The following is a 57671-nucleotide window of genomic DNA, read 5'->3' as shown; positions in this document are numbered from 1 at the left end:
AAAACCATCGATCCACTTTGCCAGACGCTGATAGCCGCGCCGCATCGCCGGTAAGGCGAACAGGCTGGCCACGACGGTAAACCAGGCGAAGGTCTCCAGCGCGATTAATACAAAAATACCCCAGCGCGCGCCCGCGCCTACGCTGTCGCCGACAAAAAGCGAGAAGACCGAACCAAAATAGATAATCGCTTTGGGGTTAGCGAGATTGGTCAGCAGCCCCTTCATAAAGCTGCGCCCGCTGGTGGCGAGTTCAACATGCGGTTCTTCTGCGCTTGTCTCCTGTTTCTTAAGCGCGCCGCGCAGCATCTGATAACCCATCCAGCAGAGATAAAGCCCGCCGCCGACCATAATGATGTTATGCAGCCAGGCCATTTTTTCGAGGATCAGATTCAGGCCCAGCAGCGCCACGCCGGACCAGACCATAACGCCGCAGGTAATGCCGAACACGCCCATCATCGCCTCTTTACGGGAGCGGCTGACGGCGGTTTGCGACACAAAGAAGAAATCGGGGCCGGGGCTCATCAACGCTACCAGATGCACAAGCGCCACGGTGAAAAATAGCATTAACATTGTCGGTGATACTCGCGAAGGAAATCGTTCAGTGAGTCACCATCCTCGCACTTTTCAGGCGGGCTGACTACTCTTCATCGCCATCGACATGCGCACGGATAAGCGCCATAAACTCCTGACCGAAGCGCTCCAGTTTACGTACCCCGACGCCGTTGACCCCGAGCATTTCACCCGGCGATACCGGCATCTGCTCCGCCATTTCGATAAGCGTGGCGTCGTTGAAGACCACATAAGGCGGCACGTTGTTTTCATCGGCGATCGCTTTGCGCAGTTTGCGTAATTTGGCAAACAGCTTGCGGTCATAATTGCCGACGGCGGCTTTTTGCATCACGCGGGATTTCAACGCCACCAGCCGTGGCACGGCAAGCTGCAATGCCACCTCGCCGCGCAGTACCGGGCGCGCGGCATCCGTCATCTGTAGGGCCGAATGCTGGGCGATATTCTGCGTCACCAGCCCCAGGTGGATAAGCTGGCGAATAACGCTGACCCAGTGCTCATGGCTTTTTTCGCGGCCCATGCCATAGACCTTGAGCTTATCGTGGCCAAGTTCGCGGATGCGCTGGTTATTCGCCCCGCGAATCACTTCCACCACGTAGCCCATGCCGAAGCGCTGGTTAACCCGGCCAATCGTGGAGAGCGCGATTTGCGCATCTTTCAGGCCATCGTACTGTTTCGGCGGGTCGAGACAGATATCGCAGTTGCCGCAGGGCGCCTGCCGCCCTTCGCCAAAGTAGTTGAGCAGCACCAGACGGCGGCAGGTTTGCGCCTCGGCGAAAGCGCCCATCGCGTTTAGCTTATGACGCTCAATATCCTGTAACTGCCCGGCGGGCTTCTCTTCGAGACAGCGACGCAGCCAGGCCATATCTTCCGGCGCGTAAAAGAGCATCGCCTCGGCGGGCAACCCGTCACGCCCGGCGCGCCCCGTTTCCTGGTAGTAGGATTCGATGTTGCGCGGGATATCAAAGTGCACCACAAAACGCACGTTGGGCTTGTTGATCCCCATGCCGAAGGCGACGGTCGCCACCACGATTTGCAGATCGTCACGCTGGAATTTTTCCTGCACGCTGGCGCGCACCTCGTTTTCCAGCCCGGCATGATAGGCCGCGGCGCTAAAACCACGGCTTTGCAGGCGGGCGGCGGTGTCTTCCACTTTCGCCCGGCTGTTGCAGTAGATAATGCCGGATTTGCCGCGCTGGTCGTGCACATAGCGCAGCAGCTGATCGAGAGGCTTGAACTTCTCCATCAGCATGTAGCGAATATTGGGCCGGTCGAAGCTGCTGATTTGAATCAGCGGATCGTTAAGCCCCAGCAGACGCACGATATCGCGCCGCGTAGTGTCATCCGCCGTGGCGGTAAGCGCCATAAAAGGCACGGAGGGAAGATGCTGACGTAGCTGGCCCAGCGCGGCGTATTCCGGGCGGAAATCGTGCCCCCACTGGGAGATGCAGTGCGCTTCGTCCACCGCCAGCAGCACCGGGTTCCAGTGAAGAAGCTGGTCGAGGAAGTTGTCGAGCATCAGACGCTCAGGGGCGATATAGAGCAGGCGAATCTGCCCGCTGCGACAGCCGGCCATCACCTCATGCTGCTGCTCGCGGCTCTGAGTGGAGTTCAGGCACGCCGCCGCCACGCCGTTGGCAAGCAGCTGGTCGACCTGGTCTTTCATCAGGGAAATCAGCGGCGAGACGACAACCGTCAGCCCCGGTAACAGCAGCGCCGGAATTTGATAACAGAGGGATTTGCCGCCGCCGGTCGGCATAACGACCAGGCAGTCGCGCCCTTCAAGCACGGTATCAATGATATGCTGCTGGCCTGGACGAAACTGCTGGTAGCCGAAGGTCTCCCGTAAAACCTGTAAAGCCGTCGATTCCAGATTCAATACTTCCGCCTGCGCCACAATGACCCCGTTCGCCAAAATAAAACAGGCGCTATTTTCAGCGCCTGCTCATGAAACTGCAATGCTTAAAACAGATCGTTGAGCATTACACCCACGCCGACACGTGTCTGATTGAAGTTATAGTCAATCAACGACTCGCCGTAACCGCTGTATACCTGCGTATAGAAGCGGACATGTTTGGTGATGGGATAGCTTACCCCCATCTCTGCGCCGCCGTAACCGGTGTTCCAGTTATACTGGCCCTTCACGCTAAAGATGGCGTCGCCGTACTGATACCCCACGCGCAGCTGATAATACCCCATGTATTTGGTGATATCGTGGTTGTCGTCCGTATTGCCCACCACATACCAGGGCTTAACTTCCACCAGCCAGTTAGCGTTCTCCGCCATCAGGCGGGTATAGATTCGGTTCCAGCTGCGGGATGTCGGATCGGAGCGCCCGTTTGATTGATGATTGAAACCAAACTCCGCATCGCGCAGTGTCCAGTCACCAAGTCGGTAGTCCGTAGCGAAGCCCAGGAATAGCTGCGGTTCATAGTTGGTTTCACGGAACGGCGACGAGGCGGGCTCGTCCGTATTAGAGAGCTGCCACCACGATTTTTGCGTATAGGAAGCGCCCAGCACCGAATTTGGCCCCACGATACCCCGCCAGAGCGGGAACGCAAGACTTAACTGGAATTTCACCTCATCTTTGCGAGACTGATCGGCCCAGCTGTAAGAGCTGATGGCCTCTTTATTCAGATCGTCAGTGTAGGTGTAGAGCAGATAATTGGAATCATACGGATAGAGCGTGAAAGGATTATCATGCTCCTGTAATAAATTAGCGATAATGCTGCCGCGCACCGCTGGCGCGTCGTGTACCTCTTTAACTGTCGCTTCCTGCGCAAAAACTGCGCCGGGCAACGCCCACAGCGCTACAAACCAACCCAGAAACGTCCGCATCGGCTTACTTCCCCTGACCTTGTTGTTGAACTGAACATTTTTGAAACACCTATTCTACATATTTCTGCGGACGCTGCGCAGTTATCCTGTCCTAAACTGGAAATCAACATTTTAGAGGCATAGAATCAACATTCTATTAACATACTGGAAGGATCACTATGTCTGCCGTCCTTACAGCCGAGGCCGCATTAAAGCTGGTGGGTGAAATCTTTGTTTATCACATGCCGTTTAACCGCGCGCTGGGGCTGGAACTCGAACGCTACGAAAAAGAGTATGCGCAGCTTGGTTTTAACAACCAGCCCATGATGGTGGGCAACTGGGCGCAAAGTATTTTACACGGCGGCGTCATCGCCTCGGCGCTGGATGTGGCCGCCGGGCTGGTGTGTGTGGGGAGTACCTTAACCCGCCACGCTACCCTGACCGAAGAAGAGCTCCGCACCCGTCTGTCGCGCATGGGCACTATCGATTTGCGCGTCGACTATTTGCGTCCGGGCCGGGGTACGCGTTTTACCGCCAGCAGTACGCTGCTGCGTGCGGGCAATAAAGTGGCCGTGGCCCGCGTTGAGCTTCACAATGAAGAACAGGTTTATATCGCCAGCGCCACGGCAACGTATATGGTGGGTTGAGTCACAAAAATCGGGTAAAGTGTGGTTACTTTTTAGCAAAGAGTTTTCCCGATGGATGCAAAACAGACGCGGCTTGGGGTCATACTTGCCCTCGCCGCTTATTTTATTTGGGGCATCGCGCCTGCCTATTTCAAGCTTATCTGGTACGTCCCGGCGGATGAAATCCTCACCCACCGCGTTATCTGGTCCTTCTTCTTTATGGTGGCGCTGATAAGCCTCAGCCGTCAGTGGCCGCAGGTTAAAAAACTGCTTAAAACGCCGAAGAAGATTCTACTACTGGCGCTCTCCGCCGTGCTGGTGGGGGGCAACTGGCTGCTGTTTATCTGGGCGGTCAATAACCATCATCTGCTGGAGGCCAGCCTCGGCTACTTTATTAACCCGCTGGTGAATATCCTGCTGGGGATGATCTTTCTTGGCGAGCGTTTTCGCCGAATGCAATGGCTGGCGGTGGCGCTGGCGGCCTGCGGCGTGCTGGTGCAGCTTTGGACGTTTGGTTCGCTACCAGTTATCGCCCTTGGCCTGGCCTTTAGCTTCGCCTTTTACGGCCTGCTGCGGAAAAAAATCGCCGTTGATGCGCAAACCGGCATGCTGGTGGAAACCCTGTGGCTATTACCGGTGGCGGCAATCTGGCTGTTTGGCATTGCCGATAGCAGCACCAGTCATATGGGGCAAAACAGCTGGTCGCTCAACCTGCTGCTGATGGCCGCCGGGGTAGTGACCACTATTCCCCTGCTCTGTTTTACCGGCGCGGCCACCCGCCTGCGCCTGTCGACGCTGGGCTTTTTCCAGTACATCGGCCCGACGCTGATGTTCCTGCTGGCGGTGACGTTCTATGATGAGCATCCGGGCGCCGACAAAATGGTGACCTTTGGCTTTATCTGGGTGGCGCTCGCTATTTTCGTGATGGATGCGCTCTACACCCAGCGCCGTGGGCGGTAATCTTCCGGCCTGCTGTAAAAATTGCCCTGCCTGTATTGCAGGGCAATATCAAAATTTCACTTAAGCTAAATGACTTCCCACTGATATATTTCCCTCAGCCGAAACTCCGCATCGATAATATAAACCCACGCCCTACCAAAATTAGTTGATTATCCGCCAGCGCTTTGCATCAGCCGCTACGCGCTGCTACTTTTTAAATCCCGCAATCGACGACGCTATTTCAGGAAGAATAAGAAATGTTAAGCAAGGTCTTCTTGCCCTCAGGGAAAACCTGCCTTGGTCGCGGGCCGTATATCCTTATTTTCGTTGTGCTGCATGTAATCTATCTTACCGCCGCATTCCAGCTGGATGAAATGCCCACGCTGTTCCTGCTGTCTTTTTTATTATTCACCTATATAAAAATAAATATTAACGCCCAGCGAGCCAGAGACAGCGGTCTGAAAGGCCGCTACGTGGTGATTCCCTCTCTGGTTATCTATCTGGCCTCTGCCGTGCTTGGCTACTTCTTTGGCGAAGATTGCACAAGCCTCGGCGTAAAGATCGGCAACGGTTTCGACCTGCTGGTTTTCTTCATCTTTCTTCTCGCACCCGGACAACAAAAAACAACGCGTTAAGTCGCTTTGCAGGATATCCCTTTAAGGAGAGACAAAATGACCACCCTCAATTCAAATGACTACCGCAACGATCCTTCATTAAATGAAAAATGGAAGTTCCGTTTTGATTTCTACGAAAAGAATGGCCTGCCCGCTTTCTGGGGCGTAACGCCCGCCTGGCGAAGCGCTTTTAAAGAAATGACTTTCTGGCAAAGGATTAAAGTTTCCGTCAATTTCTTCGCCTACTTCTTTTCCTTTATTTACCTGTTAATTCTGGGGTTATGGAAAAAAGCGATTCTGGTCTTGCTGCTCAACCTGGTGGTGGTTTTTATTATGGCGCTGACCGACCTTAGCTTCCTGGGATATATCGTCAATATATTTACCGCCATGCGGGCAAATATATGGTTTTACGAATATAAGGTGAAAGGCGTTCAGTCCTGGAGCCTGTAAAGCAGAGAGGTTCAGTAGCAGGCTGAACCTCTTTAACTTTTTACAGCCAGTTCTTACGCTTAAAGTACAGATACGGTGCCAGCCCTGCCAGGATCATAAAGACAATCGCGCCGGGGTAACCAAAGCTCCAGTGCAATTCCGGCATAAACTCGAAGTTCATCCCGTAGCTGGAGGCCACCAGCGTCGGCGGCAGGAAGACCACGGACACCACCGAGAAGATCTTGATGATTCGGTTCTGTTCGATGTTGATAAAGCCCATTGCCGCCTGCATCAGGAAGTTCACCTTCTGAAACAGGGATTCGTTATGCGGCAGCAGGGATTCGATATCGCGCAGGATCTCGCGGGCCTGCTCCAGCTGCCCGCCCGGCAGGCGCGCTTTACGCACCAGAAAGTTGAGCGCGCGCTGGGTATCCATCAGGCACAGACGCACCTTCCAGCCGATATCTTCCAGCTCCGCCAGAGTGGAGAGCGCTTCATCGTACTCATCCCCCTGATGGCCTTCCATAATGACGCGGCTGAGCTTCTCCAGATCGCTGTAGATGTTTTCGATTTCGTCCGCCAGCTGTTCGATTTTGGTTTCGAACAGATCGAGCAGCAGCTCGTAAGCATTGCCATCCACCATCGACTGGCTGCGGGCGCGCATACGGTAAAGACGAAAAGCGGGCAGTTCGCGTTCACGCAGGGTAAACAGGCGGCCTTCACGAATGGTGAACGCCACGGTGGAGTTACCGGCGTGGTCTTCCGCATCTTCAAAGAAAAAGAAGGAGTGAATATGCAAGCCATCTTCATCTTCGAAAAAACGGGCCGATGCTTCGATATCTTCCAGCTCCGGGCGCGTTGCCAGGTTCTGCCCCAGTTCCGACTGTACGCGGCTTCGTTCTTCGTCATCCGGCTCCACCAGGTCAACCCATACGGAGCTGGCCAGGTGCCTGATTTCATCAGCCTCAAGGCGGGTTAGACGATTATTTTCCAGTTGAAATGCGCTCAGCATAGCCGGGACTCCCAATGCAAAAATGTCTGGACAGTTCGGTTTGGGCACACAGAAACAAAAGGGGTTTCAGACCATTAAACAGCCTGACTCAGCGCGACGGGAAAAAAGCAGGTCGCTGACAACCACTAAGGCCATCAGCACGAGGAGATAGCCTTAGGAGTTGTTCCTGGATGACAGGGAATTGAGCCAGCATCTACTGGGTGTGTCCAAGGCGAATGTCCTCTTAGCGTGATCGTGCGCGCATGTTACGCCAGCAAAAAAGAGGCGTCAACTCGCAACGAAACGCTAAGGGGTATAATTTGCCCCTCAGCGTATAAGGCTAGCAGAATATTACAAAATAATGATATTTTTCTGAATGTTACACGGTTTCCAGCCGGGCGTAAGCGGCAACCAGCCATTTGATGCCCTGCCCCTGAAACGCCACCTGTAACCGGCTGTGCTCACCGCTGCCTTCGAGGTTCACAATCGTGCCTTCGCCGAACTTCGGATGACGCACGCGCTGGCCCAGCTTATAGCCGGTATCGTTCTCGGTGATGGGCGCGCCCATACGCTGCGTGTTGACCGGGCGGCTGACGGTGGCGCGCAGGCGCACCTCTTCCACACAGTTTTCCGGCAGCTCGGCGATAAAACGCGACGGGCGGTGATAGGCTTCTTTGCCGTAAAGACGGCGAGTTTCGGCATAAGTCAGCGTCAGCTTCTGCATGGCGCGGGTGACGCCGACATAGGCCAGACGGCGCTCTTCCTCCAGACGGCCGCCTTCATCCAGCGACATCTGGCTGGGGAACATCCCCTCTTCCATGCCGACGATAAACACCTGCGGGAACTCCAGCCCTTTCGCCGAGTGCAGGGTCATCAGCTGCACCGCATCCTGCCAGGTATCCGCCTGCCCTTCGCCCGCCTCCAACGCGGCGTGGGAGAGAAACGCCTGCAGGGGCATCAGGTCTTCATCTTCATCGTTGTAGCTGAACTGGCGCGTCGCCGTCACCAGTTCCTCTAAGTTCTCGATGCGCGTCTGGCCTTTCTCGCCCTTTTCCTGTTCGTACATCATCCACAGGCCGGAATCTTTGATCACCCGGTCGGTCTGCACGTGCAGCGGCATATCCGCCGTCTCGTGCGCCAGCGCGTCAATCAGATCCATAAAGCGCTGTAGCGCCCCTGCGGCGCGCCCTGCCAGCACTTTGTCCTGCAACAGCGCGCGGGTCGCCTGCCAGAGCGTAAGCTGGCGGTCGCGGGAGGTCTGGCGCACCACGTCCAGGGTACGGTCGCCGATACCGCGCGTCGGGGTATTGACCACGCGCTCGAAGGCCGCATCATCATTGCGATTGGCAATCAGGCGCAGATACGAGAGCGCGTCTTTGATCTCCTGACGTTCGAAGAAGCGCATCCCGCCGTAAATACGGTACGGCATGCTCGCCTGGAGTAGCGCCTCTTCCAGCACGCGCGACTGGGCGTTGCTGCGATAGAGAATGGCGCAGTGTTCCAGCGCGCCGCCGTTGTCCTGCCAGGTTTTAATGCGGTTAACCACGAACCGGGCTTCATCCAGTTCGTTAAAGGCGCAGTAAAGCGAAATCGGTTCGCCGTCAGCGCCGTCGGTCCACAGGTTTTTCCCCAGTCGACCGTTGTTGTTTTCAATCAGGGCGTTAGCGGCGCTGAGGATATTGCTGGTAGAGCGATAGTTTTGCTCCAGGCGAATCGTCTGCGCGCCGGGGAAGTCGTTAAGGAAGCGCTGGATGTTCTCAACCTGCGCGCCGCGCCAGCCGTAGATGGACTGGTCATCGTCGCCCACAATCATCACTTTGCCGGTGTCGCCCGCCAGCAGGCGGATCCACGCATACTGAATGTTGTTGGTGTCCTGGAATTCGTCCACCAGAATATTGGTGAAGCGTTCGCGGTAGTGCTGGAGGATATGCGGCTTGTTGAGCCACAGCTCATGGGCGCGCAGCAGCAGCTCGGCGAAATCCACCAGCCCCGCGCGATCGCAGGCTTCCTGATAGGCCTGGTAGACCTTCTGCCAGGTCTGCTCCACCGGGTTGCCGAAGCTCTGTATATGGTGCGGGCGAATACCTTCATCTTTCTGACCGTTGATGTACCACATCGCCTGGCGCGGCGGCCACTGCTTTTCATCAAGGTTCATCGCCTTGATCAGGCGTTTGAGCAGGCGCAGCTGATCTTCGCTGTCCAGAATCTGAAAATCCTGCGGCAGGTTCGCATCCAGGTGGTGGGCGCGCAGCAGACGGTGCGCCAGACCGTGAAAAGTGCCGACCCACATGCCGCCCTGGCTGGTGCCCATAATTTGGCCGATGCGGTGACGCATCTCCGCCGCGGCTTTGTTGGTAAAGGTCACCGCCATAATGGAGTACGGCGAATTGTTCTCCACGCTCAGCAGCCAGGCGATGCGGTGCACCAGCACGCGGGTCTTGCCGCTGCCTGCCCCGGCCAGCACCAGCATATTGCTGCGTGGCGCGGCCACCGCTTCACGCTGTTTATCATTAAGGCTGTCGAGCAGGTAAGAAACGTCCATTGGCACCGCCGCGTAAAAGAGTGTTGGGCCGCTACGCGAAATATGGGTGTTCGTCACGACAGGACGCGTAGCAAAAGCCTGGGTATATATACAGAACTGCTGGTGATTATATCAGCGAGGTCAGAGATGCCAACCGTGAAATTTCCAGATGGGGCAACAGGCGGCTATCCGCAGCGGTAAGCAGGTCAGCCCCCTCCGGCTTGATCCAGCACGCCTGCATGCCGCAGCGGATCGCGCCGGCGACATCGGTGGTCAGATCGTCGCCGACGTGCAGAATCTCTCCCAGCGGGATATTCAGGCGCTGGGCCGCCAGATGATACATATCGTTGAACGGCTTAGAGCGCCCATGCGGACCGGCGCGCAGCACGAATTTAAAGTAGTCCCCCAGGCCGAACAGTTCCGGCTGGGCGTTGCCGTTGGTGATCGCCACCAGCGGCCATTTTTCAGCAAGCGCCGCCAGGGTGTCGTGGGTCTCCTGCGGCACATCGATACGGCTACGCCACTCGGCAAAGTGACGCATGGCGGCCGTTGCGCCCTCGGCCGCCTCCTGCGCGGAGAGGCCTGCGTCCAGCATCGCCCGTTCAACCGCGCGGCGACGCCATTCGGTAACATCGTGGTAAATATCCGGTTCGGTTTCACGCAGCGTCTGGCGAATACGCTGCAGATCGGTATTTTCCAGCGTATTCAGCAGCGGATGATACTTCTGCACAAACAGCATGGACTCACGTTCGGTACGGGAGATCACCGGGCGGTTATCGTAGAGCGTGTCATCAAGATCGAAGGTGAGCGCCGAAATCTGGCCCACCGGACGGTAAAATCGCATTATTTACCCCGTTTAGCGCGTGGGTGCGCCGCATCGTACACCGACGCAAGATGTTGAAAATCGAGATGCGTATAGATTTGCGTGGTGGAAAGGTTAGCATGGCCCAGCAGCTCCTGCACGCCGCGCAGGTCGCCGCTCGACTCCAGCATATGGGTAGCGAATGAGTGGCGCAGTTTGTGCGGATGGACGTGGCTGTTCAGCCCCTGTTTGATGCCCCATTCAGCGAACCGCTTTTGTACATTGCGCGCGGAGATACGCTTGCCCAGCTTCGACAGAAACAGCGCGTCATCATCGGTGCCGAACAGGCCGCGCAGGTCGAGCCAGTGCTCAATCCATACCACCGCGTTGCGCCCGATGGGCAGGCGACGCTCTTTACTGCCTTTGCCCAGTACCCAGACTTCGCCGCTCTCCAGATCGAGGTGCTTAATATCCAGCCCCACCAGCTCCGATAAACGCAGCCCGGCGCCGTACATCACCTCCAGCATCGCCCGGTCGCGCACCGCCAGCGGATCGTTCAGATCGATATCCAGCAGCCGGTTAACGTCATCTACGTCAATATTCTTCGGCAGGTGGCGCGGCGTTTTCGGTGCGGAAATGCCCTTTGCCGGGTTTGCCGGCAGTTCGCCCTGGCTGACCAGCCAGTCGAAAAAGCTGCGTAACGCGGAAAGGCGCAACGCCAGGCTTGCCGCCCCCAGCCCTTTGCGGCGGCTGCGCACGGCAAAGGCCCGCACGGCGGCGGCATCGCACTGCTGCCAGCGCTGTAAACGCATCTCTGCGGCAAGGCTGATTATGGCGTCCAGCTGACGCTGATAATTGAACAGGGTAATAGGGCTAAGCTGGCGCTCTACCCCCAGGTACCGCAGAAAGCGGGCGACATCCTGCTGCAGCGGCGAGTCGCTCATACGCGCTCGATCCAACGCTCCAGCAGGTCTGGCAGCATCATCGCAATCTCTTCTAACAACTGCGTGCCCTGCCCGTGCTGGTAGTGCTGCGGGTCGCGGCTGCTGAATATCACCACGCCGAGGTCGGCATTCGGCCCCATCAGTGAAACGGCGGTAGAGCCGATGGCTTTCGCCTCCGGCAACAGCAGTAACAGTTCAGGCCCGTTAAGCGGCCCCAGATAGTGCTGCTGCTGGCCCAGACGCTGAATGCGTAGCGGTTCGAAGGCCTGGCGGGAGAGCGCAAGATGGGTGTAGCCCGAAGGCGCGCCCAGACGCCAGCGGTCCGGGAACAGGCGCACCGTCGCCCCCGCCAGTCCTAAATCTCTGGCCCAGCGCTGAAAGCGGCTGAGCATCTCATCCAGGCTTTTGGCAGAAGCCAGCTTGCCCTGCAGACGCAGCAGACGGTTAAACAGGCCTTCGTTAGCGCTGGCCTGCTCCATCAGCAGCGTCATGTTCTCTTCCAGCACGTTAATATGGTTACGCGCCCGCGCCATATGCCATTCAACCAGCGAGATTGTTCCGCGCACGGGGTGCGGAACCTGAATCTGTTCAACGGCTTGCGCGTTACGGATAAAGAATTCAGGATGACGCAACAGGTATTCCACCACCGCGCTGTCGTCCAGTTCGGCCAGAATCTCCTGCTGCTCTTCCCCAACCTGCTTCATAAATGAATAAACCCGTCATAAACATGTGCCGCCGGGCCGGTCATAAATAACGGCTGGCCTGGCCCTTTCCACGCGATATCCAGCCGACCGCCGGGCAGTTCGACACGGACTTCTTCCGCCAGTAGCCCCTGCTGGATACCCACGGCGACGGCCGCACAGGCACCGCTGCCGCAGGCCTGGGTTTCGCCCGCGCCGCGCTCATAGACCCGTAAACGGATATGGTCGCGTTTTACGACCTGCATAAAGCCGATGTTGGCCCGTTCAGGAAAACGCTCGTGACTCTCCATGACCGGCCCCAGCGTTTCAACCGCGGCGGTATCGACGCTCTCCACCTGCATCACGCAATGCGGGTTGCCCATCGAGACGACGCCGCACAATATTGTCTGTTCTGCCGCGCGCATAATGTAGGTTTTTTCCGCTTTGTTAGCGCGAAACGGCACCTGCGATGGCTCAAAGTCAGGCTCGCCCATGTTTACCCGCACCAGTTCGTCTTCCGTCACGCTTAATACCATGCGCCCGTTCGCCGTACTGACACGAATATCACGTTTATTGGTCAAACCTTTTAAGCGGACAAAGCGGGCGAAGCAGCGGGCGCCGTTGCCGCACTGGGCAACTTCGCTACCGTCAGCGTTAAAAATGCGATAGTGGAAATCGAGGTCGGGATCGTAAGGCGGCTCCACCACCAGCAGCTGATCAAACCCTACCCCCAGGTGGCGATCCGCCAGGCGGCGAATCAGCTCAGGGGAAAAGAAGACATTCTGCGTTACCGCGTCGACGACCATAAAATCGTTGCCAAGGCCATGCATTTTAGAGAACTGCATCATCTACTCCATTTCCGCGAATACAGTACGGGAACCTTAATAGGTTACCTGCGTCGGCCCATCATCAATACCGCGATCGTTACGATCGGGCGTCGTCGACTGGATAGTAGGTTCAATTTTCTTCGTTGGCGGCGGCGCGCTTTTATCCGCTGGCGGAAAATAGAGCGGGCCTTTAAGGCCACAGCCCGTCAGGCTGAATAGGGTAATTAGCACGGCCAGCGTTCGACACACATCTTTCATTGTAGGTTGCCTGTTAGTTCATCCTTTCTGCTTTCTATCATCGCAGGAGAAGGCACAAAAGCAAGAGTTTGCACATGCTCTGTACCGGGAAATGTTTCGCGCTATACTGCCGCCATCACGTAAAACGGGAAACGACAATGAACGACAGTGAATTTCATCGCCTTGCCGACGGCCTCTGGATGACCATTGAGGAGCGCATCGATAACTTTGACGGCGACGCCGATATCGACTGCGAAATCAACGGCGGCGTGCTCACGCTGACCTTTGAAAACGGCAGTAAAATTATCATCAACCGCCAGGAGCCGCTGCACCAGGTGTGGCTGGCGACGCGTCAGGGCGGCTACCATTTCGATTTAAAAGAGGGTGAGTGGGTGTGCGACCGCACCGGCGAGCCTTTCTGGGACTTGCTTGAGCAGGCAGCTACCCAGCAGGCGGGCGAAGCGGTGAGTTTTCGCGGCTAACCTGTAGCCCGGATAAGGCGTTACGCCGCATCCGGGTTCCCGGGCGACCGGTAAAAGGTCAGGAGAAGTACTGCTGCAACAGCGGCGTGTCGTTATCCTGATTCGCCGGCGGCAGGGGCGCTATCGCCTGATTCCGGAACGGAATTACCTGCGGGCGACCGTCGACATCCACAATCTGGTAGAACTGCGGTAGGTTGAAGTTGATAAAGCTGGAGCCGTAGGTGAAACGATCGTGAGATGACGAATAGAAACGGCTCACGTCACGCACCAACTCCTCTTTGCTGCCCTCGCAGTGGTGATACACCTCCGCGCGGTTGCTCTCATCCAGAATGTAGATGTTAAAGCCGTCATCGCCGGTCTCTTCAAAGAAGAACTGAATAATCCCTTCGCTGGCAAACCCATCCACTACCTGCGGCAGCCGGACGTGGTTTGTCTCCACCTGAACGGACAGGCCGTGCAGTTTGTTATTGGAGATAGCGCCGTAGAACTCAATGGCGTTTTCCAGCTTCTGCACCGAAACATTCAGGCGCTCAAAGAATAGGCCCCATGTCTGCCCGGCCACCCGCAGCGCTTTAAAGCGACCGGTGTCCTGCCGGGTACTGGAGAGACGCAGTTCAATGCACTCCGACACCAGCTGCTGTACGCGAGTGCGAATCAGGCCGCGCAGATGCTGGCTGTAGCAGAACACTTCCACGCTATCCGGCGGCGCGGCGTCCTGGTGCATTTTGCCGAGGATAGTTTTCAACGCTTCGATCATCGCCTGCTCGCCGTTGAAATGCAGCGTACGCACTTCATTCCACGAGTTACGGTAGAGCAGATCGACGCTGCCCACCAGGCAGTTCTGCTGCTCGCCAAAGCTGAACACATCCAGCTTACGGAAATCAAAGTGCACCACCTGGTTGCGGAACGCCGCCGTCGGGTCATATTCCAGATTGACGATAATCGCCAGGTGGCGGATCTCACAGGGGCTGTAGAGCGCTTTTGGCGTTGGCGCAGGCAGACGCAGCGGGAAATGCTGGGAGACATTCGCCACCATCTCCTGCAGTTTCGCCAGATCGACAATGCCGTTACCTTTGATATAAAGGTGCGTGCGCGAGGTGAGCAGGCCGTTAAACCATGCCCAGGCCACCAGCTTGTTGAGATAGCGGTTATATTCCAGCGGCTGATGGCTGACAATCGAGTCCATATTCGGCGCACGGTTGTACAGATACCAACCCGCGCGGTTGGCGCGGCCTGCCGGCACATGGATAAAGGTTAAATTCGGTTCTGAGAGGTCCGGGGAAATTTGCGGGTTCACCAGCGTCACTTTACCCGGCAGCGCTTCAAACGCGGCGTACAGCTTACGGGTCAGCACGCCGATATCCTGCGGGCTGGCGGACACGCTCAGGTTATTGCGGCGCGCAAAGCGGATCAGATTACGGTAGCTTTGCATCATGGCGTCGAGCAGTTCGTTGTGCGCTTCCCGCACCTGATCGATCTTCCAGTTTGCCCGGTTATCCAGCATGGTGAGACGCGCGTCGTCCCATCCCCACTCTTTCACTAACTGACTGACAACTTCACGCCGCCAGCCGACGCAGGCGCGCTCACGGCTGAGTTTCTCGCACACTTTTAAGTAGAAACAGCGGCGCACCAGGTCCAGACGGGTGGTGTCTTCGATCGCCGTCAGATAGTGCGTGACCCGCTCCAGCATCATGCAGTAGTGATCGAGACCAAAGGAGACGATTTCGCCGTCGTGCAGACGCTGTTTGATGTCTTTCGCCAGCAGGCGCGTATTGGGGTATTCCCAGGAATAGGCTTCCAGCAGCAGTGTTTTCAGTACGGCTTTATAGGGCGAGTCGATACTTTTATAGAGCTGCCAGAGGCTGGCGCCAAAGTACTCTTCGGCGGAGAGCGAACTCAGGCCGCCCAGGTCCAGCCACTCGTTTGGCGTAAGGACGCCCTGCGCATAGAGCGTCATGACGTAATCGTCGTAGTGCTCTTCTTCGTCGCACGGCACCATATTCCACAGAATACGCTTGCCGGCCAGCCGTACGGCGGTGCGGTAGAACTCATCCAGTAACAGGATATGCTGGGTAGAGCCGCAATCTTCGCCCCCCAGGCTGCCGCTTTCGTTATGGCGAAAACGGTTCTCATCGATCAGGAAGAAGCTCACTTCCACGCCAAGAGAGGCGGCCCAGCTTTCCAGCAGGTTACATTTACGCTGCAGCAGGCGACGCTCTTCGTTATCGAGCCAGGCCTGGTGACAAACCCAGATATCGAGGTCAGAAGAGCAGCTCTGCCCTACCGATGAGGTACTCCCCATGGAATAGACGCCGGTAATAGGCAGCTCGCCTTTCGGCGACTCCTGCGGCGGCATACCACGATAGAGTTCGAGTTCGTTGAGGTAGTGCTGTTGGGTTTCATCAGGCGTGTAGAGGCAAATGCCTTTTGGAACGTTACCCTCAAGGTAACCCGGCATTAGCGGATGATGGTAGTGCAGCAGTGTCGGCAGCAGGCTGTAGACCTGCTGAAAAGCAGGACCCATGGCAGCAAGCGCACGATCCACGCGCAGTTGGTTGATGGCATCCAGCCTCTGTTTCAGAGTCTCAATATAGAGGTACAAGACGTATCGCCTGATGTTTACAGATGTTCAAAATGGCCGTCACCCTTTTTCGCCCTTATCTTTATGGTGGTAGAGACGAAAAAATGGTCTAAAACGTGATCAATTTAACACCTTGCTCATTGACCGTAAAGAAAGATGCGCTACATACCAGTGTAGCACCATTCGTAACGTGTAAATTCCGAATTACGGCTGAGGTTGTCATGCCCCGTGGCGGGATAAGGCTGGCTGAACCTGCGCAATCACCGCGAACACTGACACCCTAAGGCAACAATGTTAGGATGGTCAAGGGACGATAATGACGGTAACAAGCATGTTAGACAATGTTTTAAGAATTGCCACACGGCAAAGCCCCCTCGCCCTCTGGCAGGCACATTATGTTAAAGGGCGTCTGGAAGCGCACCATGCGGGCCTGCGGGTTGAGCTGGTGCCGATGGTCACGCGCGGCGACGTCATCCTGGATACCCCCCTGGCCAAAGTGGGCGGTAAGGGGCTGTTCGTTAAAGAACTTGAGCTGGCGCTGCTGGAAAATCGCGCCGATATCGCCGTGCATTCAATGAAAGACGTGCCGGTCGAGTTCCCGGAAGGGCTGGGGCTGGTCACCATCTGCGAGCGGGAAGACCCGCGCGACGCTTTCGTCTCAAACCACTATCACGATCTGGACGCCTTGCCTGCGGGCAGCGTGGTTGGCACGTCAAGTTTACGCCGTCAATGTCAGTTGGCGGCCCGCCGTCCCGACCTGGTTATCCGCTCGTTGCGCGGCAATGTCGGCACGCGGCTGGGGAAACTGGATAACGGCGATTACGACGCCATTATTCTGGCGGTGGCCGGGCTTAAACGGCTCGGTCTGGAGGAGCGCATTCGCTTCGCGCTACCGCCGGAGCTTTCGCTGCCGGCGGTAGGCCAGGGGGCGGTAGGTATTGAGTGCCGCCTGGACGATTCGCGCACGCGTGCGCTGCTTGCCCCGCTCAACCATGACGAAACCGCGATTCGCGTCGCCGCCGAACGCGCAATGAACACCCGCCTTGAAGGCGGCTGTCAGGTGCCGATTGGCAGCTACGCCGAATTAAAAGAGGGCGAGCTCTGGTTACGTGCGCTGGTGGGCGCGCCGGACGGCTCCGCGATTGTGCGCGGCGAGCGGCGCGGTAACCCTGCCGATGCCATTCTGCTTGGCGTTTCGCTGGCCGAAGAGCTGCTGGAAAACGGCGCGCGTGAAATCCTGGCCGAGGTCTATAACGGAGACGCTCCGGCATGAATATCCTTGTCACTCGCCCCTCCCCTGCCGGGGATATACTGGTGAGCCGACTGCGCGCACTGGGGCGGGCGGCATGGAGTTTCCCGCTTATTGAATTTTCCCCGGGCCGCGAGCTGCATACCCTGCCCGCGCGCCTCGCCACGCTGGACGCGAATGCGCTGGTGTTCGTGCTGTCGCAGCAGGCGGTCACCTTTGCCGACGCCTGTTTAAAGCAGGCGCATGCCGTCTGGCCCACCTCCCCCCGCTATTTCGCCATCGGGCGCGCCACTGCGCTGGCGCTGCATACCACCAGCGGGCTGGAGGTTCGCTATCCCCTTGACCGGGAAATAAGCGAAGTCTTGCTACAATTACCTGAATTACAAAACATTCAGGGTAAACGTGCGCTAATCTTACGAGGAAATGGCGGGCGTGAACTGTTGGGCGAGACCTTAACATCACGCGGCGCTGTTGTAGAATTTTGTGAATGTTATCAACGTAATGCGAAAGCATACGACGGCGCGCAGGAAGCCATGCGCTGGCATACGCGCGGTATTGATACTCTTGTCGTCACCAGCGGCGAGATGCTACAGCAGCTTTACGCGCTCACACCCCCCTGGTATCAGGAAAACTGGTTACTTCGCTGTCGGCTGCTGGTCGTCAGCGAGCGTCTGGCGCACCTCGCCCGGGAAATGGGCTGGCAAGATATTCAGGTCGCTGATAACGCAGACAACGATGCGCTGCTTCGCGCATTACAATAACACTCATAATGGGAAGCCATAATGACGGAACAACAACACTCCTCTGCCACGGTTGAAGAGACAAAACCGGTCGATGTTTCTACGCCGCCGGAGAAACCCGGTAAGAACAACCGCGCCGGTAAGGCGAGCCTTGCGCTGAGCGTGATTGCTATCGCCATCGCGCTGGCGGCGGGCGCAGGTCTTTATGGCTGGGTGAAACAGCAAACCACCACGCTTCGCGCCACCAACGATGAACTGGCGAATCAGGTCATCGCAATGCAGCAAGCGCAGGATAAACAGAAAGCCGGTCTGGAAGAGGTCATTAAACAGCAGGCAACGCAGCTTGATGAAGCTAAGCGTCAGCAGGAGTCGCTGGCCCGTCAGCTTGATGAAGTGCAGCAAAAAGTGGCGACCATCTCCGGCTCCGACGCGAAGACCTGGCTGCTGGCGCAGGCCGATTTTCTGGTTAAGCTGGCGGGACGTAAGCTCTGGAGCGATCAGGACGTCACCACCGCTGCCACCCTGCTGAAAAGCGCCGACGCCAGCCTGGCGGATATGAACGACCCCAGCCTGATTACCGCGCGCCGCGCGATAACAGACGATATCGCCAGCCTGTCTGCGGTAGCCCAGGTGGATTACGACGGCATCGTGCTGAAGCTTAACCAGCTTTCTAACCAGATTGATAACCTGCGACTGGCTGATAATAACGATGACGACACCCCGATGGACGCCGACAGCAGCGAACTGTCCAGCTCCATCAGCGAATGGCGGGTTAACCTGCAAAAAAGCTGGCAGAACTTTATGGACAGCTTCATTACCGTTCGTCGCCGCGATGAGACCGCCGTTCCGCTACTGGCGCCCAATCAGGACATCTATCTGCGCGAAAATATCCGCTCACGGCTGCTGGTAGCCGCCCAGGCGGTTCCGCGCCATCAGGATGAGACCTATAAACAATCGCTGGATAATGTCTCTACCTGGGTTCGCGCCTATTACGACACCAACGATGCCGCGACTAAAGCCTTCCTCGAAGAGCTGGATAAGCTGGATCAGCAGTCCATTGCGATGGACGTGCCGGAAACGCTGCAGAGCCAGCCGATTCTGGAGAAACTGATGCAGACGCGCGTCCGTAACCTGCTGGCGCAGCCCGGCGTTGCCGCAGACCAGAACGCGGCGGAACCAGCGCCGCAGCAAGCGCCGCAGGGAGAATAATCATGCTAAAAGTATTGTTGCTCTTTGCGCTGCTTATTGCAGGGATCGTATTAGGCCCGATGGTGGCCGGCCACCAGGGCTACGTGCTTATCCAGACGGATAATTACAACATTGAAACCAGCGTTACCGGGCTGGTTATCATCCTTATTCTGGCGCTGGTGGTGCTGTTTGCGCTGGAATGGCTGCTCCGCCGCCTGTTCCGCACCGGCGCGCATACGCGCGGCTGGTTCGCCGGACGCAAGCGTCGTCGCGCCCGCAAACAGACTGAGCAGGCGCTGCTTAAGCTGGCAGAGGGGGATTATCAGCAGGTTGAGAAGCTGATGGCGAAAAACGCCGATCACGCAGAGCAGCCGGTGGTGAACTACCTGCTGGCGGCGGAAGCGGCCCAGCAGCGTGGCGACGAAGCGCGCGCGAATCAGCATCTTGAGCGCGCCGCCGAGCTGGCGGAACGCGACCCTATTCCGGTAGAAATCACTCGCGTGCGTCTGCAGCTGGCGCGCAACGAGAACCATGCCGCGCGCCACGGCGTCGACCGGCTGCTGGAAATAACGCCGCGTCACCCGGAAGTGCTGCGTCTGGCGGAACAGGCTTATCTCCGCACCGGCGCGTGGAGCTCTCTGCTGGATATCATTCCGTCGATGGCCAAAGCGAACGTCGCCGACGAAGCGCACCGTGAGGCGTTGCAACAGCAGGCCTGGATCGGCCTGATGGACCAGGCGCGCGCCGATCAGGGCAGCGAAGGGCTGAAAGCATGGTGGAAAAACCAGAGCCGTAAAACCCGTCATCAGGTTGTCCTGCAGGTGGCGATGGCGGAGCATCTGATCGAATGCAACGACCATGATACGGCGCAGGCCATTATCCTTGACGGTCTGAAGCGGCAGTATGATGACCGGCTGGTGCTGATCATTCCGCGTTTGCGTACCAACAACCCGGAGCAGATCGAAAAAGCGCTGCGCCAGCATATCAAAACCCAGGGCGATCGCCCGCTGCTGTGGAGCACGCTGGGCCAGTCGCTGATGAAGCACGGTGAATGGAAGGAGGCAAGCCTTGCCTTCCGCGCCGCGCTCAAGCAGCGCCCTGACGCTTTCGATTATGCCTGGCTGGCCGATTGCCTCGATCGCCTGCAGCAGCCCGAAGAGGCCGCCGCGATGCGCCGCGACGGGCTTCTGCTGACGCTGCACAATAATCCTTCCGCCTGATAAAAAGGGGGCCGCCAGGCCCCCTTTTTATTGCCGCCCGGATAACGCGTTTTGCGCCGATACGGAATGCCACGCAAACTGCGTACTCCCCTTAATCTTTGCACCTGACACGGCACAAAAAAGTGTGTTACCGTGCCAGCATCTTCCTTAACGGAGCTTTCCGCCCAATGTAACGATTCCCCGCTTCGATGTTGTCTGGTAATGCAGCCCTGCTGCAGGCATTCACTCGTTTTTGGGAATCGTTATTATGAACACCCTTCTCGCTGCGCTCGTGCGCGCGCTACGGGCTCACCGCTGGCTGCGGCTGTTGCTCTGCGCCTTTGTTTTATCCTCGTTAGGCAACGGCCTGACGCAGGTTCTGATCTTTGGTCAGCTACTTCGCTGGCAGGCTTCCCCGTCGGTTCTTACGCTCGCTTTCCTGTTCGCTACCCTGCCCGGTTTTGTTGGGAGTCTGGCGGGCGAAAAGCTTTGCCGTCGGCTATCGCCGCTGCACCTGCTCGTACTCGCAGAGGCGCTGGGACTGCTCGCTCTTATCCTGCCGCTGCTCGGGCTTCTTCATCACAGTATTTTCGCCTTATTGATGGTGCAGTCCGTCGAAGCCATGCTGTCAGGGCTCGCCTGGCCTGCCCTCGCCCTGCTCTTCAAACGCGGCCTCTCATCGCAGGAGCTACCCGCCGCCACGGCAATGGAAAATGTGATTTTTGCGTCACAGGTGCTGCTGGGCACCGGGGCGGGCGTGCTGCTCTTTGGCCGCCTCTCGCCGTTCATTATTTTGGGCATCGACGCGCTAAGCTTTCTGGGGGCGATAGGGCTGCTGGCGCTGACTGCGGGCGCTTTCCGGGCGGGTGGCGCTACGCGAGAAGACAGGGCTGCCCCGCCGTCTGCGCTGCGCTGGGCGGCACTTAGCCGACGGCAAAAACGCAGCCTGCTGATCTTACCCTCGCTGGCGGCAGTCGGCTCGCCCGCAATGGCGCTGCTGCCAGCGCTCGCCCAGCAGATACATCCTGCTGACGCCGCCGGGCTGGCCCTGCCGCTTCTCTTCGCCCGCAGCCTCGGGCAGCTTTGCGGCCCGCTGATACTGAATGGCGATAAGCTGTCCGGGTATGCGGGTAAAAACAGGCTGTTGCTGACCTGCCTGGCGCTGTTCCTTGCGGCGTACGGGCTATTGCCGACCGCAGCCGCCTGGGCGCCATTAGCCTTAGCGCTGATCTTTATCGCCCATCTGGCATCAAACGTGGTATTTGCGGTAGGTACATTTAGTCTGCTGGAGAAATTTCCTGCGGCAACGGTCTCCGGCGCAAGCGCGAAAGCGTGGCGCTGGCAAGCCTTAACCGCCACGCTGGCAACTGCCGTTACCGCCTGGCTTGCCAGCGCGTGGGGCGCGATGCAGGCGCTGTATAGCGTCTCGCTTTGCGCGCTGCTGCTGGTGGCGGCGCTTTTTCTGCGGTTTCGGTAATCAGCCATAAAAAAACGCCTGCTCAAGAGCAGGCGTTAAAACAGGTCTGTTTGACAACATAAATGGGTGCTTCACTCAACGTTATGTCCATGATGTTTGATGAGGCCGAAGCGACATCTGGCAGTGGACGATAAGCACCGTAAACGGCTCTGCGTCATTCCTGAGTTTATGAGGCCTGAAGGCGAGCATAAGAGATGGAATGAGCATCTACACGTTTATTATTGCACATATTCCGCTACTGCGGTAATGGCAAAACCTGCCGCCGCCCTATTTTAGGAATAGCGGAAATTCAGGGCGTTTAGCGATAACTAGCGGGCGTTAGACAGGTAAAAAGCGCGCTGATTGTCGTCATTAAGAGACAGGATAAAAGAAGATTGCATTAAGAGTTTATTATCAGTAAGTTAAGTGTCGCCAATTCACGACAACCGGCGTTTAGCAGCTAATCAGAGGGAAAAGGCATTAAAGCAGGCGTTTTACGGAAAGCAGAAAACAAAAAACCCCGCTAAAAGCGGGGTTCAAAAGTGGTCGGCGAGAGAGGATTCGAACCTCCGACCCACTGGTCCCAAACCAGTTGCGCTACCAAGCTGCGCTACTCGCCGAAATACTGCTTTTTGACTTTTTGTTCAATACAAGTTGTGGTGCGAGGGGGGGGACTTGAACCCCCACGTCCGTAAGGACACTAACACCTGAAGCTAGCGCGTCTACCAATTCCGCCACCTTCGCATTCCACGAAACTTTTACTGCTAAATAATGGGGTGGCTAATGGGACTCGAACCCACGACAACTGGAATCACAATCCAGGGCTCTACCAACTGAGCTATAGCCACCACTGTAAATCTTTTCACGCGGCCCTGTGAAAACCACAGACCACCGCAGCTCAAGCGCCTGTCTTAATGGCGCGCCCGACAGGATTCGAACCTGAGACCTCTGCCTCCGGAGGGCAGCGCTCTATCCAGCTGAGCTACGGGCGCGTAGCGCCGTTGCGGGGGTGGATAGTACGGACTTCGGGCGCGACTGTCTAGTGCTTTTTTGAAGAAAATGCGCGTTTGGTTATGCTTTGCGCATTTTGCCGCTTATTCCCCCGCCCGCCCCGTCTGCGCGTGGCGGCTGAGGCCGAGCGCTTTATAGATTAGGCTTACCGCAGCCAGGAAGATAATGCCGACAAACAGCGACATACGGGTATCTTCATTAAGGCCCATCCCAACCAGGACGCAGAGCAGAAAAGCCATCGTCACGTAGTTCGCCCAGGGGAAAAGCACCGAGCGGAAAGGATGGCTGGCAATCGCCTGCCGGTGAGCATGGCGAAAACGCAGCTGGCTAAACAGAATAACGAACCACGGCACCATGCCCGGCAATACGCTGGCGCTATAGACGTAGACAAATACCCGCTGCGGGTTAGGAATGAGGTAATTCAGACAGGAGCCGATAAGCAAAATAACAATAGAGATGCTCACGCCCACCACCGGTACGCCGCTTTTCGATACCTTCGCCACCCCTGCTGGCAGCTGGCGGTTTTTCGCCAGCGCGTAGAGCATGCGCCCGCAGCTGTACATGCCGCTGTTACAGCCGGAAAGCGCCGCCGTCAGTACTACAAAGTTGATAATGCCTGCCGCCGCGGTAATGCCTATCTTTGCAAAGGTCAGTACAAAAGGGCTGCCGTTGGTGCCAATCTCGTTCCACGGGAAGATAGTGACGATAACGAAAATCGCCCCCACGTAGAAAATCAGAATACGCCACAGCACTTTGCTCACCGCGCTACGCAGCGTGACCTGCGGGTTTTTCGCTTCGCCAGCCGTAATGCCGATAAGCTCCACCCCCTGATAGGAGGCGACAACGATACAGAGCGCCGTCAGAAAGCCTTTCCAGCCGCCCGCAAAGAAGCCGCCGTGTTCGCTCAGATTGCTAAAGCCGATGGCGTGACCGCCGTTGCCGAAACCAAAGAAAATGACGCCCAGCCCGACCACAATCATCATGATAATGGTGGTGACTTTGATCATCGCAAACCAGAACTCTATCTCACCGTACAGGCGCACCGCCGCCAGGTTAGCGATGGCCACCAGCCCCACGGCGATAAGCGCCGGTATCCACTGCGCCAGCTCCGGGAACCAGAACTGAACATAGACGCCGATGGCGGTAATTTCCGAAATGCCTACTGCCATCCACATAAACCAGTACGACCAGGCGGTAAGATAGCCGAAAAACGGGCTGATATAGCGATGGGCGTAGACGGCGAACGAACCGGCAACCGGCTCCAGGAAGAGCATCTCTCCCATCGAGCGCATGATGAAAAAGACAAAAAGCCCGGCGATAATGTAGGCCAGCAATACAGACGGCCCTGCCCATTTCAGGGTGCTTGCCGCCCCCATAAACAGGCCGACGCCGATGGTCCCCCCGAGCGCGATTAATTCAATGTGACGAGACTCCAGACCGCGCTGGAGTTCAGGTTTTTTTCAGCCATATAACCTCTGTCGTGTTTACAACTTCCCCGCTGGGCGGGTTATTTTTATGAGAAAAACGTGTATCAGGCTCACAGTCATCTACGCGCAAAAGGTCATTGCGCAGTGTTTTGAGCGCGCGAATGGTTTCGTAAAATGAGATAAATGGCAAACGATGTGTAAAAAATAGTGTGGGTTTGCACAAGAAAAGAACGATTGCGTCGCGCCAGGAAGGCGCGACGGCAGAAAGTTACAGGTTGCCCCGATAATGCCAGGACAAATAACGCAGCAGCCTGAGCTGGCGCGTCAGGCGGCTTGGCTGAGAAAGCAGCCGGTACAACCACTCCAGCCCCAGCCGCTGCCAGATAGCGGGCGCGCGTTTTACGTGGCCGGTGAAGACATCGTAGGTGCCGCCGACGCCCATATAGAGCGCGTCAGGGTATACCGTGCGGCAGTCGCGCATCAGGATCTCCTGGCGCGGCGACCCCATGGCGACGGTGACAATTTTCGCTCCGCTTTCACGAATACGCTCAAACAGCGCCGGCCGGTCTTCGGGGCGAAAGTAACCGTCCTGGCTGCCAACAATATTCACCTGCCACTGCGCGCGTAGCTTCGCCTCTGTTTGCGCCAGCACCTCGGGCTTTCCCCCCAGCAGAAAAACCGGCGTTCCTTCTCTTCCCGCTCTCTCCATCAGCGCTTCCCACAGGTCGGCGCCCGCCACGCGATCCACCTGCGCCTGCGGGTACTTCTTGCGAATAGAGCGCACCACGCTAATACCATCGGCATATTTAAACTCCGCCGTTTCGATAAGCGCCCGCACCTGGGCGTCATCCGCGATGGTAAGCATCTTCTCGGCGTTAATCGCGACCAGCGTCCCGTTCCTGAGCGCGCCGTCAGCGTATAAGTAGTCCAGCGCATGCTGCATATTGCGCCAGCCGATGAGTTTCAGCCCGCGCAGGTCATACACCGGGGCCGCTGTGTTGTCAGTCATTCGCATCCTTATTCAGACCTGAGACAGAGAGGCGCCGCGCCTGTTAATCAGCCCGGCGCTATCAAAGAGCCAATAGAGTAGTTTCGCCAGTAACACGCAGGCGCCAAAAACCAGCAGGAAGAAGACCACGCGGGAAACAAACGCATCCAGCCCCTCACGCGCCAGCACAATCATGTTGAAAATGGCGCCAAAGCAGAAGCTGTGCAGAATAGCCGCTTTATAGCGGCTGGACTCCCGGTTGCCCAGCGTATAAATCCAGTCGAACCACTTGATGATCAAGCCGACCACCACCGCGCCGAGAGGAATAAACCAGACGCCGCCCATCACCACCAGCGAGCCAATCAGCGTGGGCGAGATAGCCAGCCCGGAGTGGTTATTGAGCACTTCCCACGTAAAATAGTTGGCTGAGTTCAGCACGATACCAGGGCGGGACGGCCACAGCCAGGTGGGAATAAAGACATAGAAATCGCGCACGATAGGGGCCAGCCCCTGGAACTCGATCTTGTCGTAATTTTGCAGCAGCAGCGACAGGTTCTCCCACGGCGAGAAGGTGTCGCGGGTAAGGTATAAAAAGGTGTAGAACGCCTCATCCCCTTTGACATCCAGCCCGTAGCGTTTTAGCGCCAGCCAGAACATAGCGACGATGCCCATCACCCCGGCGGCGACCAGCATCCACAGCGAGATCCAGCCGCGGATAATGCCGATAAACAGGAAGATGGCGAAAGCGATGATGATATTGGCGCGGGTGCCGCCGACAATCATATAGGTCAGCAACCCAAACGCGACCGTGCTGACCAGGAAGAAGAGCCACGCCCGCCCGTCCTGGCGCAGAAAATAGACCACCAGCATGGCGGGAATAAAGAAGTAGAAGAAGCGCTTGAGCGCCACGCCGGAAACTTCGCTGGAAAAAATCTGGCTGTAGGAGTGCAAACGGAACAGTAAAAAGCCGTTATGCATAAAGAAAATGGCCACGCTAACCAGCGCAATCAGCATCAGCATGGCGCAGGTCAGATGCGCCTCAACCCGGTTCACGGTAAAGAGCGGGCGGCGCGGTACGTCCCGCGAAGCGGCGCGCAGCCGTGTCTTGTAGGTAATATAATAAATGCCGTAAAAGCAGGCTGCCGCCAGCAGCGACTGTAGCATGACCCCAGGCGGCGCGACGCCGACGTCAAAGCGAAATACCAGCACGCTGGTGAGCGGGAAGCCGAAAAAGAAGGTCAGTAAAAACAGCAACGAAAAGAAGACGTTGAAGTTAAACCTTACGCGGCGAAACTCAAACCAGGTCAGGGCCGCGATAAACAGCGTTGCCAGCAGCCAGACTATCAATAATCCACTGAATTCAAGCGGACTCATTGCGCCTCCCCCGCCGCGATGCGCAGCGCCCGATGCCAGGGGGCAATATAGTTCGGGTTGAAGAAGGTGATGGCGCTTTTGTCTACCGCCTGCAGCTGCCGCTGCGCCTCACGAACGATCGCTTCATTGAGCGCATCATCGGTAAACAGCACCGGAATGTTCTCTTCAGCCATATCCCGCCAGAAAGGGTTAGCGCGGTTAAGCACGCAGGGCACGCCGGCCTGAATCAGCAGGCATAACGTACCGATACCCTGCTGGCGCGCGAAGATAAAATAGCCCAGATCGCACTGGCCAAGCAGCGCGAGATAATCATCGAAATCCATCTTTTCGCTGAGGATACGCAGGTTTTCCGCACTGAATAGCGCAAGCCCGGCCTCCCGTACCTTCGCAATGTAATCGCCGTTATTCGCCGGGTAGCCCATGGGGATCACCAGGTTTACCGTATCGCCAAACTGGCGATGGATAGCCGTCAGCGCCGCAATATGCTCATTGCTGGGATCGCCGGAATTCCCCACCAGAATCGTGAGCTTGCCCTGCCGCTGCGCCTCATCCCCCAGCGCATTCAGCGCCGGATCCATACGGGTGGGAAAGTAGAGCAGTTCGCCACGCACATGGGGATGACGCTGCGCAAACCAGGCTAAATCGCCGCGGGTGGCGAAGATGGCACCCACTCGCCGCTGCGCCAGCCGACGCAGGGGGTAAAACAGGCGGAACTTAAGGCTGCGGGAGACTTCATACAGATCGGCTCCCCAGGCATGCCAGTAAAACTGCGACGATTTAATCGCCCCACGCAACAGCGCCAGCCAGACGCCGGTATTGAACTGCCCATGGAAAAAGAAGCGCTGCTGACGGTTGGCCTTTGCTTTGGCGATAACCGCCTGCGCCAGCGCCTGTTTGCTGCCGAAAAATTGCAGGCACAGCGCCGGGTACATTTCACTGATGCCGCTATCCTGCCCGGCCAGCATAAAATCACGGGCATTCGGGCCCGCCGCCGCAAGGCTTTCATTAAAGAAACGCAGCACGGTGTGGTTATGGTGAGGGATATCCGATCCCAGTACATGTATGAGTGCAGTCATGCCCGTCTACGCCAGAGTAAAAATACGCCACAGCAGAGCGTGAAATAGATAATGTAGGTCGCCATATAGGCCTGCGCCGCACCCGCCGCGCCGTGAGCAGGAATCAGCAGGCGCGAAAAGAGCGTCAGTAGAACGAACTGGCTCACTTCCGCCAGAATGTAAAACCGCAGCGACGCCTTCGCAATCACCAGGTAACCGAAAACGTAAGCGCCCACTTTCAGCACATCGCCAACCAGTTGCCAGGCGAACAGATCGCGCATGGCGGTAAATTTGTCGGAAAACAGCAGCCAGATGGCGAAGTCTCGAAGCAGCCAGACGCAGAAACTGGCCGCCGCGACCGCAGGCAGGACAAATTTCAGCGATTTAAGGACTTCGCGGCCAATCTCCTGTTTGCTGGTTAACCTTGAGAGCGTCGGCAGCAGGTAGACGCTAAACGAGGCGGTAATAAATTGTAGATAAGCATCTGAGATGCTGCTCACGCCCTGCCAGATGCCCACCTCATCCCAGCTGTAGTGGGCGGCCAGCAGGTTCCGCATCATGACGTAGGCCAGCGGCAGCGTGACCGACGTGATCAGCGCCATCAGCGTAAATTTACTCAGTTGCCCTGCCAGCCCGTTATCCCAGCGGGGGCGAAAATAGCCCAGCGGCACCTGCCGCCGACGCAGCAAGATGATGAAGGCCGGGATCACTACCAGCGCCGGAACCAGCGCCATGCCCAGCAGCGCGCCCTGATAGCCGCCTGACTTATAGCAAACATACCAGGCCGCAACGCCGACCAGGCTGCCGATAATCAGCGATAGCGCATTACCTGCCGCATCACGAAAGCCTTTCATCACCGCCAGCAGCAGGTTCGCCCAGGCGATACCCATCTGTACCAGCGCGACCAGGCGCACCAGCCCCTGATAGTCCTGATGACCAAACAGCCCCTGGCTGATGGGCCCCGCCGCCAGCAAGAACAGCAGCCCCAGCAGCGTAGAGAAGCCAAGCACCATCGCCGAGGCGGTGCCGACCACATCATTAAGCCGCTGCGGGTCATCATGATGCTGGGCAACGAATTTCGTCACGCCGTTAAAAATGCCCGCACCGGCGAGCACACCCAGCACGGTAATCAGCTGGCGGAAATTTCCCGCCTGCCCAACGCCAGAGGGACCATAGGCCAGCGCCAGCAGTTTTACCACCAGCAAGCCCGCGCCAATTTTGACGAGGGTACTTGCCGCGGTCCAGACAGAAGCTTTAGCCAGCGACATGCTAGTTAAAATAGCTCAGTAAGGTATTGATGACGGTACGCTGATTGACCGGTGCCAGGTTGTAGAACAGCGGCAGGCGAAGCAAACGCTCACTTTCTTGCGTGGTATAACGGTCTTCGCCATGAAATTCGCCGAACTTTTCGCCCGCGGGAGAAGCGTGCAGCGGAATGTAATGGAACACCGAGAGAATTTCGGCCTCTTTCAGGAAAGCAATAAGCCTGCTGCGGTCGTCTTCGTCGCGCAGCTTGATATAGAACATGTGGGCGTTATGAACGCACCCTTCCGGGATGGAGGGCAGCGCGATGCGCCCTGCGCGCGCCAGCGGGGCAAGCGCATCATGGTAGGTCTGCCACAGCGAAAGACGCTGCTGGTTGATACGGTCCGCCGCTTCGAGTTGAGCCCACAGATAAGCGGCCTGCAAATCTGACATCAAATAGCTGGAGCCGATATCGCGCCAGGTATATTTATCGACCTGGCCACGGAAAAACTGGCTGCGGTTTGTGCCTTTTTCACGAATGATCTCCGCCCGTTCAACCAGCGCGCGATCGTTGATTAACGTCGCGCCGCCTTCACCACCGGCGGTATAGTTTTTTGTTTCATGAAAACTAAAGCAGCCGATATGGCCAATCGTGCCCAGCGCCCGGCCCTTATAGGTGGACATCACCCCCTGCGCGGCATCTTCTACCACGTAGAGGTCATGGCGTTTGGCGATAGCCATAATCGTGTCCATTTCGCAGGCCACGCCCGCGTAGTGAACCGGCACAATCACCCGCGTCCTGTCGGTGATGGCCGCCTCGATACGCGTTTCGTCAATATTGAGCGTATCCGGACGGATATCGACAAAGACGATTTTCGCCCCGCGCAGCACAAAGGCGTTAGCGGTGGAGACAAAGGTGTAGCTCGGCATGATCACTTCATCGCCGGGCTGGATATCCAGCAGCAGCGCCGCCATCTCCAGCGACGCGGTACAGGAAGGGGTAAGCAGCACTTTCGGGCTGCGAAAACGCTGTTCCATCCACTGCTGGCAGCGACGGGTAAAACCGCCGTCGCCGCACAGTTTGCCGCTGCCCATCGCCGACTGCATGTAGTCGAGTTCCGTTCCCACCACTGGTGGTGCATTAAAAGGGATCATTGAGTCACCTGTATAACCAGTAAGCGGTGCTTTCCATAAGCGCACCGCTGCGAGTGTATCGTTTGATGGCGGCAAGATTGCTTATCTGCGTCGCCACGCGAAGCGTCTTAAGCTGGCGCTGCTGCGCCCAGTAAACTGCCGCCAGCATCAGTTTTTCCCCTGCGCCGCGCCCGCCAAGCAGCCCGATACGCGCTTCATTTTCGTTAAGCTGGCGCAAGGAGACAAAAGCGTTAATCTGGCCGTCAGGAGCGCGAAACAGCAGGCATTCATGGTCGTAAACGCCCTTCACCGCGTTTTCAATCCACTGAGCGTAAAAGCGCCCGCTGGCCTCCGGGGGATACCAGGGCGCGCGAAAGCGGCTCTGGCTGAAAAGCGTGGCCGCCATCTGACGCAGCGGAACAATATCTGCCGCGACAGCAGTTTGGGCCTGCGGATCAACCGCCTGCGCTGGAACCGGCAGGGCAAAATCGGCCTCCCCTTCGACCAGACGAAAGCCAAATTGTTGCAGGGCATCCAGCTGATGGGTGGCGCTTGCCGCTATTTTCGCCTGTATGCGGTGAAAACCGTCAAAGGCGCGCTCATCCAGTGCGGGCGCGTCGTCGCGCAAACGCACGATGGCGCTACGCAGGCCAAAAAAAGCGCTCTCCCATGCCAGCTCTTCTACCACGCCGTGTAGTGTCATGGATGGCCTCAGCGCCAGACGCCTTTAGTATCAATAATATACTGCTGCGCAATGCTGTCGCCGCTAAGGGCTTTGAACTCTTTATGGTCCACCAGCATGACCAGTACATCCGCCTGTTCTAACGCCGTCTCCAGCGAAACCAGCTTGCTGAGCTCGCCCAGCGCTGGCGGCAGCCGATGAATATTGGGCTCCACGACCAGCGTTTCGCCGCCGTGCCATTGGGCAATGCTGCGGGCGATTTCCATAGCCGGACTTTCGCGCAGATCGTCGATATTGGGTTTAAACGCCAGGCCAAAGCAGGCGATTTTAACGTCGCTGGGCCGTTTATCGCTGGCTGCCAGGCAGTCGGCGACGGTGGCTTTTACCTGGTTCAGCACCCAATGCGGCTTGCTGTCGTTGACCTCGCGCGCGGTGCGGATAAGCCGCGCCTGCTGCGGGTTTTGCGCCACGATAAACCACGGGTCGACCGCGATACAGTGGCCGCCGACGCCCGGGCCGGGCTGCAAAATATTCACGCGGGGGTGGCGGTTCGCCAGGCGAATCAGTTCCCAGACGTTGATCCCCTGGTCGGCGCAAATCAGCGACAGCTCATTGGCGAAGGCGATGTTCACGTCACGAAAGCTGTTTTCCGTCAGTTTGCACATTTCGGCGGTGCGGGAGTTAGTGACCACACACTCGCCCTCCAGGAAGATGTTGTAAAGCTCGCTGGCGCGGGCAGAGCAGACCGGCGTCATACCGCCGACCACACGGTCATTCTTGATAAGCTCCACCATCACCTGGCCCGGCAGTACGCGTTCCGGGCAGTAAGCGATATTAATATCCGCCTGTTCGCCCGCCTGCTGGGGAAAGGTTAAGTCCGGGCGGGCCTGCGCCAGCCACTGGGCCATCTGTTCCGTTGCGCCCACCGGGGAGGTAGACTCCAGAATCACCAGCCCGCCTTTTTTCAGCACCGGCGCAATGGAGCGCGCCGCCGCTTCGACGTAGGTCATATCCGGCTCATGTTCGCCTTTAAACGGCGTCGGAACCGCGATAAGAAAGGCGTCAGCCTCAACCGGCGTGGTGCTGGCGCGCAGCCAGCCGCCCTCTACCGCTGTTTTCACTACCTTATCGAGCTCAGGCTCAACAATATGAATCTCCCCGCGGTTGATGGTCTCTACCGCGTGAGGATTGATATCTATCCCCACCACCTGTTTTTGCCGTGAAGCAAAAGCCGCTGCGGTTGGCAGTCCGATATAGCCAAGGCCGATGACGGAAATCGTTGCGAAACTCATAGGGTTACCCGATTGTTTTTTAATGCATGCAAAATTCGACCACAGGCCTGCCCGTCTCCATACGGATTATGCGCACGGCTCATGTCCTGCCAGGCGTTCACGTCGTTCAGAAGCCGTGAGACCTCCGCCACGATACGCTGGCGATCTGTGCCTACCAGCCGGACCGTTCCGGCCTCAATCGCCTCTGGCCGCTCGGTGGTGTCGCGCATCACCAGAACAGGCTTGCCCAGAGACGGCGCCTCTTCCTGGATGCCGCCGGAATCGGTAAGGATCAGCCAGGCCCGGTCCATCAGCCAGAGAAACGGCAGGTAGTCCTGCGGCTCGATAAGCGTCACGTTATCCACGTTCCCAAGGATACGGTTTACCGGCTCGCTCACGTTGGGGTTGAGATGCACCGGGTAGACGATCTGGACATCGTCATGCTGCCCGGCGATTTCCGCCAGCGCATGGCAGATATGCTCAAAGCCCTGGCCAAAACTCTCCCGTCGGTGGCCGGTCACCAGGATCAACTTTTTGTTGCTATCCAGGAAGGGGTAGCGCGCCGCCAGCGCTTCGCCCAGCGACACATCGTTCAGCACCCGATCGCGCACCCAGAAAAGCGCGTCGATAACGGTGTTGCCGGTGACAAAAATATTCTTCTCCGCCACGTTTTCCCGCAGCAGGTTGCGCCGGGAGTTTTCCGTCGGCGCAAAGTGGTACAGCGCCAGATGGCCGGTCAGCGTACGGTTGGCCTCCTCCGGCCAGGGCGAGGAGAGATCGCCGGTTCGCAGCCCCGCCTCCACATGCCCGACGGGGATGCGCTGGTAAAATGCGGCAAGGCTTGCCGCGATGGTGGTAGTGGTGTCGCCATGCACCAGCACCACGTCCGGACAAAAAGACTCCAGAATGGGCTTGAGACCTTCCAGAATACGGCAGGTGATCTCCGTCAGCCCCTGCCCGGGACGCATAATATTCAGGTCATAGTCCGGAACAATAGAAAAGAGATTCAATACCTGATCGAGCATTTCCCGATGCTGCGCAGTGACGCATACTTTTGCATCAAAATCAGGGTCCTTTGCCAGCGCATGTACCAGAGGCGCCATTTTGATGGCTTCTGGTCGTGTGCCAAATACGGTCAGTACTTTCACAACGATTCTCTTCGATTAGGTGATGAAGGCGCATGGCCTTCACCTCAGACGGCATGTCAGAATGAGCGACGGCGCATTAACGCAACGCCAGCGCCAATCAGCGCCCCCACAACACCCCACATGATCATCAGAAAAGCACGACGCGGACTATCGCGTTTTACCGGTTCTTCCGGCGTGCGCAAATAACGATAAGTCTGAAAACGGGGATCAAGTGTGGGGCCAACGTTCAGCGTATTAAGCATGGCCCGGTTCTGGAAGTAGTCCAGATCATATTCAGGCCCTACTGCCTGCAGGTTCTCCAGCCGCGCCTGCAGCATGGGTCGGCCTAACAAAAACATTTCCGAATCGGGCAGCTCATCCGGCGGCACTTCCGTCTCGCTGCGGGAAATATTGTGCTGCTCGGCTACCGACAGCGCCTGCTCGATGCTGTGCACCCGGCGGTTAAAAATGGTTTTAGACACCTCTTCCTGGCGCTTTACCTGCGCTTTCATCTGGATGGTACGGGCCGCCCACGCCCCTTTCAGCTCGTCGTTGAGATGACGCGCGGCGCGCTGGCTGGCAAAAGCGATGTACTGACGCAGCAGGTTGTTGGCGTCGGGCGCGGTCTCTGCGATCAGCTTCACGCTGTCATTCAGGTTGTGCGTCACGTCGCCTGGCGTGTACTGAATGTTATTGATCAGTTCGTCGAGCATCGCGGCGTCCGCTTTGCTGTTGCCTACTTTACGCTGCTTGTAGTAGTCCGTTTGCGACCAGAAGTCCCGGCGGGTATCCCACGACGCAAGCTGCATCACGAACTCTTTGTAGGCCTCGTCCATCACGGAGGGCTGATCCACAGGCACCTGATTGGCTTTAACGTCAAGGTTGCGCAGAAACTGCTGCTGCGAATAGAAACCGCCCAGCATATTGACCGTGGGGCGGTCGGTAATAGCCGTCGCGCCCCACTCCTGCCGCGCAAAGAAAGTCCACACTAGCGCAGCTAGCGCAAAGAGCAGCGCAATCCCGCATATCCATAGTTTCCCTGCCCACAAAGTACGAAACAGCCCACGAATATCCAGCTCATTTTCCGTACCCGCTGAAGGTGCTCCCGACAATGGTTGAGTCATCGCTTTCCCGGATTTACTTGGTTAAGGTTGGTTTGTGGCCGCTGTTACGGCGCATTCTGCGCTTCACACGCTTGATGAAGCGCGCCACTTTCCAGGCGCGCTTAATGCAGTAGCCATACAAAAAGAACGCCAGCAAAAAGAGTGCCAACATCACCCATTCAGGGATGAAGTGTAAGTATTCGGTCACCACTCCGACCGACGCCAGCAGCGCCGCGGCGAGCGTAATCAAAACGAAGGCCTGCCGCGAGGTAAACCCGGCACGCATAATCAGATGATGGATGTGCTGGCGATCCGGGGAGAAAGGACTCATCCCTTTGCGCAGACGGCGATACATAATCGCCACCATGTCCATAAGCGGAATAGCGATAATCCACAGCGCCGTAACCGGGCTGATAGGATGCGTCTGTCCCTGGGTGGTTTCCAGCAGGATCCAGATGAGGGTAAAGCCGATGAAGGTACTGCCCGCATCGCCCATAAAGACTTTGTAGCGACGCCCCAGCGCCCCGAGGTTAAGCAGGATATAGGGCAGGATGGCGGCGATCATGGCGAAACACCACATCGCCAGGCTTACCTGGCCATCAAACCACAGAATAATGCCGATAGCGGCGAAGGAGACGCACGAAAGCCCGCCCAGCAGGCCATCAATTCCGTCAACCATGTTAAAGGCGTTAATTGCCGCCCAGACGGCAAAGAGGGTCAGCAGATAGCCAAACGGTCCCAGCACCATCTCCCATGTGCCAAAAATGTAGCCCAGGCTGCTGAGATAGAGCTTGCCGACCACCATCATCACAATGGCGATAAGGGCCTGCACCACCGCGCGGATTTTTACGCTGATGTCATAACGATCGTCCAGCGCGCCGACAAAGACCAGCACCCCGGCGCAGAAGAGATAAAGAGCGGCATGAGGAATGTAGTAGTCAGCAATGCCGAAGGTAAAACAGATCCCCGCGAAGACTGAGATACCGCCAACCAGCGGAATCAACCCCTGATGCCGCTTACGGAAGTTGGGCTTATCCACCAGACCCACGCGCTTCGCCATTTTGCGGGCGAAAAATAAAAACGCGGTCGTGAATAAGAAAACACTGAATAATTCAGTAAACGCAGTGAGTAAATTCACAATGCATGCTCTCAGCGAATGTTAATCCTGGCAGTATAACGACGATGCCGTGCTCCAAAAAGGAGAAAGCAGGTCGTTCGCAGGCGTTATTGTCTGTTTTTCAAGCAACCAGCTTATTGATTGCTTTGATATTTGTATTGAAGTGGCCTGCGGTGGACTATGCCTGTCCCAATGCATATAGCGTATAGCCCATAAATGAAAAACGCCACGTAAAAACGTGGCGTTTCCGAGCTTTATTTGAATTAAGAGCGCTTCATCATGTCGAAGAACTCATCATTGGTCTTCGTCATTGCCAGCTTGTTAATGAGGAACTCCATCGCGTCGATTTCACCCATCGGGTGAATGATTTTGCGCAGGATCCACATTTTCTGCAGCTCTTCCTGAGTGGTGAGCAGCTCTTCTTTACGGGTACCGGAACGGTTGTAATCAATCGCCGGGAAGACGCGTTTTTCCGCAATCTTACGGGAGAGGTGCAGTTCCATGTTACCGGTGCCTTTAAACTCTTCGTAGATAACCTCGTCCATTTTGGAGCCGGTATCAATCAGCGCGGTCGCAATGATGGTCAGGCTGCCGCCCTCTTCCACGTTACGTGCGGCGCCGAAGAAGCGTTTCGGACGATGCAGGGCGTTAGCGTCAACACCACCGGTCAGTACTTTACCGGAAGCCGGCACCACGGTGTTGTAAGCGCGCGCCAGACGAGTAATAGAGTCGAGCAGAATGATAACGTCTTTCTTATGCTCAACCAGGCGTTTCGCCTTCTCGATAACCATTTCCGCAACCTGAACGTGGCGGGATGCCGGTTCGTCGAAGGTGGAGGCAACCACTTCGCCTTTAACCAGACGCTGCATCTCGGTCACTTCTTCCGGACGTTCGTCGATCAGCAGCACCATCAGTACGCAGTCAGGATGGTTATAAGCGATGCTCTGCGCAATGTTCTGCAGCAGCATGGTTTTACCCGCTTTCGGCGGCGCAACAATCAGACCACGCTGGCCGCGGCCAATCGGCGAGGCCAGATCCAGCACACGTGCCGTTAAGTCTTCGGTAGAACCGTTACCACGCTCCATACGCAGACGAGAATTCGCATGCAGCGGCGTTAAGTTCTCGAACAGAATCTTGTTACGGGCGTTTTCCGGCTTGTCGTAGTTAACTTCGTTAACTTTCAACAGTGCAAAGTAACGTTCACCCTCTTTGGGCGGGCGAATCTTACCCGAAATAGTGTCACCGGTGCGGAGGTTGAAACGGCGGATTTGGCTGGGGGATACGTAGATGTCGTCAGGGCCGGCGAGGTAGGAGCTGTCTGCGGAACGGAGGAAACCAAATCCATCCTGCAGAATCTCCAGCACACCGTCGCCAAAGATATCTTCGCCACTCTTCGCGTGCTGCTTCAGGATGGCGAAAATAATGTCCTGTTTGCGCATACGAGCCAGGTTTTCCAGCCCCATATTTTCGCCGAGAGTGATCAGCTCAGAAACCGGCGTATTCTTTAATTCGGTAAGATTCATAATGGTGTGGGTTCTTAAACTCGGGGTAAATCTCGAACTTAATTTGTGAATGGTATGGCAGGGTCATCCATGCCTGTTAACGGCCATCAACTCATGTCCTGGCGCTGTCTGGTAAAAGGAAAACACGCAGAGCTGAAACGACAAGACGGAATAAGCGATAAGCCCGGAATCTATCCACTGCTTCGCTCGTAGACACGCAGCGAGAAGCATCGGGTAAAACAAGATTCAAACTACAAGGTATGTTTAAAACGAAGTCAAAACTAAATTAGCACGACTAAAGCCGGGCGTCCAGCAATCCACATAATTTAGGAAGCTGGCGCGCCGGCGGGGTGAGTCTGTTACGCCAGGTTAGCGTCCAGGAACTCTTTCAGTTGACCTTTGGACAGCGCGCCCACTTTGGTCGCGGCCACTTCGCCGTTTTTGAACAGCAGCAGGGTCGGGATGCCGCGGATACCGTATTTCGGCGCGGTGCCCGGGTTCTGGTCGATGTTCAGCTTCGCTACGGTCAGCTTGCCTTCGTATTCGCTAGCGACTTCATCCAGAATCGGGGCGATCATTTTGCACGGGCCACACCACTCTGCCCAGAAATCGACGAGAACCAGCCCGTCCGCTTTGAGTACATCCGTGTCAAAACTGTCGTCAGTCAGGTGAATAATTTTATCGCTCATATATAACTCCACAGGAATAAGCCTGGTGTGTTGGTGTAGCATAAAACAGCAACGTGTTGATGCCACATTAACCAACTAAAGGTTGACTTTATTTCACCGGATACGCTTTCGTAAAGCAATAGTAAGCTGATATTCTACCACACTATGAGCAAAACACATTTAACTGAACAGAAGTTTTCCGACTTCGCCCTGCACCCTAAGGTGATTGAAGCCCTTGAAACTAAAGGGTTTCATAATTGTACGCCCATACAGGCACTCGCCCTCCCGCTGACGCTGGAAGGCCGTGACGTTGCAGGGCAGGCGCAAACCGGTACCGGCAAAACGATGGCGTTTCTGACGTCAACGTTTCATTATTTACTCTCACATCCGGCCATTGAAGACCGCAAAGTTAACCAGCCGCGCGCGCTGATCATGGCGCCGACGCGTGAACTGGCGGTGCAAATTCATGCTGACGCCGAGCCGCTGGCGCAGACCACCGGTCTCAAACTTGGCCTGGCTTACGGCGGCGACGGTTACGACAAACAGCTTAAAGTGCTGGAAAGCGGCGTCGACATTTTGATAGGCACCACCGGTCGCCTGATTGATTATGCGAAACAGAACCATATTAACCTGGGCGCGATCCAGGTCGTGGTGCTGGACGAAGCCGATCGTATGTACGATCTGGGCTTTATTAAAGATATCCGCTGGCTGTTCCGCCGTATGCCTGCGGCGACCGAGCGTCTGAACATGCTCTTTTCCGCCACCCTCTCTTACCGTGTTCGCGAACTGGCGTTCGAACAGATGAACAACGCTGAATACGTTGAAGTGGAGCCGGAGCAGAAAACGGGCCACCGTATTAAAGAAGAGCTTTTCTACCCTTCTAACGAAGAGAAGATGCGCCTGCTGCAGACGCTGCTGGAAGAAGAGTGGCCGGATCGCGCCATTGTCTTCGCCAACACTAAGCACCGCTGTGAAGATATCTGGGGTCATCTGGCCGCAGATGGTCACCGCGTTGGCCTGCTGACCGGCGACGTCGCGCAGAAAAAACGTCTGCGTATCCTTGATGAATTTACCCGTGGCGACCTGGATATTCTGGTGGCGACGGATGTCGCGGCCCGCGGCCTGCACATTCCTGCCGTGACGCACGTCTTTAACTACGACCTGCCGGACGACTGCGAAGACTACGTTCACCGCATTGGCCGTACCGGGCGTGCAGGGGCCAGCGGCCACTCAATCAGCCTCGCCTGTGAAGAGTACGCGCTGAACCTGCCGGCGATTGAGACCTATATCGGCCACTCTATTCCAGTTAGTAAGTACAACCCGGACGCGCTGTTAAGCGAACTGCCGCCGCCGAAGCGCCTTACTCGCCCGCGCACCGGTAACGGCCCGCGTCGCAGCGGCGGCGCGCCGCGTAACCGTCGTCGTTCAGGTTAAACGCCATGCCAGACACCTATGCCGCCATCGATTTAGGCTCGAACAGCTTTCATATGCTGGTTGTACGCGAGGTGGCTGGCAGCATCCAGACCCTGTCGCGCATTAAACGCAAGGTGCGCCTCGCGGCGGGTCTGGGCAGCGACAATGTGCTCTCGCAGGAGGCCATGGAGCGCGGCTGGCAATGCCTGCGTCTCTTTGCCGAACGCCTGCAGGACATTCCCTCCGGTCAAATTCGCGTTGTCGCCACCGCGACGCTGCGTCTGGCGACCAATGCCGGTGACTTTATTCATAAAGCGCAGGCGATCCTCGGCTGCCCGGTGCAGGTTATCAGCGGCGAAGAAGAGGCGCGGCTGATCTATCAGGGAGTTGCTCATACCACGGGCGGTTCCGACCGCCGTCTGGTGGTGGACATTGGCGGGGCCAGTACCGAGCTGGTAACCGGCACTGGCGCGCAGGCGACCTCATTATTCAGCCTTTCGATGGGCTGCGTGACCTGGCTTGAACGCTTTTTTACCGACCGCAATTTAGGCCAGGAGAATTTCACCGCCGCCGAAGCCGCCGCGCGGGATGTGCTGCGCCCGGTTGCCGATGAACTGCGTCGTCACGGCTGGGAAGTGTGCGTTGGCGCTTCCGGCACGGTTCAGGCGCTGCAGGAAATTATGATGGCGCAGGGGATGGACGAACGCATTACCCTGGCCAAGCTGCAACAGTTAAAGCAGCGAGCCATTCAGTGTGGCCGCCTGGAAGAGCTGGAAATCGAAGGCCTGACGCTGGAAAGGGCGCTGGTTTTCCCCAGCGGGCTGGCTATTTTAATCGCTATCTTCACCGAGTTGAATATCCAAAGCATGACCCTTGCGGGCGGCGCGCTGCGCGAGGGGCTGGTCTATGGGATGCTGCATCTTAGCGTTGATGAAGATATTCGCAGCCGCACGCTGCGTAATATCCAGCGCCGTTTTATGATCGATACCGATCAGGCAAGACGCGTCTCCTCGCTGACGGCGCTGTTTGCTCAGGCCGCGTCGAACGTGTGGGAACTTGATGCGTACAGCGTCGAAATGCTGAAAGTTGCCGGCGAACTGCATGAAATCGGGCTAAGTATTGAGTTCAAACAGGCGCCGCTCCATGCCGCCTGGCTGGTGCGCAACCTGGATCTGCCCGGCTTTACCCCCGCGCAGAAAAAGCTGCTCGCAACGCTGCTGTTGAACCAGACGAACCCGGTAGATCTCTCATCCCTTCATCAGCAAAACGCCGTGCCGCCACGCGTGGCGGAGCATCTGTGCCGTCTGCTGCGGCTGGCGATTATTTTTGCCAGCCGCCGTCGTGACGATCTGCTGCCCAGCGTTCGTATTGCCGCTCAGGGTGAGACCATTACCGTGACGCTACCCGCAGGCTGGCTGGAGAGCCATCCGCTGGGCGCTGAGATGATTGAGCAAGAGCGTCAGTGGCAAAGCTATGTCCACTGGCCGCTGCATTTTGCACGTAGCGAGGCAATGGAATAACGCAACTCAGGAGAGATAATGCGGGAAGAACTGGATTTTAAATCGCTGCGTTTTTTTTCCGCGCTCTACCGTGAGGGGAATGTTTCCCACGCTGCCGACGCCCTTAGCATCAGCCAGCCCACCGGCAGCATTTTGCTGAAAAAGCTGCGGGACTATTTTGACGATCCTCTGTTTGTACGTGTGGGTCAGCGGATGGCGCCGACCCCGCGTGCCGATCACATCGCGCAAACCGTTTTTTCCATCCTCCATTTAGTCGATAACGAACTGCCTGCCAGGCCGGGGTTTGATCCACACACCAGCACCCGGCAATTCACTATCGGCATGACCGATATCAGCCAGATGACGCTGCTGCCCTCTCTACAGGCCGCGCTACTACAACAGGGCGCGAATGGGGTATCCCTCTCAATACGCAATATTGATGACCAGACCATCGCCGCACTGGAAACCGGGAAATGCGACGTAGCCATCGGCTACTTAATGCAGCTGCCGGATAACGTCTACCAGCAGCGTCTGTTTAACCAGGCCTATGTCTGCCTCACGGCGGAAAACCATCCGCGCATCAGTCACGCATTTACCGCGCAGCACTGGCGTGAAGAGAAACATCTGGCGGTCCACGTTAACGGCACCGGGCATGGTGATATCGATAAGATGCTGACCGAGCACGGTATGCCGCGGCATATTACCCTGACGCTCCCCAGTTTTCTGGGCGCGGGTGAACTGGTTGCAGGCAGTGAAATGGTCGCGGTTGTGCCAGAGCAGCTGGCGCGCCACATTGTTCAGCGCTATCCCTGCCACTGCTGGCCGCTGCCGTTTGCCTTACCGGATATTTCCATTCGCCAGGTCTGGCATCAGCGGCTACATCACGATCCCGGCCATATGTGGCTGCGTTCACTGATCGCCGGGCTGGCCGACTCCGGCGTAAGCTGAATCACTATTACGTTTAAGAATGTCGTTGCGTCAGGTCTATTAATTTTTCCAATAGTGGCTATTGCCATACGGATATTGCCGCTCATTACCTGGAAATATACTCTTCCTCTATCGTTCAGAAATTATATAAGCCAGAGGAAAATACTATGCGTGGTAAAATTGCCTTAGAAGAACATGTCACCACTCCGGAAAATAATCGCCTTTGGGATTCGACTGGTGAGGCCGGTCGTAACGGCACTGATTATATGAAAGATGTTGAACACCGCTTATTAGATCGCAGTATTCAACTGGAAGAAATGGCGCAGAGAAATATCGACCATGTTATTCTCTCGCTAACATCTCCGGGCGCGCAATCTATTCTTGATAAATCCGCCGCGGTAAAATTTGCACGCGATACGAACGATTATATTATTGATCATTATGTCAAACCAAACCCCGATAAATTTAGCGCGTTCGCAACGGTAGCATTACAAAATCCGGAAGCTGCCGCCGAAGAACTGGATCGCGCGGTGAAAAAACTGGGGATGAAAGGCGCGCTGATTAACGGCTATACCAACGTTAAAGACAGCGAGCACGGCCTCTATCTCGATGACGAAGCGATGCTGGTCTTCTGGGATAAGGTGAACGAGCTGAAAGTGCCGGTTTATTTGCATCCGCGCGAGCCGCTGGAAGGCCCAGCCCGCGGTATTTACACCGGTTATGAAAGCCTGATTGGCTCCGCATGGGGCTTCGCGCAGGAGACTGCGGTTCACGCTATTCGTCTGATGATGAGCGGCCTGTTTGACCGTTACCCTGACCTGACGCTGGTATTGGGCCACCTGGGTGAGGGCCTTGTTCATATGCTGCCGCGTACGCAACACCGTCTCTATCGCCAGCGTTTTGGCTGCGGCCTGGGTAAAGCCGAAAAACCGCTGATGCACTATCTGCAAAATAACTTTATTGTGACCACCAGCGGCCATTTTAATACTTATTCGCTGCAAAACGCGCTTGAAGTTATGGGCCCGGATCGCGTTATGTTCTCTGTTGATTATCCTTATGAAGATATTCATCAGGCCTGCGACTGGTTCGATCCGCTGGAAATGGATGCAGACCTGAAAAATAAAATTGCCTGGGGCAACGCCAGCCGCGTATTTAATATTTAACAGTTAACAGATGTAAAAAAAGGGCCTGTCACAGGCCCTTTTTTATGGCTTTCATTTATCCGTTTTGTTTCGCTTTCGCCAGCATGGCACGGATATTAGCGACATTAGCCTGCCCTTTTTGCATGCGCTCCTGGGGGCTGATGACCTTACGTTCCTGCTCCCAGATAACATCATCCTGCGGCAGCTCCAATAGAAAACGGCTTGGCTCCGGGCGCACCAGTTCACCGTACTGGCGGCGCTCTTTGCACAGGGTGAAGGTCAGCTCCTTTTGCGCACGGGTGATCCCGACATAGGCAAGACGGCGCTCTTCATCAATATTGTCTTCGTCAATGCTGCTCTGGTGCGGTAAAAATCCCTCTTCCATCCCTACCATAAATACGTACGGGAATTCGAGACCTTTCGAAGCATGCAGCGTCATCAGCTGTACCTGGTCCAGTTCTTCGTCGCTTTCGCCACGCTCCATCATATCGCGCAGCGTGAAGCGGGTAACCACCTGGTCCAGCGTCATCGGCTCGTTAAGCTCATCCCCCTCCAGCATCTCCGTCATCCAGCTGAAAAGCGTATTGACGTTTTTCATCCGCATCTCGGCCGCCTTAGGGCTGGGCGACGTCTCGTAAAGCCAGGATTCATAATCAATGCCGTGAATTAAATCGCGCACCGCGGCGACAGGCTCCCGCTCCACCAGCCGCTGGATTTCTCCCAGCCAGTGGGTAAAGCGCGTCAACGACTCATAGCCGCGACCGGTAAGCGTCTGGTTGAGGCCCATATCGAAACTGGCGGCAAAGAGGCTTTTATTACGCCCCGTCGCCCATTCCCCCAGTTTTTGCAGCGTTGCCGGTCCGATTTCACGCTTCGGCGTATTCACGATTCGCAGAAAGGCGCTGTCATCGTCCTGGTTAGTCAGAATGCGCAGGTAGGCCAGCAGATCTTTAATCTCCGGTCGGGAGAAGAACGATGTCCCGCCGGAGATCCGGTACGGAATGCGGTTCTGCATCAGGAATTTTTCAAAAACCCGCGACTGGTGATTACCGCGATAGAGGATGGCGTAGTCTTTATACTGCGTCCTGTTGATAAAGTGGTGGGCAATCAGTTCCGCCGTTACGCGTTCCGCCTCATGCTCTTCATGGTTGGCGCTGAGCACCTTGAGTTCCGGCCCGTAGCCCAGCTCGGAGAAGAGCCGCTTCTCAAAGACGTGCGGGTTATTGGCGATCAGGATGTTGGCCGCTTTCAGAATGCGTCCGGATGAACGGTAGTTCTGCTCCAGCTTTATGACCTGCAGCGCCGGAAAATCCTGGCTCAGCAGTACCAGGTTTTGCGGACGCGCCCCGCGCCAGGAGTAGATCGACTGGTCATCATCGCCCACCACGGTAAAACGCGCCCGGCTGCCCACCAGCAGTTTAACCAGCTCATACTGGCTGGTGTTGGTGTCCTGATACTCATCCACCAGCAGATAGCGAATCCTGTTCTGCCAGCGCTCCCGTACCTCTTCATTACGCTGCAACAGCAGCGTCGGCAGCAAAATCAGATCGTCAAAGTCCAGCACGTTGCAGGCTTTCATATGCGCGTCGTATAAGCCGTAACAGTGCGCAAAGATCCGATCGCGTTCACCCTGCGCCCTGGCAGCGGCCTGCGCCGGGGTCAGCAGATCGTTTTTCCAGTTAGAGATCGTGGAGATCAGCTGTTGCAGCACGCTTTTATCGTCATCGATAAGCCCTTCCGTTAGCTCTTTCAGCAGTGCGACCTGATCGGTATCGTCAAAAAGCGAGAAGTTCGACTTCATGCCCAGCGCGGCAAATTCCCGCTTGATGATATCCAGCCCCAGGGTATGGAAAGTGGAGATCATCAGCCCCCGCGCCTCTTTGCGGCCCAGCGTTTGCGCCACGCGCTCTTTCATTTCCCGCGCGGCCTTATTGGTAAAGGTTACGGCGGCGATATGCCTGGCCTGATAGCCGCAGCCACGGATCAGATGAGCGATTTTATTGGTGATGACGCGCGTTTTACCGGAGCCAGCACCCGCCAGCACCAGGCAGGGTCCGGTGACAAATTCGACGGCTTGTTGTTGTCCGGGATTCAAACGCATAAGAAGGCCACTCAATGAAGTCGGGAGGGGAAATTTAGAGCGTGGTAGTATAGCCAGCCTGAACCACACCACTCAAGGCACGATCATGGCAAAAATGGCAGCAGCACTGCATATCCTTGTTAAAGAAGAAAAACTGGCTCTGGATCTTCTGGAGCAGCTTAAAGGCGGTGCCGATTTCGGCAAGCTGGCTAAAAAACACTCTATCTGCCCGTCAGGTAAACGCGGCGGCGACCTGGGCGAATTCCGCCAGGGTCAGATGGTCCCCGCATTCGATAAAGTGGTTTTCTCCTGCCCGCTGCTTGAGCCCACCGGCCCGCTGCACACCCAGTTCGGCTACCACGTTATCAAGGTGCTGTACCGGAAATAACAAAAAAGCCCGGTATGCTACACCGGGCTTTTTTTTGCCATTGCCAGCTGACGCTGTGCCTTATCCAGCCTGCTAAGACATCCTGTTCATGCATTCCTCTATGGATTTCGGCTTGCCGGAAGGCGGCAAGGGCGTACATCCCCAGGAGCATAGATAACTATGTGACTGGGGTGTGCGCTCGCAGCCAACGCATCGGCAAGTCGAAAGACGACGAGGAATTAGCCCGCGACGGCGATACGCTTCATATCCGTCATATAGCCGCGCAGTTTCTTACCCACCTGCTCAATCGCATGGCTGCGAATCGCTTCGTTCACGTCACGCAGCTGAGCGTTGTCTACCGCGCCTTCGGCAATCGCCTGGCCCAGGTCGCCCGGTTGAATTTCAGTCATGAACGTTTTCAACAGCGGTACGCAGGCATAAGAGAACAGGTAGTTACCGTATTCAGCGGTATCGGAGATAACCACGTTCATTTCGTACAGGCGCTTACGGGCGATTGTGTTCGCAATCAGCGGCAGCTCGTGCAGAGACTCGTAATAGGCGGACTCTTCGATAATGCCGGAATCGACCATGGTTTCGAACGCCAGCTCAACGCCTGCTTTCACCATCGCGATCATCAGCACGCCTTTGTCAAAGTACTCCTGCTCGCCGATTTTACCTTCAAACTGCGGTGCGGTTTCGAAGGCGGTTTTGCCGGTCTCTTCGCGCCAGGTCAGCAGTTTTTTATCGTCGTTGGCCCAGTCGGCCATCATGCCGGAGGAGAACTCGCCGGAGATGATGTCGTCCATATGTTTCTGGAACAGCGGCGCCATAATCTCTTTCAGCTGTTCGGACAGCGCGTAAGCACGCAGCTTCGCCGGGTTAGACAGACGGTCCATCATCAGGGTGATGCCGCCCTGCTTCAGCGCTTCGGTGATGGTTTCCCAGCCGAACTGAATCAGTTTCTCAGCGTAAGCCGGGTCGGTGCCTTCTTCCACCAGCTTATCGAAGCACAGCAGAGAACCGGCCTGCAGCATGCCGCAGAGGATGGTCTGCTCGCCCATCAGGTCAGATTTCACTTCCGCTACGAAAGAGGATTCCAGCACGCCCGCGCGGTGACCGCCGGTGGCCGCAGCCCAGGCTTTGGCAATCGCCATGCCTTCACCTTTCGGGTCGTTTTCCGGGTGAACGGCGATCAGGGTCGGCACGCCGAAACCACGTTTGTACTCTTCGCGCACTTCGGTGCCCGGGCACTTCGGCGCTACCATCACGACGGTGATGTCTTTACGGATCTGCTCGCCCACTTCTACGATGTTGAAGCCGTGGGAGTAGCCCAGCGCCGCGCCGTCTTTCATCAGCGGCTGTACGGAACGCACCACGTCAGAGTGCTGTTTGTCCGGCGTCAGGTTAACTACCAGGTCAGCCTGCGGGATCAGCTCTTCGTAGGTGCCTACTTTAAAACCGTTTTCGGTCGCTTTACGCCATGAAGCGCGCTTCTCGGCAATCGCTTCTTTACGCAGGGCATAGGAGATATCCAGCCCGGAATCACGCATGTTCAGGCCCTGGTTCAGGCCCTGCGCGCCGCAGCCGACGATGACCACTTTTTTACCCTGAAGGTAGCTTGCGCCGTCGGCAAATTCTTCGCGGCCCATAAAGCGGCATTTGCCCAGCTGTGCCAGCTGCTGGCGCAGGTTCAGTGTATTAAAGTAGTTAGCCATGGTGATTCCTCGTGATGATGTGTCGTGCTTATTATGCGGTTCGCTTTTCAGCGAGAATGTACCCACATTACAACAGGAAATTTATTGCGGAAATTGATATATTCACAACGTCATGTTGCAATTTCTGCAATGTAAAAGCGTGGAGTGCGTCCTGTGGATTTACGCGATCTGAAAACCTTCCTGCATCTGGCGGAAAGCCGCCACTTTGGCCGCAGCGCGCGGGCGATGCACGTCAGCCCCTCCACGCTTTCCCGGCAGATTCAACGCCTGGAAGAGGATCTCGGCCAGCCGCTATTTGTGCGTGATAACCGCACGGTAACGCTTACCGAGGCGGGCGAAGAGCTACGCACTTTTGCCCAGCAGACGCTGCTGCAATATCAGCAGCTGCGCCACACCATCGACCAGCAGGGGCCGTCGCTATCCGGCGAACTGCATATCTTCTGTTCGGTCACTGCGGCTTACAGCCACCTGCCGCCGATTCTCGATCGCTTCCGGGCGGAGCATCCTTCGGTGGAGATTAAGCTGACCACCGGCGACGCCGCTGACGCGATGGATAAGGTGGTAACGAATGAAGCCGATCTGGCTATCGCCGGGAAGCCGGAGACGCTGCCGGGCGCGGTGGCCTTTTCAATGCTGGAGAATCTGGCGGTGGTGCTGATCGCGCCTGCCCTGCCCTGTCCGGTGCGCAATCAGATCTCGGTTGAGAAGCCGGACTGGTCAACGGTGCCGTTTATCATGGCCGATCAGGGGCCGGTGCGCCGCCGCATAGAACTGTGGTTTCGCCGTCAGAAAATCAGTAACCCATTGATTTATGCCACCGTTGGCGGCCATGAGGCGATGGTTTCTATGGTAGCGCTCGGCTGCGGCGTGGCCCTGCTGCCGGAGGTGGTGCTGGAAAACAGCCCGGAACCGGTGCGCAACCGCGTGATGATACTAGAGCGTAGCGACGAGAAAACGCCGTTTGAGCTGGGCGTCTGCGTACAAAAAAAGCGGCTGCATGAGCCGCTTATTGAGGCGTTCTGGCAGATCCTGCCCAATCCTTAACCCGCCAGGAAGAAGCGGAACGCCGGGTTGTTGCTCTCATCGTGGCAGTCATAACCCAGCTCGTGAAGACGCGTTTCGAAATCCGGCTCGTGATCGCCCAGCTCGAATGCCGCCAGCACGCGGCCATAGTCGGTGCCGTGGCTACGGTAGTGGAACAGCGAGATATTCCAGTGGGTGCCGAGCGTATACAAAAATTTGAGTAACGCACCCGGCGATTCCGGGAATTCGAAGCTATACAGCCGCTCCTGCAACGGTTTTGACGGGCGTCCGCCGACCATATAGCGCACGTGCAGTTTCGCCATTTCGTCATCGGAAAGATCCACCACGCTATAGCCGCCGTCACGCAGCAGGCTCAGGATCTCTTTACGCTCCTCCAGCCCACGGCTCAGACGCACGCCGACAAAAATGCAGGCGTCTTTGGCATCGGCGAAGCGGTAGTTAAACTCGGTCACCGAACGGCCGCCCAGCAGCTGACAGAACTTCAGGAAGCTGCCCTTCTCTTCCGGAATGGTCACCGCCAGCAGCGCTTCGCGCTGTTCGCCCAGTTCACAGCGCTCAGAAACATAGCGCAGGCCATGGAAGTTGACGTTAGCCCCGGAGAGAATATGCGCCAGCCGCTCGCCGCGAATATTGTGCTGAGCGATGTACTTCTTCATGCCTGCCAGCGCCAGCGCGCCGGACGGTTCAGCCACCGCGCGCACATCTTCAAACAGGTCTTTCATCGCCGCGCAAATGGCGTCGCTGTCGACGGTGATAATGTCGTCGAGGTACTCCTGGCACAAACGAAAAGTTTCGTCGCCAATGCGTTTCACCGCCACGCCTTCGGCAAACAGACCTACCCGCGGTAAATCCACAGGATGGCCGGCGTCCAGCGCCGCTTTCAGGCAGGCGGAGTCTTCCGCTTCTACGGCGATGACTTTGATTTGCGGCATCAGCTGTTTAATCAGTACCGCCACGCCCGCCGCCAGCCCGCCGCCGCCAACCGGCACGAATACCCGGTCAAGATGGGCATCCTGTTGCAGCAGCTCCAGCGCCAGCGTCCCCTGGCCGGCAATCACCATCGGATGGTCGAACGGCGGCACCCAGGTAAAACCCTGCTGCTGCGCCAGCTCAACGGCTTTCGTCTTTGCTTCATCGAAGTTAGCGCCGTGCAGCAACACCTCGCCGCCGAAACCGCGCACAGCATCAACTTTGATGTCCGCCGTCGCCAGCGGCATCACGATCAGCGCCTTCACCCCCAGACGCGCCGACGAAAACGCCACGCCCTGAGCGTGATTACCCGCCGAAGCGGTAATCACGCCGCGCGCCTTTTGTTCTTCGGTTAAGCCCGCCATCATGGCGTAAGCGCCGCGTAGCTTAAAGCTGTGTACAGGCTGCCTGTCCTCACGTTTTACCAGAATAACGTTATCCAGACGGGACGAGAGCTTTTCCATCTTTTGCAGCGGCGTGACCTGCACGGCCTCATAGACCGGCGCGCGCAGTATCGCCCGCAGATACTCCGCCCCCTCGGGGGCGGCGGAGAGGGGTTGTGACTCGGCCATTATCAACCCCCAAGTTTTGATTTATCGCGCACTGCGCCTTTATCCGCGCTGGTCGCCAGGCTGGCGTAAGCGCGCAGGGCGAAGGAGACCTGACGATCGCGGGCTTTTGGCGTCCACGCACGATCGCCACGCGCTTCCTGCGCTTCACGGCGCGCGGCAAGTTCCGCATCGCTCACCTGGAGCTGAATACCGCGGTTAGGAATGTCGATAGCGATGATGTCGCCATCTTCAATCAGGGCGATATTGCCGCCGCTTGCCGCTTCTGGCGAAACGTGACCAATAGAGAGACCGGAAGTCCCGCCGGAGAAACGGCCATCGGTGATCAGCGCACAGGCTTTACCCAGCCCCATTGATTTCAGGAAGCTGGTTGGATAAAGCATCTCCTGCATGCCCGGCCCGCCTTTCGGCCCTTCATAGCGAATGACCACCACATCGCCTTCCACTACTTTGCCGCCGAGAATAGCTTCCACCGCGTCATCCTGGCTTTCGTAAACCTTCGCCGGACCGGTGAATTTCAGGATGCTGTCGTCCACGCCAGCGGTTTTAACGATACAGCCGTTTTCCGCGAAGTTACCGTACAGTACCGCCAGGCCGCCGTCTTTGCTGTAGGCGTGCTCCAGCGAGCGGATACAGCCTTCGGCACGATCGTCATCCAGCGAATCCCAGCGGCAGTCCTGCGAGAAGGCTTTGGTGGTGCGAATGCCCGCCGGCCCGGCGCGGAACATCTTTTTCACCGCCTCATCCTGGGTTAGCATCACGTCATACTGTTCCAGGGTCTGCGGCAGCGTCAGGCCAAGCACGTTCTTGACGTCACGATTGAGCAGCCCGGCGCGATCCAGCTCGCCTAAAATCCCCAGCACGCCGCCTGCGCGGTGGACGTCTTCCATATGGTATTTCTGGGTACTCGGCGCAACCTTACACAGCTGCGGCACTTTGCGGGACAGCTTATCGATATCGCTCATGGTGAAGTCGATTTCCGCTTCCTGCGCCGCCGCCAGCAGGTGCAGAACGGTGTTGGTGGAGCCGCCCATGGCGATATCCAGCGTCATGGCGTTCTCAAACGCCGCCTTACTGGCGATGTTGCGCGGCAGCGCAGAGGCATCATCCTGTTCGTAATAACGTTTGGTTAACTCTACGATGCGCGAACCCGCGTTCAGGAACAGCTGCTTACGGTCGGCATGGGTCGCCAGCAGCGAGCCGTTACCCGGCTGGGACAGCCCCAGCGCTTCGGTCAGGCAGTTCATGGAGTTAGCGGTAAACATACCGGAGCAGGAACCGCAGGTCGGGCAGGCGGAACGTTCCACCTGGTTACTTTGATCGTCGGACACTTTCGGGTCCGCGCCCTGAATCATCGCGTCAACCAGATCGAGCTTGATGATCTTATCGGAAAGCTTGGTTTTCCCCGCTTCCATCGGGCCGCCGGAGACAAAAATAACCGGGATATTAAGGCGCAGAGAGGCCATCAGCATCCCTGGGGTGATCTTGTCGCAGTTGGAGATGCAAACCATCGCATCCGCACAGTGGGCGTTAACCATATACTCCACTGAGTCGGCGATCAGTTCGCGCGACGGCAGTGAATAGAGCATGCCCCCATGCCCCATCGCGATGCCGTCATCCACCGCGATAGTGTTGAACTCTTTCGCCACGCCGCCAGCGGCTTCAATTTGCTCGGCAACCAGTTTACCAAGGTCGCGCAGGTGGACGTGGCCCGGCACGAACTGGGTAAAAGAGTTGACCACGGCGATAATGGGTTTACCAAAATCGGCATCGGTCATTCCGGTGGCGCGCCACAGCGCGCGGGCTCCAGCCATATTACGGCCATGTGTGGTGGTGGCGGAACGGTACTTAGGCATGCTCTGTTTACTCCCATCTTTGTTTAGTAAATGAGACGGTGCGTGCCGTCTCATTTTTAATTACTTACTAACCGGATCCAACCAGCCGTATTTATCTTCGGTTTCACCGGTAAAGAGGCCAAAGAAGGCCTGCTGGATGCGTTTGGTAACCGGGCCGCAGCGGCCTTCGCCTACCTGAATGCCATCTACGCTGCGAACCGGCGTGATTTCCGCCGCGGTGCCGGACATAAATACTTCATCGGCCAGGTAGAGGGATTCACGGGACAGCACCTGCTCACGCACTTCAATGCCCAGATCTTTCGCCAGTTTGATGATGGCGTCGCGGGTAATGCCCGGCAGCGCGGAGGAGGTAAACGGCGGGGTAAACAGTACGCCATCTTTAACTTCGAACAGGTTTTCACCCGCGCCTTCGGAGATATAACCGTTCACATCCAGCGCAATACCTTCCTGGTAGCCATGACGACGCGCTTCGCTGCCCACCAGCAGTGAGGAGAGATAGTTACCGCCCGCTTTGGCCGCCGTTGGAATGGTGTTCGGCGCAGCGCGGTTCCAGGACGACACCATTGCATCGATCCCCTGCTCAAGCGCTTCTGCGCCCAGATAGGCGCCCCATGGGAACGCGGCGATGATAACGTCGGTGGTGTAGCCCTCTGGCGGGTTAACGCCCATACCCACATCACCCACAAACACCAGCGGACGGATGTAGGCGCTGGTCAGGTTATTTTTGCGGATCACTTCGCGGCAGGCTTCCATCAGCTCATCAACACTTTGAGATACCGGAAAACGATAGATTTTGGCTGAATCACGCAGACGCTGCATATGTTCACGATGACGGAACACCACGGGCCCTTTGTGAGAATCGTAGCAGCGGATGCCTTCAAAAACGGAGGTGCCATAGTGCAGGGCGTGGGACATCACGTGTACTTTTGCCTCGCCCCAGGGAACCATCTCGCCATTGAACCAAATGTAATCAGCTTTTTTCGTCGTCATTTCTCTTCCTTTGCGCTCAGGCGCGGATCTGTTGTGATGATGTTGTACATTGCTGGATATCAACCCGGGCGACGTCGACCAGTTTACTTAGCTGGCTAAACAGTAATTCGACGGGGCGAGGGCTGGCAACGGTCAATTCGATATTTATATTCTGCGCGTCGGTGGCGGTCTCCATATTCATGGAGCAAACCTGAAAGCCACGGTGACGCACTACGCGTAATACGCGCTCTAATGTTTCCGGGTTGAAGCGAGCCTGCACGGCGACCTGATGTTGCATCATGATAATTTCTCCAGCATTTCTGCATTACTGGCGCCGGGCGGCACCAACGGCCAGACATTCTCAAGTTCATCGATTGAGACATGAAGCAGGTAAGGTCCTTCGCTGTTAAGCATGGCGTCCAGTGCCGCTTCAACCTGGTCTTTACGGGTGATGTGCTGGCCGGGAATACCGAAGGCGCTGGCCAGCGTGAGGAAATCGGGGTTGTCATTGAGGGTCGTTTCGCTGTAACGCGCGTTGAAGAAAAGCTGTTGCCACTGGCGAACCATCCCTAACCGCTGGTTATCGAGTAACACTATTTTCAGCGGTAACTGCCTGCGTTTTACGGTGCCCAGCTCCTGTACGTTCATCATGAAGGAGCCATCACCGGAGATACAGATAACGGTATCGTTCGGGCGCGCCACCTGCGCACCCACCGCCGCTGGCAGGCCGAAGCCCATAGTGCCAAGCCCGCTTGAGGTGATGAAATTTTCCGGGCGGGTATAGGTCATATGCTGCGCCGACCACATTTGATGCTGGCCGACATCCGTCGTCACCACGCTTTCCGCTGGCTTACGCTCGGAGAGCTGTTTTAACAACAGCGGCGCGAAGATAGAGTCGCCGGGGTGATCGTAACGCCACGCGTGCTGGTCACGCAGCCCGGCGTTATGCTGACGCCACGGGTCGATATCAAGCGGCTGCTGCAAGGCGGGCAGCAACGCGTTTAAATCCCCCTGCAACGCGACGTGCGCCTGACGCAGTTTGTTCAGTTCAGCAGGATCGATATCCAGATGAATAACTTTCGCATCCGGCGCAAAGGTGTTCAGCTTGCCGGTGACGCGGTCGTCAAAACGCGCGCCTACCGCAATCAGCAGGTCGCACTCCTGAACTGCAAGGTTAGCGGCTTTCGTACCGTGCATGCCTAACATGCCGAGATACCAGGGATAATCAGCCTCTACTGCGCCAAGGCCTTTCAGCGTGCAGGTTGCAGGCATGCGGGTGACAGAGAGAAACTCACGCAGCGACGGTACGGCGCGGGCCATGCCGACGCCGCCGCCAACGTATAACATGGGCTTTTCAGCCTGGGCCAGCATCTGGCGCGCCTGCGCCATTGCCTCTTCGGGGAAGTCCCAGGACTCATCCACGGTAGAAAAATGCGGTTCCAGTTCGCCAGCCGCCAGTTGGATATCTTTAGGAATATCCACCAGAACCGGGCCTGGACGGCCTGAGTTTGCCACCTGAAAAGCCTCGGCGATAACGCGCGGCAGCTCATCCAGAGACTGCACCAGAAAACTGTGTTTGGTGCAGGCCAGCGACAAACCAAGAACGTCCACTTCCTGAAACGCATCGGTCCCAATGAACGGCGCGGCGACCTGGCCGGTGATAGCGACGACGGGAACAGAGTCCAGCAGCGCATCAGCAAGGCCGGTGATCAGGTTGGTCGCGCCCGGCCCTGAAGTGGCGATGCAGACGCCGGTTTTACCGGTTGCGCGGGCATAACCGATGGCCGCCATTGCCGCGCCCTGCTCATGTCGGCATAAGAGATGCTCTACGCCGCCGTCATACAATGCGTCATATAACGGCATGATGGCACCGCCAGGATAACCGAAGACAGTTTCAACCTGCTGCGCTCGCAACGCATGTACAACCCATTGAGCTCCATTCATAGTTAGTTCCCCGTCGTAAACTGGCAGAAACAGAGTTTTATGCTGGTTGTCATTCTCTGCTCCTCATTTATGTTTTTAGGTCATAAAAAACCCCCGGACCTTTCGGTGCGGGGGTCTTAGTTCGTTAAGGCTTGATTTTTAAGCCTTTCCTCGTCCAAGTGCAGCCCCGCACGGTGGGATAATAATCACCACCACGCTAATCACGACCAGGCTAATCACTCGTAGAAGGGCTGTCATTTTCTGTACTTTCTTGCTTCAAGTTCGAAGGAATGCCTAAAGAGTTATCACAGATAAGGCGTCAGGCACAAGATTTTTTTATGACCCAAATAGTTTCCCGTCAAATAGTTTCGATAAAAACCATTGTTTTACATACAGAAAATTAAGGATGAAATAATTTCACTTTTTTGCGGTCGCTAACGTTTTTTCTCCTTGTTTGCAACGTTGCGAAGCGCGTCGGAAAAAATTCGGAGCGGGGTGAAAAAGCGAAAAAAGAGTGGAAGCGTGTACGCAAACATCGCATCGCCGGAACCCTTCTCTTTGTTAAGCGAGGCATACTGGCAATGCACAAGGAGGTGTTATGGCATTGTCAGTCATTTATACGCGTGCGGCGTTGGGCGTCAGCGCCCCGCTGATCACCGTGGAAGTCCACATCAGTAATGGCCTGCCTGGTCTGACTATGGTTGGCCTGCCGGAGACCACAGTGAAAGAAGCGCGGGACCGTGTACGTAGCGCAATTATAAATAGCGGATATGAATTCCCCGCGAAAAAGATCACGATTAACCTTGCGCCTGCAGATCTGCCAAAGGAAGGGGGGAGATATGATTTACCTATCGCAATCGCCCTTCTCGCTGCCTCAGAGCAGCTGACGGCTAGCCACCTTAACCAGTTTGAGTTTGTAGGCGAACTGGCGCTTACAGGCGCGCTGCGTGGCGTTCCGGGGGCGATTTCCAGTGCAATGGAGAGTATTAAAGCAGGACGGCGAATTATCGTCGCGCAGGAGAATGAAGCAGAAGTCGGTTTGATGGGTACGCAGGCGTGCCTTATCGCGCATCATCTGCAGGAAGTTTGCGCCTTTCTTGAGGGTAAGCATAGTTTGTCCTCCCCGTCGGCTGATGACCCCGGTATCGGCCAGGACGTAGCGCAGAATGATTTAAGCGATGTCATTGGTCAGGAACAGGGAAAAAGGGCGTTGGAGATAACGGCGGCGGGAGGACACAACTTACTGCTGATTGGCCCGCCAGGCACCGGTAAAACCATGCTTGCCAGCCGGTTAGGCCCGTTGCTGCCGCCGTTAACCAATCAGGAGGCGCTAGAGAGCGCGGCAATTCTTAGCCTGGTCAACACCTCAGGCTTGATACGCCAATGGCGACAGCGTCCCTTTCGCGCTCCGCACCACAGCGCTTCGCTTACCGCCATGGTCGGTGGTGGCTCAATACCTGGGCCTGGCGAGATTTCACTGGCGCATAATGGCGTCTTGTTTCTCGATGAACTGCCAGAATTTGAGCGCCGTGTGCTGGATGCATTACGTGAACCCATCGAATCAGGGCAGATTCATATCTCGCGTACCCGTGCGAAAGTGACCTATCCTGCGCGCTTTCAGCTCATTGCGGCAATGAATCCCAGCCCTACAGGGCATTATCAGGGCAACCATAACCGGAGTACGCCGGAGCAGACATTGCGCTATTTGGGCAGGTTATCCGGCCCGTTTCTCGACCGGTTTGATTTATCGCTCGAAATCCCTCTTTTACCCCCAGGCCTGCTTAGCCAGAAACAGCATCAGAGCGAAAGCAGCGTTTCGGTGCGTGAACGGGTTATCGCTGCCCATGAGCGGCAATATCAGCGTCAGGGCAAACTTAACGCATTGCTGGAAAATAACGAAATGAAGCGTTTCTGTGTGTTAAGTCAGCAGGATGGAGAGTGGCTGGAGGCCACGCTGGCGCAGCTTGGTCTTTCCGTTCGCGCCTGGCAGCGCTTGCTTAAAGTTTCCCGTACGCTGGCGGATTTAGCCGGGGAGAACACGATCCGGCGTGAACATTTACAGGAGGCGCTCGGCTATCGGGCTATCGACAGGTTATTAATCCATTTACAGAAGCTGCTGGGATAAAAAAAGGGGCCGGGGCCCCTTTTCTTTAATCATCGGATTCTGTGTAATCCTCACTCCCTTCCATCTGCGGTTTTCCGCCAGAAAGAGTGTGAAAGCGCTTCGGACGTTTAATCCGTGCCATATACTTAGACCAGACGCGTTCTGCTTCTGTATTAGGCTCGCGTTCGCCACGGCATACCGCAACAAACTGGAGTTCCTCATCAGTAGAAGGTTCACGCTTGCCGAGATCCAGCTCGTTAAAAGCATAACCATGGCGCTCAAGCAGTTGAGCTTCTTTGATAGTGAAATCACCGTGACGGGAAAACCCGCGTGGGTAATGTTTGTTGTCAAAAAAACGATTAGTCGTCGTAAAGCTTTCCGCCATCCTGCACGCTCCTAATTCTTTGGCCGAGCTATTTATGGCGCGGAGTATTAGTTACGCTTGACAGAGTGTAAAACAAAACATTTAAATCATTACGATAAATAATTTTACGGAGAAACCTGTGGATACGGAATTGTTAAAAACTTTCCTGGAAGTCAGTCGGACTCGTCACTTCGGTCGCGCCGCCGAGGCGCTCTATCTGACGCAGTCAGCGGTCAGCTTTCGTATCCGTCAGTTGGAAAACCAGCTCGGCGTAAACCTTTTTACTCGTCATCGCAATAATATTCGCCTGACGGCTGCGGGCGAAAAGCTCCTTCCCTACGCTGAAACGCTGATGAACACATGGCAGGCAGCGCGTAAGGAGGTATCGCATACGTCGCGCCATAATCAGTTTTCAATCGGTGCCAGCGCGTTGCTTTGGGAATGTATGCTCAGCGACTGGCTAGGGCAGCTTTATCAAACGCAAAAAAACCTGCAATTTGAAGCGCGCATAGCGCAGAGACAATCGCTGGTTAAACAGCTGCATGAGCGGCAGTTGGATCTGTTGATTACGACTGAAACACCAAAAATGGACGAATTTAGCAGCCAGCTGCTCGGCCATTTTACCCTCGGACTTTACTGTTCAGCGCCTGAACGGTCGAAATCTCAGCTCTCTTACCTGCGGCTGGAGTGGGGACCGGATTTTCAGCAGCATGAAGTCGAACTTATTGCCAGTGACGATATCCCCGTTCTGACGACCAGTTCAGCAGAAGTAGCCTGTCGACAACTGGCGCTGCTGAATGGCTGCGCATGGCTTCCTGCTTCATGGGCAGAGGAAAGAACAGGGCTGTTCAGCGTCGCTGATGGCGTCACACTTTCGCGTCCGCTGTATGCCATCTGGTTACAGAACAGCGACAAGCAGAGCCAAATCCGCGATCTTTTGAAAGTGAAGGTTGTCGAGTGAGGGGCGTCATACCGTCAGGTATGATCGTCAGAAAAGCCTGGAGCTGGTGACGAGGCAAAAAAAATCCTTAGCAGATGCTAAGGATTATTTTCTGGCAGGGGCGGAGGGACTCGAACCCCCAACACCCGGTTTTGGAGACCGGTGCTCTACCAATTGAACTACGCCCCTAATTAGGG

51 protein-coding genes, 5 tRNA genes and 1 pseudogene (1 of these 57 running past the window's edge) are annotated in these 57671 nt (G+C 56.6%); 18 read left to right on the top strand and 39 right to left on the bottom strand.

Annotated elements, in window-relative coordinates; genetic code table 11:
• The 3 genes from rhtC to pldA all read right to left on the bottom strand — a co-directional run.
• Positions 1–570, bottom strand: partial view of a threonine export protein RhtC gene (gene rhtC, locus ENTHG_RS22845; RefSeq protein ID WP_044185709.1) — the 5' portion only. The gene continues 51 nt to the left of window position 1, outside the view; only the first 570 of its 621 coding nucleotides appear in the window; it begins with the start codon at positions 568–570; the stop codon falls past the left edge of the window.
• 67 nt (positions 571–637) lie between these two features.
• The gene (gene recQ, locus ENTHG_RS22840; protein ID WP_044185784.1) at positions 638–2464 is read right to left on the bottom strand and encodes an ATP-dependent DNA helicase RecQ; all 1827 of its coding nucleotides are present in this window, start codon (positions 2462–2464) and stop codon (positions 638–640) included.
• A 65-nt stretch (positions 2465–2529) separates the two neighbouring features.
• Entirely contained in the window at positions 2530–3405 is an 876-nt protein-coding gene (pldA, locus tag ENTHG_RS22835; protein WP_044185707.1) for a phospholipase A, read from the bottom strand.
• A gap of 158 nt (positions 3406–3563) precedes the next feature.
• Between pldA and yigI the strand changes: the two genes are divergently transcribed.
• From yigI to ENTHG_RS22815, 4 genes are all read left to right on the top strand, one after another.
• A complete protein-coding gene (gene yigI / locus ENTHG_RS22830; protein ID WP_044185705.1) occupies positions 3564–4031 on the top strand; it encodes an acyl-CoA thioesterase YigI in 468 nt (155 codons plus the stop codon).
• Positions 4032–4082: 51 nt separating this feature from the next.
• A complete protein-coding gene (rarD, locus tag ENTHG_RS22825; RefSeq protein WP_044185703.1) occupies positions 4083–4970 on the top strand; it encodes an EamA family transporter RarD in 888 nt (295 codons plus the stop codon).
• 236 nt (positions 4971–5206) lie between these two features.
• On the top strand, positions 5207–5584 hold the full coding sequence (locus tag ENTHG_RS22820; RefSeq protein ID WP_044185701.1) for a hypothetical protein: 378 nt from the start codon (positions 5207–5209) through the stop codon (positions 5582–5584).
• A 36-nt stretch (positions 5585–5620) separates the two neighbouring features.
• On the top strand, positions 5621–6013 hold the full coding sequence (locus ENTHG_RS22815; RefSeq protein ID WP_044185699.1) for a DUF2628 domain-containing protein: 393 nt from the start codon (positions 5621–5623) through the stop codon (positions 6011–6013).
• Positions 6014–6053: 40 nt separating this feature from the next.
• On the opposite strand, the gene corA is transcribed toward ENTHG_RS22815, so the two are convergent.
• The 8 genes from corA to lptM all read right to left on the bottom strand — a co-directional run bounded on the left by corA (position 6054) and on the right by lptM (position 13015).
• On the bottom strand, positions 6054–7004 hold the full coding sequence (gene corA, locus ENTHG_RS22810; RefSeq protein ID WP_044185697.1) for a magnesium/cobalt transporter CorA: 951 nt from the start codon (positions 7002–7004) through the stop codon (positions 6054–6056).
• A gap of 153 nt (positions 7005–7157) precedes the next feature.
• Positions 7158–7214, bottom strand: coding sequence for a YsgD/CorL family protein (gene ysgD, locus ENTHG_RS26480; RefSeq protein WP_368073599.1), 57 nt, complete (start codon positions 7212–7214; stop codon positions 7158–7160).
• Between the two features lie 148 nt (positions 7215–7362).
• On the bottom strand, positions 7363–9525 hold the full coding sequence (gene uvrD / locus ENTHG_RS22800; RefSeq protein ID WP_044185694.1) for a DNA helicase II: 2163 nt from the start codon (positions 9523–9525) through the stop codon (positions 7363–7365).
• Positions 9526–9631: 106 nt separating this feature from the next.
• Positions 9632–10348: a 5-amino-6-(5-phospho-D-ribitylamino)uracil phosphatase YigB gene (gene yigB / locus ENTHG_RS22795; protein WP_044185692.1), complete on the bottom strand. Its 717-nt coding sequence runs from the start codon at positions 10346–10348 to the stop codon at positions 9632–9634.
• Positions 10348–11250, bottom strand: a complete 903-nt coding sequence (gene xerC / locus ENTHG_RS22790; protein WP_044185690.1) for a tyrosine recombinase XerC — start codon at positions 11248–11250, stop codon at positions 10348–10350. Before xerC ends, yigB begins: the two co-directional genes overlap by 1 nt.
• The gene (locus ENTHG_RS22785) at positions 11247–11954 is read right to left on the bottom strand and encodes a DUF484 domain-containing protein (protein ID WP_044185688.1); all 708 of its coding nucleotides are present in this window, start codon (positions 11952–11954) and stop codon (positions 11247–11249) included. Before ENTHG_RS22785 ends, xerC begins: the two co-directional genes overlap by 4 nt.
• Positions 11951–12775, bottom strand: coding sequence for a diaminopimelate epimerase (dapF, locus tag ENTHG_RS22780; RefSeq protein ID WP_044185686.1), 825 nt, complete (start codon positions 12773–12775; stop codon positions 11951–11953). The genes ENTHG_RS22785 and dapF overlap by 4 nt, the downstream gene beginning before the upstream one ends.
• Before the next feature lie 36 nt (positions 12776–12811).
• Positions 12812–13015, bottom strand: coding sequence for an LPS translocon maturation chaperone LptM (gene lptM / locus ENTHG_RS22775; RefSeq protein ID WP_044185684.1), 204 nt, complete (start codon positions 13013–13015; stop codon positions 12812–12814).
• 137 nt (positions 13016–13152) lie between these two features.
• On the opposite strand from lptM, the gene cyaY reads away from it, so the two are divergent.
• On the top strand, positions 13153–13476 hold the full coding sequence (gene cyaY, locus ENTHG_RS22770) for an iron donor protein CyaY (protein WP_044185682.1): 324 nt from the start codon (positions 13153–13155) through the stop codon (positions 13474–13476).
• 58 nt (positions 13477–13534) lie between these two features.
• Here cyaY and cyaA read toward each other — a convergent pair whose 3' ends face one another.
• Positions 13535–16078 (bottom strand): class I adenylate cyclase, encoded by a 2544-nt coding sequence (gene cyaA, locus ENTHG_RS22765; protein ID WP_044185680.1) that lies wholly within the window; start codon positions 16076–16078, stop codon positions 13535–13537.
• Positions 16079–16388: 310 nt separating this feature from the next.
• Between cyaA and hemC the strand changes: the two genes are divergently transcribed.
• The 5 genes from hemC (at position 16389) to ENTHG_RS22740 (ending at position 21910) form a co-directional block, all read left to right on the top strand.
• Positions 16389–17330 (top strand): hydroxymethylbilane synthase, encoded by a 942-nt coding sequence (gene hemC, locus ENTHG_RS22760; protein ID WP_044185781.1) that lies wholly within the window; start codon positions 16389–16391, stop codon positions 17328–17330.
• Entirely contained in the window at positions 17327–18067 is a 741-nt protein-coding gene (hemD, locus tag ENTHG_RS22755) for a uroporphyrinogen-III synthase (protein WP_044185678.1), read from the top strand. The genes hemC and hemD overlap by 4 nt, the downstream gene beginning before the upstream one ends.
• Before the next feature lie 21 nt (positions 18068–18088).
• Positions 18089–19255 (top strand): uroporphyrinogen-III C-methyltransferase, encoded by a 1167-nt coding sequence (gene hemX / locus ENTHG_RS22750; RefSeq protein WP_044185675.1) that lies wholly within the window; start codon positions 18089–18091, stop codon positions 19253–19255.
• 2 nt (positions 19256–19257) lie between these two features.
• A complete protein-coding gene (hemY, locus tag ENTHG_RS22745) occupies positions 19258–20454 on the top strand; it encodes a protoheme IX biogenesis protein HemY (protein WP_044185673.1) in 1197 nt (398 codons plus the stop codon).
• 247 nt (positions 20455–20701) lie between these two features.
• Positions 20702–21910 carry an MFS transporter gene (locus tag ENTHG_RS22740; RefSeq protein ID WP_044185671.1) on the top strand — a complete coding sequence of 403 codons (1209 nt, stop codon included), beginning with the start codon at positions 20702–20704 and terminating at the stop codon, positions 21908–21910.
• 522 nt (positions 21911–22432) lie between these two features.
• On the opposite strand, the gene ENTHG_RS22735 is transcribed toward ENTHG_RS22740, so the two are convergent.
• From ENTHG_RS22735 to trxA, 17 genes and pseudogenes are all read right to left on the bottom strand, one after another.
• Positions 22433–22509: transfer RNA gene (locus ENTHG_RS22735), tRNA-Pro, on the bottom strand.
• Positions 22510–22546: 37 nt separating this feature from the next.
• Positions 22547–22633, bottom strand: a tRNA-Leu gene (locus tag ENTHG_RS22730).
• Between the two features lie 28 nt (positions 22634–22661).
• A tRNA-His gene (locus tag ENTHG_RS22725) sits at positions 22662–22737 on the bottom strand.
• A gap of 67 nt (positions 22738–22804) precedes the next feature.
• Positions 22805–22881, bottom strand: a tRNA-Arg gene (locus tag ENTHG_RS22720).
• A 102-nt stretch (positions 22882–22983) separates the two neighbouring features.
• Positions 22984–24360, bottom strand: a pseudogene (gene thrP, locus ENTHG_RS22715) (bifunctional threonine/serine APC transporter ThrP); the annotation flags it as partial.
• Between the two features lie 235 nt (positions 24361–24595).
• A complete protein-coding gene (wecG, locus tag ENTHG_RS22710; protein WP_044185667.1) occupies positions 24596–25336 on the bottom strand; it encodes a lipopolysaccharide N-acetylmannosaminouronosyltransferase in 741 nt (246 codons plus the stop codon).
• A gap of 12 nt (positions 25337–25348) precedes the next feature.
• Positions 25349–26689 (bottom strand): ECA oligosaccharide polymerase, encoded by a 1341-nt coding sequence (gene wzyE, locus ENTHG_RS22705; protein WP_044185665.1) that lies wholly within the window; start codon positions 26687–26689, stop codon positions 25349–25351.
• Positions 26686–27765: a TDP-N-acetylfucosamine:lipid II N-acetylfucosaminyltransferase gene (locus ENTHG_RS22700; RefSeq protein WP_044185662.1), complete on the bottom strand. Its 1080-nt coding sequence runs from the start codon at positions 27763–27765 to the stop codon at positions 26686–26688. The genes wzyE and ENTHG_RS22700 overlap by 4 nt, the downstream gene beginning before the upstream one ends.
• Positions 27762–29012 (bottom strand): lipid III flippase WzxE, encoded by a 1251-nt coding sequence (gene wzxE / locus ENTHG_RS22695; RefSeq protein WP_044185660.1) that lies wholly within the window; start codon positions 29010–29012, stop codon positions 27762–27764. Before wzxE ends, ENTHG_RS22700 begins: the two co-directional genes overlap by 4 nt.
• 1 nt (position 29013) lies before the next feature.
• Positions 29014–30144, bottom strand: coding sequence for a dTDP-4-amino-4,6-dideoxygalactose transaminase (rffA, locus tag ENTHG_RS22690; protein WP_044185658.1), 1131 nt, complete (start codon positions 30142–30144; stop codon positions 29014–29016).
• 4 nt (positions 30145–30148) lie between these two features.
• On the bottom strand, positions 30149–30826 hold the full coding sequence (gene rffC, locus ENTHG_RS22685; RefSeq protein ID WP_044185657.1) for a dTDP-4-amino-4,6-dideoxy-D-galactose acyltransferase: 678 nt from the start codon (positions 30824–30826) through the stop codon (positions 30149–30151).
• 8 nt (positions 30827–30834) lie between these two features.
• Positions 30835–32097 carry a UDP-N-acetyl-D-mannosamine dehydrogenase gene (gene wecC, locus ENTHG_RS22680; protein WP_044185655.1) on the bottom strand — a complete coding sequence of 421 codons (1263 nt, stop codon included), beginning with the start codon at positions 32095–32097 and terminating at the stop codon, positions 30835–30837.
• Positions 32094–33224: a non-hydrolyzing UDP-N-acetylglucosamine 2-epimerase gene (gene wecB, locus ENTHG_RS22675; protein WP_071825932.1), complete on the bottom strand. Its 1131-nt coding sequence runs from the start codon at positions 33222–33224 to the stop codon at positions 32094–32096. Before wecB ends, wecC begins: the two co-directional genes overlap by 4 nt.
• Positions 33225–33280: 56 nt before the next feature.
• Positions 33281–34327 carry an ECA polysaccharide chain length modulation protein gene (gene wzzE / locus ENTHG_RS22670; RefSeq protein WP_044185651.1) on the bottom strand — a complete coding sequence of 349 codons (1047 nt, stop codon included), beginning with the start codon at positions 34325–34327 and terminating at the stop codon, positions 33281–33283.
• A 13-nt stretch (positions 34328–34340) separates the two neighbouring features.
• Positions 34341–35444 (bottom strand): UDP-N-acetylglucosamine--undecaprenyl-phosphate N-acetylglucosaminephosphotransferase, encoded by a 1104-nt coding sequence (gene wecA, locus ENTHG_RS22665; protein ID WP_044185648.1) that lies wholly within the window; start codon positions 35442–35444, stop codon positions 34341–34343.
• Positions 35445–35686: 242 nt separating this feature from the next.
• A complete protein-coding gene (rho, locus tag ENTHG_RS22660; RefSeq protein ID WP_023479599.1) occupies positions 35687–36946 on the bottom strand; it encodes a transcription termination factor Rho in 1260 nt (419 codons plus the stop codon).
• 338 nt (positions 36947–37284) lie between these two features.
• Complete coding sequence (gene trxA, locus ENTHG_RS22655; protein WP_039077011.1) at positions 37285–37614, bottom strand: thioredoxin TrxA; 330 nt, start codon at positions 37612–37614, stop codon at positions 37285–37287.
• Positions 37615–37758: 144 nt separating this feature from the next.
• Here trxA and rhlB point away from each other — a divergent pair, with 144 nt between their 5' ends.
• The 4 genes from rhlB to ENTHG_RS22635 all read left to right on the top strand — a co-directional run bounded on the left by rhlB (position 37759) and on the right by ENTHG_RS22635 (position 42595).
• Positions 37759–39027: an ATP-dependent RNA helicase RhlB gene (rhlB, locus tag ENTHG_RS22650; protein WP_044185638.1), complete on the top strand. Its 1269-nt coding sequence runs from the start codon at positions 37759–37761 to the stop codon at positions 39025–39027.
• A gap of 5 nt (positions 39028–39032) precedes the next feature.
• Positions 39033–40526, top strand: coding sequence for a guanosine-5'-triphosphate,3'-diphosphate diphosphatase (gppA, locus tag ENTHG_RS22645; protein WP_044185635.1), 1494 nt, complete (start codon positions 39033–39035; stop codon positions 40524–40526).
• Between the two features lie 18 nt (positions 40527–40544).
• Positions 40545–41453: a LysR family transcriptional regulator gene (locus ENTHG_RS22640; protein ID WP_044185632.1), complete on the top strand. Its 909-nt coding sequence runs from the start codon at positions 40545–40547 to the stop codon at positions 41451–41453.
• A gap of 146 nt (positions 41454–41599) precedes the next feature.
• The gene (locus tag ENTHG_RS22635) at positions 41600–42595 is read left to right on the top strand and encodes an amidohydrolase family protein (protein WP_044185629.1); all 996 of its coding nucleotides are present in this window, start codon (positions 41600–41602) and stop codon (positions 42593–42595) included.
• A gap of 55 nt (positions 42596–42650) precedes the next feature.
• Here the strand turns inward: ENTHG_RS22635 and rep are convergent, their stop codons facing one another.
• Entirely contained in the window at positions 42651–44675 is a 2025-nt protein-coding gene (gene rep, locus ENTHG_RS22630) for a DNA helicase Rep (RefSeq protein WP_044185626.1), read from the bottom strand.
• Between the two features lie 85 nt (positions 44676–44760).
• Between rep and ppiC the strand changes: the two genes are divergently transcribed.
• Positions 44761–45042: a peptidylprolyl isomerase PpiC gene (gene ppiC / locus ENTHG_RS22625; RefSeq protein WP_044185623.1), complete on the top strand. Its 282-nt coding sequence runs from the start codon at positions 44761–44763 to the stop codon at positions 45040–45042.
• 218 nt (positions 45043–45260) lie between these two features.
• Here the strand turns inward: ppiC and ilvC are convergent, their stop codons facing one another.
• A complete protein-coding gene (gene ilvC, locus ENTHG_RS22620) occupies positions 45261–46736 on the bottom strand; it encodes a ketol-acid reductoisomerase (protein WP_044185620.1) in 1476 nt (491 codons plus the stop codon).
• A gap of 153 nt (positions 46737–46889) precedes the next feature.
• Between ilvC and ilvY the strand changes: the two genes are divergently transcribed.
• Positions 46890–47780, top strand: coding sequence for an HTH-type transcriptional activator IlvY (ilvY, locus tag ENTHG_RS22615; RefSeq protein ID WP_044185617.1), 891 nt, complete (start codon positions 46890–46892; stop codon positions 47778–47780).
• On the opposite strand, the gene ilvA is transcribed toward ilvY, so the two are convergent.
• From ilvA to ilvL, 6 genes are all read right to left on the bottom strand, one after another.
• Positions 47777–49321 (bottom strand): threonine ammonia-lyase, biosynthetic, encoded by a 1545-nt coding sequence (ilvA, locus tag ENTHG_RS22610; protein ID WP_044185615.1) that lies wholly within the window; start codon positions 49319–49321, stop codon positions 47777–47779. The two genes, ilvY and ilvA, sit on opposite strands and share 4 nt — an antisense overlap.
• A gap of 2 nt (positions 49322–49323) precedes the next feature.
• The gene (gene ilvD, locus ENTHG_RS22605) at positions 49324–51174 is read right to left on the bottom strand and encodes a dihydroxy-acid dehydratase (protein WP_044185612.1); all 1851 of its coding nucleotides are present in this window, start codon (positions 51172–51174) and stop codon (positions 49324–49326) included.
• 60 nt (positions 51175–51234) lie between these two features.
• Positions 51235–52164 (bottom strand): branched-chain amino acid transaminase, encoded by a 930-nt coding sequence (locus ENTHG_RS22600; RefSeq protein WP_044185607.1) that lies wholly within the window; start codon positions 52162–52164, stop codon positions 51235–51237.
• A 16-nt stretch (positions 52165–52180) separates the two neighbouring features.
• Positions 52181–52444 carry an acetolactate synthase 2 small subunit gene (gene ilvM, locus ENTHG_RS22595; protein ID WP_044185603.1) on the bottom strand — a complete coding sequence of 88 codons (264 nt, stop codon included), beginning with the start codon at positions 52442–52444 and terminating at the stop codon, positions 52181–52183.
• Positions 52441–54087 (bottom strand): acetolactate synthase 2 catalytic subunit, encoded by a 1647-nt coding sequence (ilvG, locus tag ENTHG_RS22590; protein WP_044185599.1) that lies wholly within the window; start codon positions 54085–54087, stop codon positions 52441–52443. The genes ilvM and ilvG overlap by 4 nt, the downstream gene beginning before the upstream one ends.
• A 138-nt stretch (positions 54088–54225) precedes the next feature.
• Complete coding sequence (gene ilvL, locus ENTHG_RS24560) at positions 54226–54324, bottom strand: ilv operon leader peptide (protein WP_001311244.1); 99 nt, start codon at positions 54322–54324, stop codon at positions 54226–54228.
• Positions 54325–54664: 340 nt separating this feature from the next.
• Between ilvL and ENTHG_RS22585 the strand changes: the two genes are divergently transcribed.
• Positions 54665–56191, top strand: coding sequence for a YifB family Mg chelatase-like AAA ATPase (locus ENTHG_RS22585; protein WP_044185596.1), 1527 nt, complete (start codon positions 54665–54667; stop codon positions 56189–56191).
• A gap of 25 nt (positions 56192–56216) precedes the next feature.
• Here the strand turns inward: ENTHG_RS22585 and ENTHG_RS22580 are convergent, their stop codons facing one another.
• The gene (locus tag ENTHG_RS22580; protein WP_044185592.1) at positions 56217–56555 is read right to left on the bottom strand and encodes a MaoP family protein; all 339 of its coding nucleotides are present in this window, start codon (positions 56553–56555) and stop codon (positions 56217–56219) included.
• 94 nt (positions 56556–56649) lie between these two features.
• Between ENTHG_RS22580 and hdfR the strand changes: the two genes are divergently transcribed.
• Positions 56650–57495: an HTH-type transcriptional regulator HdfR gene (gene hdfR, locus ENTHG_RS22575; RefSeq protein WP_425325311.1), complete on the top strand. Its 846-nt coding sequence runs from the start codon at positions 56650–56652 to the stop codon at positions 57493–57495.
• A gap of 92 nt (positions 57496–57587) precedes the next feature.
• On the opposite strand, the gene ENTHG_RS22570 is transcribed toward hdfR, so the two are convergent.
• Positions 57588–57663, bottom strand: a tRNA-Trp gene (locus ENTHG_RS22570).
• Between the last annotated feature and the right edge of the window lie 8 nt (positions 57664–57671).

This window comes from Phytobacter massiliensis JC163 (genome assembly GCF_000321045.1).
GTDB lineage: Bacteria > Pseudomonadota > Gammaproteobacteria > Enterobacterales > Enterobacteriaceae > Phytobacter_A > Phytobacter_A massiliensis.
Note: the sequence above shows the minus strand (reverse complement) of the source record. Positions and strands in the feature narration are given on the sequence as shown.

What these genes read in the sequence shown, in the direction of transcription:
- rep (WP_044185626.1), bottom strand. Translation starts at nt 44,675, where the DNA reads ATGCGTTTGAATCCCGGACAACAACAAGCCGTCGAATTTGTCACCGGA.
- trxA (WP_039077011.1), bottom strand. Translation starts at nt 37,614, where the DNA reads ATGAGCGATAAAATTATTCACCTGACTGACGACAGTTTTGACACGGAT.
- ilvD (WP_044185612.1), bottom strand. Translation starts at nt 51,174, where the DNA reads ATGCCTAAGTACCGTTCCGCCACCACCACACATGGCCGTAATATGGCT.
- wzzE (WP_044185651.1), bottom strand. Translation starts at nt 34,327, where the DNA reads ATGACTCAACCATTGTCGGGAGCACCTTCAGCGGGTACGGAAAATGAG.
- ENTHG_RS22815 (WP_044185699.1), top strand. Translation starts at nt 5,621, where the DNA reads ATGACCACCCTCAATTCAAATGACTACCGCAACGATCCTTCATTAAAT.
- hemY (WP_044185673.1), top strand. Translation starts at nt 19,258, where the DNA reads ATGCTAAAAGTATTGTTGCTCTTTGCGCTGCTTATTGCAGGGATCGTA.
- ilvC (WP_044185620.1), bottom strand. Translation starts at nt 46,736, where the DNA reads ATGGCTAACTACTTTAATACACTGAACCTGCGCCAGCAGCTGGCACAG.
- ENTHG_RS22640 (WP_044185632.1), top strand. Translation starts at nt 40,545, where the DNA reads ATGCGGGAAGAACTGGATTTTAAATCGCTGCGTTTTTTTTCCGCGCTC.
- ilvG (WP_044185599.1), bottom strand. Translation starts at nt 54,087, where the DNA reads ATGAATGGAGCTCAATGGGTTGTACATGCGTTGCGAGCGCAGCAGGTT.
- hemC (WP_044185781.1), top strand. Translation starts at nt 16,389, where the DNA reads ATGTTAGACAATGTTTTAAGAATTGCCACACGGCAAAGCCCCCTCGCC.
- yigB (WP_044185692.1), bottom strand. Translation starts at nt 10,348, where the DNA reads ATGCGATTTTACCGTCCGGTGGGCCAGATTTCGGCGCTCACCTTCGAT.
- ENTHG_RS22635 (WP_044185629.1), top strand. Translation starts at nt 41,600, where the DNA reads ATGCGTGGTAAAATTGCCTTAGAAGAACATGTCACCACTCCGGAAAAT.
- ENTHG_RS22820 (WP_044185701.1), top strand. Translation starts at nt 5,207, where the DNA reads ATGTTAAGCAAGGTCTTCTTGCCCTCAGGGAAAACCTGCCTTGGTCGC.
- wecC (WP_044185655.1), bottom strand. Translation starts at nt 32,097, where the DNA reads ATGAGTTTCGCAACGATTTCCGTCATCGGCCTTGGCTATATCGGACTG.
- wzyE (WP_044185665.1), bottom strand. Translation starts at nt 26,689, where the DNA reads ATGAGTCCGCTTGAATTCAGTGGATTATTGATAGTCTGGCTGCTGGCA.
- wzxE (WP_044185660.1), bottom strand. Translation starts at nt 29,012, where the DNA reads ATGTCGCTGGCTAAAGCTTCTGTCTGGACCGCGGCAAGTACCCTCGTC.
- ENTHG_RS22700 (WP_044185662.1), bottom strand. Translation starts at nt 27,765, where the DNA reads ATGACTGCACTCATACATGTACTGGGATCGGATATCCCTCACCATAAC.
- xerC (WP_044185690.1), bottom strand. Translation starts at nt 11,250, where the DNA reads ATGAGCGACTCGCCGCTGCAGCAGGATGTCGCCCGCTTTCTGCGGTAC.
- hemX (WP_044185675.1), top strand. Translation starts at nt 18,089, where the DNA reads ATGACGGAACAACAACACTCCTCTGCCACGGTTGAAGAGACAAAACCG.
- ilvM (WP_044185603.1), bottom strand. Translation starts at nt 52,444, where the DNA reads ATGATGCAACATCAGGTCGCCGTGCAGGCTCGCTTCAACCCGGAAACA.
- ENTHG_RS22600 (WP_044185607.1), bottom strand. Translation starts at nt 52,164, where the DNA reads ATGACGACGAAAAAAGCTGATTACATTTGGTTCAATGGCGAGATGGTT.
- ppiC (WP_044185623.1), top strand. Translation starts at nt 44,761, where the DNA reads ATGGCAAAAATGGCAGCAGCACTGCATATCCTTGTTAAAGAAGAAAAA.
- cyaY (WP_044185682.1), top strand. Translation starts at nt 13,153, where the DNA reads ATGAACGACAGTGAATTTCATCGCCTTGCCGACGGCCTCTGGATGACC.
- ENTHG_RS22580 (WP_044185592.1), bottom strand. Translation starts at nt 56,555, where the DNA reads ATGGCGGAAAGCTTTACGACGACTAATCGTTTTTTTGACAACAAACAT.
- hemD (WP_044185678.1), top strand. Translation starts at nt 17,327, where the DNA reads ATGAATATCCTTGTCACTCGCCCCTCCCCTGCCGGGGATATACTGGTG.
- rarD (WP_044185703.1), top strand. Translation starts at nt 4,083, where the DNA reads ATGGATGCAAAACAGACGCGGCTTGGGGTCATACTTGCCCTCGCCGCT.
- ENTHG_RS22585 (WP_044185596.1), top strand. Translation starts at nt 54,665, where the DNA reads ATGGCATTGTCAGTCATTTATACGCGTGCGGCGTTGGGCGTCAGCGCC.
- gppA (WP_044185635.1), top strand. Translation starts at nt 39,033, where the DNA reads ATGCCAGACACCTATGCCGCCATCGATTTAGGCTCGAACAGCTTTCAT.
- pldA (WP_044185707.1), bottom strand. Translation starts at nt 3,405, where the DNA reads ATGCGGACGTTTCTGGGTTGGTTTGTAGCGCTGTGGGCGTTGCCCGGC.
- dapF (WP_044185686.1), bottom strand. Translation starts at nt 12,775, where the DNA reads ATGCAGTTCTCTAAAATGCATGGCCTTGGCAACGATTTTATGGTCGTC.
- rhlB (WP_044185638.1), top strand. Translation starts at nt 37,759, where the DNA reads ATGAGCAAAACACATTTAACTGAACAGAAGTTTTCCGACTTCGCCCTG.
- ENTHG_RS22740 (WP_044185671.1), top strand. Translation starts at nt 20,702, where the DNA reads ATGAACACCCTTCTCGCTGCGCTCGTGCGCGCGCTACGGGCTCACCGC.
- ENTHG_RS22785 (WP_044185688.1), bottom strand. Translation starts at nt 11,954, where the DNA reads ATGAAGCAGGTTGGGGAAGAGCAGCAGGAGATTCTGGCCGAACTGGAC.
- wecG (WP_044185667.1), bottom strand. Translation starts at nt 25,336, where the DNA reads ATGACTGACAACACAGCGGCCCCGGTGTATGACCTGCGCGGGCTGAAA.
- ilvA (WP_044185615.1), bottom strand. Translation starts at nt 49,321, where the DNA reads ATGGCCGAGTCACAACCCCTCTCCGCCGCCCCCGAGGGGGCGGAGTAT.
- lptM (WP_044185684.1), bottom strand. Translation starts at nt 13,015, where the DNA reads ATGAAAGATGTGTGTCGAACGCTGGCCGTGCTAATTACCCTATTCAGC.
- ilvL (WP_001311244.1), bottom strand. Translation starts at nt 54,324, where the DNA reads ATGACAGCCCTTCTACGAGTGATTAGCCTGGTCGTGATTAGCGTGGTG.
- yigI (WP_044185705.1), top strand. Translation starts at nt 3,564, where the DNA reads ATGTCTGCCGTCCTTACAGCCGAGGCCGCATTAAAGCTGGTGGGTGAA.
- rffC (WP_044185657.1), bottom strand. Translation starts at nt 30,826, where the DNA reads ATGACACTACACGGCGTGGTAGAAGAGCTGGCATGGGAGAGCGCTTTT.
- uvrD (WP_044185694.1), bottom strand. Translation starts at nt 9,525, where the DNA reads ATGGACGTTTCTTACCTGCTCGACAGCCTTAATGATAAACAGCGTGAA.
- rffA (WP_044185658.1), bottom strand. Translation starts at nt 30,144, where the DNA reads ATGATCCCTTTTAATGCACCACCAGTGGTGGGAACGGAACTCGACTAC.
- rho (WP_023479599.1), bottom strand. Translation starts at nt 36,946, where the DNA reads ATGAATCTTACCGAATTAAAGAATACGCCGGTTTCTGAGCTGATCACT.
- corA (WP_044185697.1), bottom strand. Translation starts at nt 7,004, where the DNA reads ATGCTGAGCGCATTTCAACTGGAAAATAATCGTCTAACCCGCCTTGAG.